Below are 57,671 nucleotides of genomic sequence, written 5' to 3' on the forward strand. Positions count from 1 at the left end.
CGGCCGGCGGTACACGGTATGTTCTGCTGAAACTGTTCGAGCAGTCACCCGGCGTATCGGCAGGATTATGCTTCGCTGGATGCGCGCACAACCTTAACGGTAACCTCGGTTACCAGCTGAAAGCCAACCTTGACCGTGACAGAGTTTTCGCCAAGAGTTTTGATCGGATCGGGAAGTACGATCTGTTTCTTGTCGATGACAACACCCATTTCTGCAAGTTTAGCGCAGATATCGGCATTGGTTACTGAACCGAAGAGACGCTCGTCTTCACCGGCAAGCTGCTCGATTACGATCTCGCGACCAGCAATCTTCTTGGCGAGAGCCTCTGCTACCTTACGCTCCTCAGCCAGACGTGCTGCTATTTCCGCCTTGTTCTGCTCGAGAACTTCGAGGTTCTCTTTGGTGGCGAGAACCGCTTTGCCCTGGGGCAGGAGGTAGTTGCGGCCGTAACCGGGCTTGACGGTAACGACATCACCCTCTTGACCAATCGAGCTGATGGTTTCCTTTAAGATGAGTTCCATTTTTAACTCCTTGTAGTGTGTATGTAAAATCAGTTCTGATTATGCTGTGAACAGATTTTATTCGTCTTGTGAATCCTCTTTGGACTCTGTATCAGGGACGTTCAGTTTACGGAGATTCAGCCAGGTATCGGCAACGCCAACCATGAGCAGCACTATCGTCCCAAGGGACTGTAATACTATCATCACGTAGATAAATGATCGTAACAGGATCGGTACATTCCACTTGTTCATGTAAAAAACACATACTGCAAAGCCTTGCATGCAGTACAGCACGCTGAGCAATATCAAGATATTGACAGCGACCCCTTTAATGATACCCAGGGGTAAGAACGCCATGAACGCGCTGAGTATACCGAGCCAGATCAATTTATCCGGCAATTGCCAAAATCTATAACGGGGCCAAACCTGCCGACCGGTATATTTATGTACCAGTCTGTTGCCGAGCACCATGGTAAACCAGGTGGAAAACATAGCAAAGCTGAGGAAGATAGCAGGTAAAATGATCGGTATGATCACCTTCATCTGCTCCAATGTCGCCTCAAGCATTATAGCTGTGTCTGCGCCAACTTGCTCGTTTTGGCTATATTCTTTTACAACGCTGTCTATCCCCGAACTCAGGGTAGTCTGAATTGCGATGTAAGGAGAATTGCCCGTTACCGCTCCTACCCCTGCGATTAAAAGTCCCCAGCATGCCCCTAGAGTAGCAGCGCACTTGAGACCTGACATCGCGGGAGAATCTCCTCGTAGCGCAGATTTCGCCAGAACATAGCCGGCAGGAATCAGCGCAAGAGAAAACAGCAGAACGTCAAAGGGTTGCGTAAACAGTCCTACCAGGACTCCAAGTCCCGCTCCTGCCAAGATATATCGACCACCAATGAAGGTGCCGTATTTGATCAGGAAAACGAAAACCAGAATCGGCAGGAAAAGTTGCACCCAACCAAACAGAGACCACTCTAGCCCGGGCAAGATAACAGCAACAAAAATAAGTGCTATGTTGCCGAAAATACGCTTAATATCCGGCTGATGGTTTGTCTGGTCCACCGTACTGAATCCCTTAATCTACTAATTACCCCTGAGAAGAACCAGAGTATGGCAGAAGTGCGATGTGACGTGCCTGCTTAATTGCTTCGCAGAGCTGACGCTGATGGGTCGCACAGGTACCGAGGATACGGCGAGGTATAATTTTACCACGCTCGGTCACAAAGCTCCGCAGAGTTTTAACGTCTTTATAGTTGATTTCCAACTCTTTGTCTGCGCAGAATCTGCAGACTTTTTTACGAGAGAAAAATTTCTTTTGTGGTCGTGCCATCGTAGAATCTCCTGTTTTGTAACGAATTTAGAGCGGCTGCTTATTCTTGGGCAGCTGGTTCTTCAGTCTCGGATGCTTCAGCTGTCTCAGCTTCAGTTCCAGCTTCAGCCTCTGCGGCTTCCTCAGCTTCTTTAGCAGCGGCGGCCTTACGAGCTTCAGTCTCGCCGATGGCGGCCTGGATCTCTTCGTCAGTCATGCTTTCTGCAGTTTTGATAGTAAGGTACTTGAGCACAGCATCGTCAATGCGGTACTTACGTTCGATCTCTGCTACAGCTGCAGGAGTTCCGGCGTACTCACAGAAGACATAATATCCCTGGAGCTCTTTCTTGATTGGATACGCCAGCTTTTTCATTCCCCATTTGTTGAGATCGATAATGGTACCGTTCTCGTCAGAAATGATTTTGGTGGTGTAGTCAATTACGGTTGTGATCTCAGCTTCACCCAGGCTAGGGCGAAGGATAAGGATCAGTTCATACCTTCGCATGTGTTCCTCCTCGTGGACTCATGGATTTGGGCATTATGCCCGGATTGCGGCCCTCGCCTACTGTACTTCAGTGCAGAGAGCGAAGAGGTGTATGGCCCTAAAAATATGTATAAGGTCATACGGTTTTCAGTATACAACAAATAGGCATGTTAAGTACATCTTGCCCGTCTGTCAAAACTGCCTATATTACTTTTATAGGCTAGAAGTGTCAAATTTATTTTTTAGACTTTTCTTCAGCCTTTATCTTGCGCCATTGTTCTTTTAATTCATCTTCATCCGTAATCTCCACCCCTGCAAAAACATGCGGATGACGGCGGACGAGTTTTTCCGTGATGCCATTTATCACTTGGTCGAGAGTGAATTTGCCACTCTCTGAATTGATCTCAGAAATCATGACAAGGATAAAGAGCAGGTCGCCGATTTCCTCGCAAATATTTTCGGTGTCCTTTTTGTCGATTGCCTCGACAAGTTCATCAAACTCACTGTGCAGGTATTTTACCATGGAGGAGGTTGTTTGACGTTTGTCCCATGGGCAGCCGTTTTCAGAGCGAAGTTCCCTTATTGTATCCACCAGTCGTAAAAAATTAGATTGATTGTCTGACATTGTAGTATATTGTTGAAGTTGCAATATTTGTCCGGGTTTGGCGAGAATATATCAAGAAACCCCTAAATAACATTGAAGTTTTATTAATAACACATTGTTAAAAAAAAGTTGACATTAAGTCCCTGACCAACTAAGTAGCTTTCCTTGAAAGGCGTTCGAGTTTACCGCAAGGTTTCAAGGCAGCCAGGTTGCGATCGAGGCAATAGCGTAACCGACACTGGGGTGGACTGTCATTACTTTTGCGGGGAGATCTCTTGAAGGTTTAATGAAGAAGAGGAATTAGATGGAAGAAGACAAAAAACAGAAGTTTCTATTGGAAAAGCATAAGGACATAGCACGCATTGATCAGGAGTCCAAGCGTACCCATGGCTGGTATGTAAGGGTTCGTTTTCTGGGGAAAACACATTCGAAATTCTTTTCTGATAAGAAATGTGGCGGTCGCTATTCAAGTTTGTTGTCTGCAATTTCATGGCGGGACAAAATTGAAAAAAAGTTGGGCAAGATTCGTACCAACAAACATATGGTTACTGTCTCAAATTCCAGTACGGGTGTGGTTGGTGTGCGTCTGAATGAAAAACTGAATAGATATGAGGTGAGCTGGGTTACCCATCAGGGTAAGCAGGGCAAGACTTCGGTTTCTATCAGAAAACATGGCAAGAAGGCCGCCTTTGCAAAGGCTTGTGCCATTCGCCAGGAAAAAGAACGAGCTCGGCTCGAATACACGATGTGACTCAAATCAGTCGTTGCAAACCTCCGGCCAGTTCATTCTCAATGAGGTGGCCGGAGCGACATTTGAAAAAAATGCCTGTCATGCTGTATCATCGTACTTATCATAATTGTGTTCCAGTTAGGCCAATAAAAGATATAATTGAAGTTGATACTATCCGATTTTTGCTCTAGCAGGCAAAAAGAGGTTGACAATTTATTGGAAAAATATTTTTATTTGTCGTTTTCGGATTTATACATTGCAGCGTTTGAGAATAGTGAGTCAACGAAGTTTCCATGTAAAGAGGTTTATATAATGTATGCAATAGTTCGCACCGGCGGTAAACAGTATCAGGTAGCTTGCGGCGATAACATTCGTGTTGAAAAACTCGAAGGCGCAATTGGTGATACCGTAGCCCTTGAAGACGTACTGATGGTTGTTGAAGGCGAGGAAGTCAAAATTGGCAAGCCTCAGCTCGACAACGCTCAGGTAGTTGCCAAGATCGCCGAGCAGGGTAAGGCTAAAAAAGTAATTGTTTTCAAGAAAAAGCGTCGTAAAGGCTATCGCCTCAAGAAAGGACACAGACAGTCCTACACTGCACTGCAGATTGAGGAAATCAAAGCCTGATTGTAATTTTCTAAGAACAGGCTGAACTGAATGAGATGAATATCCGGCGCGGTGAGATCTGAACAGCCGGAGGAAGGAGTAAGACGATGGCACATAAGAAAGCTGGTGGTAGTTCGAGAAACGGACGTGACAGTGCAGGTCAGAGACGTGGAGTAAAAAGATTCGGTGGTGAAGCAGTGAAGGCTGGTAGCATTATTGTTCGTCAGCTTGGCACCAAGATTCACCCGGGAACCAACGTAGGCTGTGGTCGTGACTACACTCTTTTTGCCAAGGTTGACGGTGTTGTAACATTTGAGGAATTCGGTAAAGATAAGAAGCGTGTAAGCGTTTATCCTGCCGTATAACGTCACCTGACAAGACAGTCGCGTAGCTGGCATCTCACTACGAGATGCGAGATACAGATTGAAAGACTCGACCTCCATTGATAGATGAAGGTCGAGTTTTTTTTTGCCTCCTGATGCATCGTTAAGTTGCGTATAGCGAATGCACAGAAAGATTATTCAAGTAAAGGTAGTGAGAACAAAAGATATGGCTTTTGTTGATGAAACGAAATTTTTCGTAAAAGCTGGTGATGGCGGCAATGGCTGTGTCAGCTTCAGGCGTGAGAAGTTTGTCCCCAAGGGGGGGCCTGATGGTGGTGATGGTGGTCGCGGCGGCAGTGTGATTATTCAGGCGACAAACACTCTCACTTCCCTTCTTGACTTTAGGTATAAGTCTCATTTTAAGGCAGAGCGTGGAACGCATGGCATGGGCAAGGACTGCTACGGTGCCAAGGGTAAAGACTGTATCATTAATGTCCCCGTGGGTTCTATTATCAAGGATGCCGAGACAGATGAGGTCATCATTGACCTTGCTGATGACGGAGATACATTTCTTGCAGCCAAGGGAGGCGATGGCGGTATGGGTAACAGCCACTTTGCAAGTGGCGCTAACCGTACTCCGCGTTATGCCACCAAGGGTATTCCCGGTGAAGAACGTTGGCTTAAAATCGAATTGAAACTGATAGCTGATGTTGGTCTTGTTGGATTGCCGAATGCAGGTAAATCCACCTTGCTCTCCAAGATATCCGCTGCTAATCCAAAGATCGCCGATTACCCGTTCACAACCCTGGAGCCGCAGCTCGGTGTTGTGTGTCATAGTTATTATGAGCCCTGTATCGTTGCAGATATTCCAGGTTTAATCGAAGGCGCGCATCAAGGTGTTGGTCTTGGTCATAAATTCCTGCGACACGTTGAGCGCACCAGCATATTACTGCACGTCATTGATTGTTCCGATGATGACTATCGTAAGAATTATCAAGTAATTGATGACGAGCTTCACTCATACAAGGAAGAATTGGCCGGAAGAACCAGATTTGTTGTTCTCAATAAAGTTGACCTTGTTGATGCAGATATGGCTGAAGAGATGCGCCAGGAGTTTCTCGAACTCGGTATGAAGGCCATTGTGATTTCAGCAGAAACTGGTCAGGGGCTGGATGATCTCAAAGAGTTGATTCTGGATACGCTTGAGCAGCAGAAGAGAACGGCGCAGGAGAACTCAGAGGAGTGATCTGATAGATTTTTTCTCAAGAGAGTTTTTTGTGGGCCAATGTTTATGTGTGGAGTGTGGGCAGTAATTACGAGCGACCAGGAGGGCTGCAGGGGTCATGACTATCCAGATGAGCCGCGAAGACGGGTTGTATTATCGTCAGACGCTGTTTGATAAAGCGCGCAGAGTTGTAATCAAGGTTGGAAGTGCCATTCTCACCAATGAGAATGGCATGAATTATGATGTGATAGATAATATAGCCAGGGAGATAGCTTTTCTGCGCAATAGCGGCAGAGAAGTGATCCTTGTTTCTTCTGGTGCTGTTGCAGCCGGAAGAAAAAAAATCTCGTTTGTTCCCGGTGGTGAACTTTCCATTCCCGAGAAGCAGGCTCTGGCCTCAATCGGACAATCTGTGCTGATGCACGTCTATGATGAAGCTTTTGCCAAGCATGGTCAGAAAATAGCTCAGCTCCTCCTCACCCACTCAGATCTTTCCCACAGAAACCGATATCTTAACGTTCGAAACACCCTGAAGACTCTCTTCAAGTTCGGCGTAATACCAATTATCAACGAAAACGATACGGTATCAGTCGAGGAGCTTCGTTTTGGTGATAATGATACCCTGGGCGCGTTGGTCTCGAATCTCATCGAGGCTGATATGTTTATCTGTCTCACCGATGTAGTCGGGCTCTATAATGGTAACCCCCATAATGACCCCAAAGCCAAACCTATCTATACGGTCGCTGAGGTGACCCCTGAAATCGAAGCGATGGCCGGCAACGTGAAGAGTGCTCTCGGAACAGGTGGAATGCAGAGTAAAATCAGGGCTGCAAAGATGGTATCCGCTGCAGGGGGAAGTTCGTTTATCGGCCCCGGCCGGGAACCGGATATACTCAAGCAACTTTTCTCCGGTGAGTTGATAGGCACCTTCTTTTTCCCAAGTGCATCGAAGTTGCCGAGTAGAAAACACTGGATTGCCTATGTTTTGAAACCGAAAGGAAAATTGATTCTCGACCAGGGTGCATGTTATGCATTGAGTAAAAATGGAAAGAGTTTGCTTCCTTCAGGAATAAATCAGGTTATCGGTGATTTCGGCGTTGGAGATTCTGTAGAATGTTGTGATCAAAATGGTGACGTTTTCGCGGTTGGCCTCATTAACTATTCATCTGCAGATATTGCCAAAATACAGGGTGTTCAAAGTCACATGATTGCAGAATTACTCGGCTTCAAAGACAGTGAAGAAGTGATGCATCGCGATAATCTTGTGCTGCTGTAGTGTGTTGGTTCATCAACTGAAAAAATTATCAGGTGGATTTAAAACGGGATGAAAGATATGACTGATACGAAGAGTCTGAATGAGACGATTATTACTATGGCCAAAGCTGCACAGCAGGCGTCCGTTGCTATGATGCCGGTCTCCAGCAAGCAAAAAGATGGCGCACTTCGTCGGGTTGCACAGTTACTTGATCAGAATCGACCGATTATCCAGTCTGAAAATGAAAAAGATCTGCTGGCCGGCAGAGAAAAGGGTCTCTCAAAAGCAATGCTGGATCGTCTCGCTTTGACCGATAAAGTGATTGACTCGATGATTCAGGGGCTGCAGGAGGTAATCGCTCTGCAGGACCCCGTCGGTAGTGTTGATTCTTTAAAGCTCCGGCCAAACGGTCTGCAGGTGGGCAGGATGCGCGTGCCCCTCGGCGTGATTGCGATGATTTACGAGTCGCGTCCAAATGTTACCATCGACGCTGCCGCGCTCTGTCTGAAGACAGGAAACGCTGTACTTCTTCGGGGCGGGTCTGAAGCTATTCACTCAAATTTGGTCCTGGCCGGTATATTGCAGCAGGCATTGCAGGAGACGGGTTTGCCGACGGATGCTGTACAGGTTATTCCTGTAACCGATAGGCAGGCTGTTAACTTTTTGTTGCAGCAGGAAGAAACCATAGATCTGGTTATTCCAAGGGGAGGAGAGGGGCTTATCCGATTTGTGAGTGAAACATCGAGGATTCCGGTGTTGAAACACTACAAAGGAGTCTGCCATATCTTCGTTGATGAGTATGCTGATCTTGATAAGGCCACACCTGTAATTGTTAATGGTAAGACGAGCCGTCCCGGCGTATGCAATGCCCTGGAAGGTGTGCTGATTCATGAGGCTGTAGCAGACAAATATGTACCTGAAATTGTTAAAACACTTACCGATAAGGGTGTTACAGTCAAGGGGTGCCAAAAGACAGTCGAGCTTTGCAACTTGGCCGAGCAGGCCTTAGAGACCGACTGGGGTACGGAATTCCTGGAACTCACCCTGGTTTGCCGCGTTGTCAAAGATATGGAGGAGGCGTGCCGTTATATCCATAAGCACGGTTCTAAACATACAGAGGTGATTCTGACCGAAAATTACAGTAACGCCAATGCCTTTATTTCTCATGTAGATGCTTCTGCAGTCATGGTTAATGCCTCAACCAGGTTCAATGATGGAGGCCAGCTTGGGCTGGGCGCAGAGATCGGTATCAGCACTACCAAGTTACATGCCTACGGGCCAATGGGTCTTGAGGAGCTTACTGCCAGGAAGTTTGTGGTTTATGGCAACGGTCAGGTACGGAACTGATGCAAAATGTCGGTTTGCTGGGTGGGACATTCGATCCCATCCACGATGGACATCTTCAGTTAGCCAATGCGGCGAGAACTGAATTGGGTCTTGATAAGGTATTACTGATACTTGCCGCAGGGCCACCCCACAAATGTCATAACAGTGTCACTGCATTTCACCATCGTAAAAAGATGTTGCTACTTGCTCTGCAAGATCGGGAATTCATTCAGCCCTGCTTTGTGGAGGGTGATCTTCCCGTGCCATCGTACACCATTGACACTGTCAGGTTTTTGAAAAAACGAGACGGCGATACTGTCAATTATTCCTTTATTATCGGAGTGGACGCATTTGCAGATCTTTTGAGCTGGAAAGAGTATAGGCAACTGCTGTCACTCGTTCACCTGATTGTTGCCAAACGCAAGGGGTTCAGTAGGCAGGGGGCACTTGACGCTATTGCGCTTCAACTCGGCTATCGCGTTGAAGCCTCAAACTCTAGATGGGTGGCAGAGGGTGAATTGAAAGACATTTATTTTCTTGATGCCCAGCCTGATGCCATCTCCTCTTCCACAATACGATCAGAATTGAGACGTGGAACAGTGAAGGTGGCAGGGGTACATCCGCAAGTGTTGGATTATATACGAAAAAACGACCTGTACCTTACGTAATCCTACCTCCAGTCATTATTTTCCACTCGGTTACCAGATTCATTGCATGCAGGGTATTCCCTTTATTGTGATGATTTCATTTGATTTTTCAGGAAAATATTTTAGAGTTCATGTCCATGTCAGGAACTCTGAATTGGAATATTATTTCTGCCAGGTAGACTGCTTATGTCTGACTCCAAACTTGGGAATACAGTGGAAACAAAAATTAAAATTCTCATTGTCGACGATTCCATAATTTTCCGGAAATTTCTTCAGGAAACTATGAAGGGGTTGGCTGGCATATCTATTTGCACTGTTGCCAAAAATGGCATAGAGGCACTGGATCTGGTGCTGAAAATTCAACCTGATGTCATTTTGATGGATCTGGAAATGCCGTTGATGGACGGTGTTACAACTCTGCAGCATCTGATGATACACAGACCCACGCCAACTATTATATTTTCAAGTAACGCGGATGAGGGCTCAAAAGAAGAGGTCGAGGTCCTGAAGAATGGTGCGGTAGGTTTTTTCAGCAAAGCAGATTTTTTTGTCAATGGCAGGCAAGATGCGTTTTCGGCCAGAATTCGCCTGGCAATAATAGCAGCGTCGAAAACTCATGTTGAGCATCAGCCATTAAGCAGCCAATCATCTGTGGGCAGCACAGTGAAGAAAGAGACTAGCATGAGGTTGGTTTTCTGTGAAGAGTGCGGTGCCAGAAACAGTGTTGAATTAGAGGCAGATTTAAACAGCGATACCGTCTCGTTATGCAAGGAATGTGGTGATCCGTTAATAATAATTGAAGACATGAAAGCAGGAGCAGCCTGATGGAAGGCTCTTTATATAGAAGTACTGTGTTGGAGGAATAGCTTACAATGTTATGGGAAGAAGAAGTCCCAATGCTTAACCGGGGAGTCCATAAAGAACTTGTTGCCAAAGCGTATGGCCCGGCTTCACTTGGGCAGAGAGTTTACCCACCCAAAGAATGTGTTTTTCAATCGATGCGAGTCACCACTCTCGACTCGGTCAAAGTTGTGGTAATCGGCCAGGATCCATACTTTAACGAGCATAATGGTGTCGGGCCTGAAGCGCATGGCTTATGTTTTTCTGTAAAAGATGGGGTACCAACGCCTCCGTCGCTGAGAAACATATTCCTGGAAATAAACAACACAGTTTATAAGGGAAAGGCGGGCAGGAGCAAAACAGACCTGACAGACTGGGCAGAGCAGGGGGTGTTGTTGCTCAACGCCAGCCTGACAGTAATAGCCAAGCAACCTAATTCACATGCAAAGCTTGGCTGGCATGAACTCACTGACGATATCATTCAGACAATCTCCCGGAAGAAAGAGAATGTAGTTTTTATGTTATGGGGAGCATTTGCTCAGAAAAAAGCAGCACTTATTGACAGCAGCAAACACCATATTCTTAAAACCAGTCATCCTTCACCACTTTCCGCTCATAGGGGATTTATCGGCTCTGGTGTTTTTGTGAATTGTAATAGATATTTGGAAAGCAACGGTATGGCTCCAATTATCTGGTAATAAAAAAATCCGATTAGCGCTCACCTTCAGCTTGAGAAGGTGAGAGGACAGAGGTGATGAGAGAGGTGTAACTGATTAGCAATTGCACAATCGCCTGAATCATTATGCAATCGGCTCGTAGAGAAGAGCTTTTTAGCTCTAAGCTGTTACTCCTATCAACTTTCCCCTCACGCCTTGAAGCCGAGCTTTAGTGGTAATTCAATAAAAAAGCGAGAATCCTACACGATCTTAAGAGATGATGGTTCTTATGATGTCTCTTTTACCGATTATGCCTGTCATTTTTCCGTCTTTGAGTACCGGCAGGGTGTGCAGTTTTTTCTCGGCCATGATGGTGGCAATCTCATCAAGCCCGGTCTCCTCTTCCACCGTGACAGGATCAGGCGTGTAGATTTCTGCAACCGTTGCACCTGCTATTTTCTTCATCTCCTGATCCATTTTGGCTGGTCTTTCCAGAAAGATAAAGGCATCGAGGATAGTGGCGACAGCCGGTATATGCACTTTTTTATTCTGATAGATCAGATCGCTTTGGGTAACAATGCCTATGAGTTGTTCATCCGCATCGACAACGGGTACACCGCTGATGTCTTTACTTGTAAACAAGAGTGCCAACTCTTTTACTGACACGTCTTTAGTGACAGTGATCAATTCTCTGGTCATGATGTCTGCAGCGATTTTCATAGTGATGACCTATTCTGTTTGTAATGCCTTCAAAGTTTCGGGAATCATGTGGGCAACTTCACTGGCGGTATAGCCCGGTCCAAACTCATCGTACAATCTGTCAGCTGCAGCACCGTGCAGGTAAACACCTGCTGCTGCTGCAGTTAGCGGGTCAAGCCCCTGACAGAGCATTGCACCGATTATGCCGCAAAGGACATCCCCCATGCCACCGGTCGCCATTCCAGGATTACCGGAAGTGTTGATGAGCGTGGTACGTCCTGGTGAGGCGATAATAGTACCCGCTCCCTTTAGGATAACTATATTCTGGCTGCTGTCATTATTGAAGGCGGCACACGCCGTGCGGGCGGCTTCGAGTCTGTTTTCCTGTATTTCGCTAATGGTCCAGCCTATCAATCTGCTTAATTCTCCGGGATGTGGAGTGAAAATTCTCAATCCACCAGCCTCACGGATATATTCCTTACTTTCAGCGAGAATGTTTAGAGCATCCGCATCTACAACTGTCGGGGCAGTTACCTGTTGATATAAAGAGAGTATCAGTCGGGCTGTGTTTGTTGAGGTGCCGATACCAGGGCCGATAACCAGTGCATCTTTGCCTTCAAGCTGAGAAAGGATGAGGTCAGTATCGTTGTAGGTTAAGGTATTGGTACCCGAAAGCGGAATGGTCATTGCCTCGAGCAGGTTCGTTTCGATGACCGGATTAAGATCACCGGGTACGGCGAGGCTAACCAGGCCACATCCCCCCCGCAATCCACCAAGTCCGCTTAATATGGCAGCGCCGGTTTTGCCCGCTGAACCGGCGAGTATCAGAAGATGGCCGTAATTGCCCTTGTGCGAAGAACGCTTCCTGGCGAGTTCCGGAGCGATTTTTTTAATGATATTTTCATCTAGCAGTTCGTTGGAAACTGGTACCTTTTCGAGAGCTTCCGGAGGAATGCCAATATCGATTACCTCCAGTTCACCTGTCAGTTCACGGCTGTCGTGAATAAAATGACCTGGCTTTGCAAAACCATAGGTCGCTGTGTAGTCTGCCTTAACACAGGTACCAAGCACTTTGCCGTTATCGGCATTCATGCCGGAGGGACAATCGACAGAGATGATGGGTTTCTGGTGGGCAAATCCATGACTATTGATCAACTCAATGGCGGAGGCATAATGTTCTGCCACATCACGGGTAAGGCCAGTACCGAAGATAGCGTCTATGATAGCGTAGCAGGGCATACCACGTGACTCTATCTGTTTGTAGAGAACTGAAATGGTCTGCACCCTTGATTCTGTATCAATGACATGAAAGGGCAGCCGAAGCTTTTTAATAATGGCAAGGTTGGTCGCGGCGTCGCCTTTGAGTTTGTCCGGGTTTATCAGAAAGAAAAATATAGGTTTGCAACCCAATTGGTGCAAATGGCGACCAATAACGAGACCATCACCGCCATTGTTGCCAGGGCCTATGAAAATAGAGGCAAAGGTATTTTTGCAGTCACCGAGATGTTTCTGCATCATACGCACTGTACCAAGGCCGGCATTTTCCATGAGGACGATTCCTGGAATTCCGAACTCTTCGATGGCGCATTTATCGAGGGCCTGCATTTCCTGGGCGGTGGGCAATTTCATACGGACTCCTTACGAACGGAACAGCTATCCCGGGCTGTGAATTTCTGGTCGTTATTTCTATCTTATACAGTCATTACCTCAGATACTATTGAACGGGCTGAAATATTCAAGTAAAAATATATAGATGTAATCAAAAAAAACTATTTGACACCCTTCGACCCTGAGGGCGGGGCGGCCGGGCTTATGTTCGTTTTGGGTGCACAAAGTTTACATGGCTTGAAACCGGCTTCCTCGGCCCAGGCGGCACTGAGAAATGTGGTTGAGCAACTGTCCTGGTTATACAAACGACATTGAGAGTAGTGGTAGATTTTTGCATGCTCATCCCCACGCAGCACCTTGAGTTCGTCATCGGCAATTTCTTCACCGGGCTTATCGCCGCTCGGGCTTTGCGAAACCTCGGTTCGGGACCCAAACAGCAGGTTGTAGATCTTTTTCCACAGATAAACAAAAGGCTTCAGTGCTATGGCATAGAGATTGTTCAGCATGAACTGCAGCCGTTCAGGTAAAATGGGTTTTTCGTGGGTGACCCTGTTAATCGCGTAAAAAGCTATGAGCAGGAATATAGCATTGGGTAGCCACATAATAAACGCCACAGGTGCCTTGCCATCATCAGCCAGAGTCCTCCCGAGAGTGAAGAGTACGTAATACAGAACGAATACTGCCAAGCCATATGGTATGCCGGTGGCCCGTTTACCGGGGCCTGACTGGAGTCCGAGGGGGAGCCCGAGAATAGTCAGGATAAGGCAACCGAACGGCAGCACAAGGCGTTTATGAAATTCGGTCAGCAGTTCACGCCCATCCTCTGTATTGAGTCCTTTCTCGTGTGCTCTTTCATAGAGTTGCATCATTCCCAGCGATTTTCTTTCGCTGGGTTTGGGCTGAGAACCAGGCTGTAATGGAATGTTGATTATATACCGCTCAAAATTGACGATTTGAGCATCCTTTTCATCCGGGCGATGGAGGCTACCGTTTTCAAGGAGAATAGTAATATTCATTTCGTCGAGATTACTGAACATTCTGCCCTTGGAAGCCATGGTGATGGAAGGGTTCTTTTGTCCGCGCATGTCTGAGACCCAGACGTTTGTCCACTGCCCTGTGTCATTGTCAATTTCGCCGACATGCACCACCAGATCTCCAAGTGCCTCGGTAAACTGATACTCCTTGATTCCCTTATCGATTTTTTCTTTCAACAGCTGATAGGTCAGCTGCTTCATGGAAATTTCACTTGCAGGGATGAGTTTGGTCGAAATGTACGTGGTAGCAAGTGTTATCGACAGGGCGACGATGAAAAGTGGTGGCAGAATTCTGTAGACGCTTATGCCGCTGGCTTTGAGTGCAAGTATTTCCATGTCACTTGAAAGCCTGGAAAATGCAATGATTACTCCCATCATTGCCGCCATGGGAAGGGTGTAGAGCAGCATGTTCGGCATCATATATGAGAACATCCTGACAAAATCGGTGAAGCTGATATCAAGATCCAGGGCAAAATTCAAAAAGGGGATCAGCTTCACAAGAAAAAACACACCGTTCATAATGAGAAAACTGGCAAAAAATGGTGCCAGCATCTCGGTGCTGAGATAGCTATAAAGAAGGAATGGATTCCGGGTAAGTGCTTTCATAACTTTGCAGGGAGCCAGGAGCAGGTAAGCAATCGTGTAAAAGTAATAATTTTAGCCAATTTGCGGAGAGATTACTTAAAAACCGATCTGAGAACAAGCTGAAATACTTGAAGATAGTACTCTCTGCCAGGTTCATCGAATATTCCGGCAGATAGTGAGACTGAATGTTTCACGAAAATTCAGAAAATTTCAGATTGTACAAAAAAATAACAGCTGATTCCGGCAAAAGGTGTCGCTCCTTAACGGGTGACAACCAGAATCACCAAACTGCATGGCTGATTTTCAGTCTCTGGAGTGTATGTATGATCCCATGTTCTTCGTACCAGGTGTTGCCAATAGTTTACTACGCTTTTGTACTTGATGCCTCGATTTCAGAATCGGCAACCCCATGAATGAGTCAGCTGAGTTTCAAAAAAAATCCCCGGTGCAGGTAATGCGCCGGGGATCTGTATTAGAACCTGGATTCAACAATCGGTTCATCGATCGTAATTTTAATCCAGTTTGGATCCCACCATTCAATCGGTGTGACAAAGACACCGTTAATCAGCATCGAAAAATGCAGATGGTCGCCGCCGGCCATTCCGGAGGTGCCACTGTTGCCAATGTTGTCACCTGTGGCGACCATGTCTCCGGCATTGACATTGAGCTGACTCAGATGTGAGTAAAGACTGAATACTCCCTGGCCATGGTCGATCAGCACCATTTTGCCGTAGATCCCCAAATAATCGGAAAAAACAACTTTGCCTGCATTGGCAGCTTTTATAACAACTCTGCGGGTTGAGGCGATGTCCATGCCGAGGTGAACCTGTTTGTCGATTGCTTTATCATTGTAATAATAGGTTCTATGGTCGGCAAAACCAGCACGCCCGGCACCGGCCATGCGGTGAAAACGTCCTTGCCACAAACGATCTTCAACGGGCTCACTGCAGAGTTCGGCAATTTGTTTATTGTTTTCCTGGCGTATATTACGGTTGATGTGCAGGTACTTTTCTACCATATCACCTGGTATGTCAGGGTAATACTGCTCGAACTCCGGAACTTTTGTATTCAGGAAACCGTCGCTGATGTTAATGCGATCATGCTTTTGTCTCGGATCCTTAAAAATAGGTGAAAACGGCAGTGCAGAAGTGTTTCCAGCTATATCTGTGGCTATAACCCGGGCTTCGGAAATCTCGGTGGCATCATATGGCAGGCCGAAATAGGCAATAAACGTATTTTCCCTTCCGTCACCGATTGGATAGCCTTTGTTAAAGGTACTATTAATCATGACACCGTGGTGTTCGGTGTCATCATCCGACATAGTATAAATTGCAATACCTGCACCACCAGGTGCGATATAGCGCTCGCTGTGGAGTATACCCAGGCGGGGCGGTTTGGTATCGAGTGTGAATGTTTTGCTGGCAGTCACGGTGTTGCCGGAAAGAAAGCCACGAAATGAGTAATCACTGGCGGTAACGCTGATAGTTATCTCACCATCCTCGAAACCGAGCTTCTTGGCGTCGAAAGGCAGCTCCTGCGTATCATTCATCGGGCCAATCGGGCCGGTATATCCGCTTCTTGGATAACTGTGAGAGTAAAGTTCCTTCGTTGTATTTTTTTGGCTCGCGGAAATGTTTACCTTGCGTAATCCGCTGCCTACGTCAGAAGTTGTTATATTCAGGGTACTTGCAGCACCCAGGTATTCGGGGATAGAATCAAGGTTAACGGTAGGGGCCTTGCCTTCAAAGAAGAGGAAATAGGAGGCACCACCACCCCCTAATACTACTATTAATAAGAAAATGAAGAAAAAACGGCCTGATTTTCTGGAGTTGGTCGGTTTGTTGAGTCCCATGAGTGCAGCTTGTAAAGGGTTAGGGTATGAATCATCTGATCACCACTATCTTTGCCAGATTATTTCATACTTTTCGATATGTAGATCCTTGGCAGGAGCTACTATTAAACGCTTTCCTGTATCGTGTTCAAGCTGAAGCCTGGTCAGCTCTTCTTCGTGGGAAAGCATGTCAGCGATGCGGGGATGTACCCTCACCGTGACGGTGCTACCACCTGCGAACCTTGCATTCCTGTTGATCTTACGGAATATATCGTAGCAGATGGTACGTCGAGATTTCAACATACCCTCACCGGTACAGTAATGGCAAGGCTCACACATCAATTGATAAAGGCTCTCGCTGTTTCTCTTCCTGGTCATTTGGACCAGGCCAAACTCTGAGAGTTTTAAGATATTAATACGGCTCTTATCTTTTTTGACAGCGTTTTTGAAGGTAGTAAAAAGTTCCTCCCGGTGAGCCTCATCCTCCATGTCGATAAAGTCAATAATTATAATGCCGCCAATATTTCGCAAGCGGAGCTGATAGGCAATCTCAACAGCCGCTTCCATATTGGTTTTGAAAATCGTTTCATTGAGATTGTTTTTGCCAACGAATCTTCCTGTATTTACATCTATTACAGAAAGGGCTTCCGTGCTTTCAATAATGATGTATCCACCTGAGCGAAGCCAGACCTTTTTTTCAATAGCCCTGTTGATCTCCGCCTCTATTCCGTGAGCCTCGAAAAGGGGTGTTTCTCCGGTGTATAGATTGAGCTTTGAATGCAGCTCAGGGGCGAAGGTGTTGACGAATTTTTCAATCTTTTTGAAAGCTTCTTCATCATCAATCGTCAGGCGATCAACGTCTATGGTAAAAAGGTCACGAACAGCCCTGAGTGTTATGTCAAGGTCTTCGTAAACGACAGCAGGTGCATAAGGTGACTTGGTACGATCCTGAATTTCCTCCCAGAGATGCAGAAGAAATTCCATATCCGCTTCAAGTTCCTCAAGCCGTGCGTTTTCCGCTACAGTACGAACTATAAAGCCAGCTCCCTTGGGGCGGATCTGTTCAATCTTTCCCTTAAGGCGGTTTCGTATCTCCTCTTCCTCGATTTTGCGGGAAACCCCGATATGATCGGTAAGAGGGATATACACGAGGTTTCTACAAGGAAGCGTGATATGGCAGGTAAGGCGCGCACCTTTGGTACCAATTGGATCTTTGCTCACTTGCACCAGGATTTGCTGGCCTTCGGTAAGCAGATTTTCAATCTGGTAATTTTCTGGACGCCTGGACATACGTTCATTGAGTTCCTTCTCGGCTTCACACGGGTGCACAGGAGGGGACTCTTCTGAACCGTCTACATCAGGAATTGATTCCTCAACATGGATATCGTCAACATACAGAAAACCTGTTCGTTCAAGACCTATGTCGACAAATGCAGCCTGCATACCAGGTAACACACGAACTACTTTACCCTTGTAAATGTTGCCCATCAGGCCTTTCTCGGTTGGTCTCTGAAGGTGATACTCACTGAGTACACCATCTTCGACCAGCGCAAGACGCACCTCATAGCTTCTGGAGTTGATAAGTATTTCCGTAGTCATGATCGATTTTCTAGCAAAGTATAAGACTTTCCGTGTATGGAAAGGAGATTATTGATGAAACGTGGAGTATACAGTACTTATAGAGCAAAAAGCCACACTTTATAACAATATGATTTAATATGTCCATCAAGTAAATATGCTTTCACATCCGGTTTCCGTAATTATTCCCACATATAATCGTAATGACTTCTTAAGAGAAGCATTAAATTCAGTTTTTCGGCAATCAGCCAGATGTGCTGAAATTATTGTTGTTGACGATGGTTCAACGGATGGAACTGAAGAGTTTATTTCCGGCTTAAAGGCAGAATCACCGACTCCCATTCATTATCTGAAACAAAAAAATAAAGGCCCGGCTGCTGCCAGAAATTTCGGAATTTCCCTTTCCTCTCAAGAGTATATCACCTTTCTCGATTCAGATGACCACTGGAGAAAAAGAAAAATCCAATATCAGCTAGGGGCTATGCAAAAGCAGCCTGATTATTTAATCAGCCATACCAGGGAAAAGTGGTACAGAAAGGGAGAGCATCTTAATCAGAAGAAAAAGCATATACCGCGTCATGGTGATATCTTTTCCCATTGCCTTGAGCTTTGTGCCGTTGGCATGTCTACAGTAATGGTGAGAAGAGACCTGTTTGATGAAATAGGTCTGTTTGATGAATCACTTCCTTGTTGCGAAGATTATGATTTCTGGCTCAGGGCCAGTTGTAGGTATCCCTTTCTCCTTGTTGATGAGCCTCTCACGATAAAAGAGGGAGGGAGAGATGACCAGGTGTCACATCAATATCGCGTAGGCATGGACAAATTGCGTATTGAATCCCTTGAGAAACTCCTGAAGGCAAATGTACTTACACCTGAGCAGGCGACAATGACCAGAAAAGAGCTGGTGAAAAAGGCCACAATATATGGTAACGGCTGCATGCGGCATGACAGAGTGCAGGAAGGCCAAGAGTATCTGGCTCTTGCCCGATCAATGGAACCAAATATCGAACAGCCTGAAACAAGGCCATAAAATGAAAAAACAGTCCTGGTGGGATCCGTCCCGATATATACAACATATCCATGTTGACGAAAGTTGCGTCGATGACCCGTATGCGAGAGAAATTCTGGAAAGGGCTCAGTTGCCGTGGGATGTTATTGCCAAAGGAGACGATCCCGCGTAGTTTGAGCGTGCCTACCCGGATAATATGTCTGAAGGCAAGAAACATCTGTACCTTACCAGGCATAAAGGACAATTTTTCAAACCTTGTCCCGCCACCCGTGAGTATCGCTGCTGTGATTATCATGTGCTCAACACAGGCATGAACTGCCCCATAGACTGTGTGTATTGCATTCTGCAGGCATATCTTAACAATCCGTGGTTGTCGTTCTATGTAAATGTAGACGGCCTTCTGGCAGAGATAGACACGGTACTGCAAGACAATCCTGAAAAGGTGTACCGAATAGGAACAGGCGAATTCACCGACTCTCTGGCCATAGACAGGCTAACGGTTCTCAGCAGGCGACTGGTAACCCATATCGCAACGTATGAAAATGCCATGCTCGAACTCAAGACCAAATCTGCGGTTATTGAGAACCTTAAGGATCTGGATCACCAGGGCAGAACCGTTATTGCCTGGTCACTCAATAGTCGACCGGTCCTGCAGAAAGAGGAAATTCGCGCGGCGACTCTCGAAGAGCGTTTAGAAGCTGCACGGCAATGTGCCGAGTGGGGATATAAGCTCGCGTTCCATTTCGACCCAATCATTGAGCATGAGGGGTGGGAAGAGGGCTACGAAGAGACTATCAGGAAATTGTATGACTCCGTTCCGGCCGACAAAATCGTCTGGATTTCCATGGGAGCCCTGCGATATCTCCCCAAATTAAAGGAGATAGGTGTTGGCAGGTTCCCGGGGCCGCGGATGTAATTCCAGGAATTTGTTGAAGGGCTTGACGGAAAAGTTCGATATTTCAGAGATAACAGAGTCCGTCTTTATAAATCCATTTATGGAATGCTCAAAAAACGTGCAGCAGAGCGTACCTGTATTTACTTTTGCATGGAGAGCGATGAGATCTGGCGGGAGGTAATGGGTTTTGCGCCTGAAGAACAAGGTGGCGTGCCAGCCATGCTCGACCGGGCATTTTTTGATTCGCCACGATAATATTTCTACAGGAAAGCAACCGGCTAGCACGGTGTTTGAGTAGTGCATGTGAATGTTTTCACATTATACTTGGCGTTTTGCATTTCTATCGTATACTTTACGCTTTGCTATTATCACGCGGTTTGATATATTCCAGCGTAATTAAAAGGAGATAAGAATAATGATTAATAAGGCAATACTTGTAGGTAACTTAGGGGCCGATCCTGAGATTAGATATACCCAGAGCGGCACTTCGGTTGCGACGTTCAACGTTGCGACTACCGAGCGCTGGAAAGGACAGGACGGTCAGATGCAGGAGAGTACAGAATGGCATCGCATCGTCGCTTGGGCCCGTTTGGCTGAAATTTGTGGTGAATATCTCCACAAAGGTTCAAGAGTCTATGTCGAAGGTAAGATCCAGACCCGCAAATGGCAGGATCAAAACGGCAACGACAGATACACAACCGAGATCGTGGCCAGAGAGATGAAAATGTTGTCTCCACGTGGCGGTGAAGGTGGCGGGAACATGGGAGGCGGCGGCGGTGGTGGTTTCAGTGAGCCGATGCCAGAGCCACCTAGCTGGGGTTCTGTAGGCGGCACCGGAGAGGATGTGCCGTTTTAGTATCGAGCTTCTGCTTTATAATTACCAAATAAGAAACCCCAAATCCCGCATAAGCAATGCGGGATTTGGGGTTTTTTATTTGGAGCAAACGGGGTCGTCAATCTTTCATCGGAAGTAAAAAATTCTTCAGGGGGCATAGCCCTATTTGAAAAGCTACTGTTGTGAGCATAATCTTAGGAGAGAGTTGAATATATTTAACACTCTAATCAAAAGTAGCCAAATAAGAAGAAAACCGATTGCTCGGCGTTGTGAAATCTTTCAACCAGTCATGTGGTGTATTTCTATCATGTGATACCACTGGTCACGTGGGGTCAGTTCAATATGCTTTTACGCTTCTCATGGTTTTGAGTGCCAAAATTGTAAAACCGCAACACTAGCGTTCAGTTCCACCTCAAATTTCTCTAATACAGCCGATCACCTGCCGAAGTCGTCAGCCTGCCACCAGGTTGACTGAAGGCTGTGCGCCTAAGTCGTAGCTTGGCGGCAGGTTGAATTCTCCTACGCTTTACTGGTTCAAACAACCCGATAGATGGATAAGATGGATTGTTTGAACAACCAAAGTATGCCGTTACCCTACCAATAACTCGAAGAACCGAATGTGATCTATAGGCTGGGCCCAAGGGTTGTTGTGGGCAATAGTCTGGTATTGTTCTGTGGGAAGAATATCAGGTTTGCGTATTATACCCATATGCACTGCTGTCTCACAAATAATAACGTGATTACGGATAAATAAAGGCTCGGAGAGCTTCTTGTGTTATAGTGAATTTGCGAAAAACAATATAATAACAAGGAGATCCGAGCCATGGGTCATTCTAGCACAATCCTAAATCAGATTGCTTCATTTTTCCCAAGACATGATTTTGAGAAACTGGCAAGAAAGCATCATCATGGACAAAAGTTTCGCTCCTTCAACAGATGGAGCCAGTTTCTCGCCATGACTATAGCCCAACTCACTTCCAGAAAGAGCCTTCGTGACTTAGTCAGCAACCTGGCCGTTCAAAAGTCTCGTTTGTATCATTTGGGTATGAGGCCAACTAGTCGGGCCACCTTGGCTCGTGTCAATGAGCAACAGCCTTATGAGACTTTCAAAGCCATGTTCTTTCAGCTTTTGCATAAGTGCCAGGCGAATGCTCCGAAGCATAGGTTCAAGTTCAAGGGTAAAATTTATTTACTCGATGCAACGATGGTCAATCTCTGTCTCTCAGTGTTTCCGTGGGCTAACTACCGCAAAACCAAGGGTGCCATGAAATTGCATTTTGGCCTTGATGCAAGTGGCTATCTTCCAGTCTTCATGGATATGACGGAGGGCAAAAAACATGAAATCGAATGGGCACGATCTCTTAACCTGCCTGCCGGTTCTTGTGTAGTTTTTGACCGAGGGTTCACCGATTACACTTGGTACGAGACCCTCGACAAACGCAAAATAACGTTCGTAACACGGCTTAAAAGTAATGCAAAAGTCTATCGCTACGGCAACCGACGTAAACCCGATTCTCCTGATGTTCTTGAAGACCAAAAGATAAAAATTCCAGGATATCAGTTCACTTTTCGACGGATTATCTATGTTGATCCAGAAACGGGCATTGAGTATCAGTTTGTGACAAATTCGAGGAAACTCAAAGCATCAGAGGTTGCTGCAATTTATAAAGAACGCTGGCAAATCGAACTGTTCTTTAAGTGGATCAAGCAACAACTAAAAGTGAAGACGTTTCTTGGAACATCTGAAAACGCAGTACTTACACAGCTATGGATTGCCCTCTGTGTCTATCTAATGCTGTCGTATTTTAAATTCATGGCCAAATTCAAAGGATCGCTCACGCAACTGCTCAGGCTATTGCAATTGAACATTTTTGAAAGAAGACCGTTGGCTGACTTGTTAAAGCCGCCTGACAAACCAGGAAAAACACAATTTTCGCCACAACTTGCATTGTGGAATTAACTATGAGACAGCAGTGACCCATATGGGTATATCACAGTTATTTGCGTATTTGGGGAGTTATAAGAACTTTCTTTTATATCTCTTGCATCTTGGACCTGTTTTGCCTAGTATTAGAGAAAATATAGCTATTTCAGATATATAAGTGTGTGAGTCATCACGCACCAAGTAGGGACTACCACAACGGGTAGCTACCCGTTGTGGTAGTCGTATTTATCGAAAATGGAGCAGAAATCCCCAAAAAGGGAGTACTCCTATATTACACGTTAACTTTAATTAATAACAAACCCTATAACTAAAATAAATAGAGTGTACTAATTATGGCAATTTTTAGATGCAATAAATGCGGTCATATTCGAGAAGTTGGATCTGATTATGTCGGAAAATCTGTAAAATGCCCAAAGTGTGCCCAGGCATCAACCATTCATGACACTGTTGCTTTTCTTAACGCGTTGATAAAAAAGCATATATCCCAAAATAAAGAATTGAATCTACTGCGTAAAGAATTGACTATTGAAAATTCGCTTCAACCTACCATTGAAAATATTTCTTTGGAAGACATTGATATTCATAATACCAATATCCTCACTCAAAAGCATAATCTTGCCCCTATAGAAGAATGGTTTGTAAAACGAAAGATTGAGGTGTCATTGGATCCAGATGCAGTTGATACTACAGGTTTTTTTGATGAGATAGCACTGCTATTAGGGAAGGAATTTGCCGTATTAAGTTATGTAAGTAACCAAATTAAATATATCCAAAACAAAGGATACACCAATGTTAAGCTTGAACTGTCCAATAAAAATCAAAAAGAAATACAGCAAATCACATCATTTTGCAAAACTCTATATGACTATTCGTTTGTAGCAAAATACCATTACCAGAAAAAAGAAGAAGTTATACGATTAACACTACAGACCGCTCCGAAAATACGTAATTTTTTCAATGGAATTTGGATGGAGTGGTTCGCACTAATGGAAGTATTAGAGTTTTTCAGCAATCAAAATTTAAATTTAGCTTGTTCAAGAAATTTAGATGTTTCATTCCCTGGCAATAGTTCATATGAGCTTGATTTGTTCTTGTTGACAGACAAGGGAACTCCAATCTGTGTCGAGTGTAAAACTGGCGAATTTCGTCATGATATTGACAAATATTTAACTCTAAGAAAGAAAATTAATATTGATAAAAGACTATTTATCATTTGTGTCTTCGGCCTTAGTCAAGAACAAGCACAAGGTATGAGCAGTATGTATGATTTGACATTTGTAAATGAAGATAATTTATTAAATCACATTCAGACTGTTATCTAAACCATGGCTCAAAGAAAATTATTAAAGAATGGTTAATCGGGTAGCCGGGGGTGTTTAGCCCCCAGCCCCCACACCACCTAGCATGCGGGTCCGCACTAGGCGGTTCCCAAAGAACACCGGACCGTAGTCGGATGAAGTATATCCGCAGCTCTTTGACAGCAAGAAGGCGACAACTGCTGATTACACTTGAGAGAGAGATGGTTCTTACATCGCGCCTACCAATGTGCTCACCCGGTCGGGTTCAAAGCATGGTAGAGCATATAAGATCTCTCTATCCTCTATGGGTTTAGCCCTTCAGCGGGGTGAACCATCCCGGCTTTTCTATTTACCGAGCTCGTATCCAGTTACCATTGTCCCTTAGTGGTAACGTCCTTCGCCTACTATGGCCTCTGCTGACTCCTGCCCAATCACCCTGCATGTTGCCATACAGGGCGCTGCCTAAACAGCGACCGCTCGTTGAACAGGCCTCCCCGGATAAGAACGTGATCCTTCCCTACACGACCGCAGCATTTACCGTATCTCCTGAATCCTGGGCTTTGCCATGTGGTGCTGACTTACCCGGAGACTCGGCCTTGTATGCTGTTTCTGTCCGTCGGCCCATAGTTATGCACTCCGGCTTCCTCCAGACCACCCCTCACGAGGTCGCCCTTGCCTTCGGCTAGTATTTATGTTTCTGTAATTAAACGGAAACAGGATTCCCATACAGGGGACTTGCACCCCATAAGATCACGCCCATGCCGGGCGTACACCAAACAATCCACCGGACTCGCTGAAGCTCGCCGGTGAATTTCACGCTAACTAGAATAACAATCAATAAAACAATTTAGTTAAATTAAAGGAGTAATAATGGGTATATTTTCTAGCCTTATAGGAAATGCAGGAGTTGTCGAACCAGATGATCTCACACATGAGTATGAAAAACTACTTGCAGAAGATGAATCAATAGAAGTTGGCTTTAAAGTTATTAGAGATACATTTATTTTTACAAATAGACGTCTAATTATTATAGACGTGCAAGGTATGACTGGAAAAAAGATTGAATACCTTTCTATTCCATACGGAAAAATAACTAAATTCAGTATCGAAACATCTGGACATTTTGACCTTGATGCAGAGCTAAAAATATGGGTAGGAAGTGCGCCTGATCCAATAGAAAAAACATTTAATAAAAAGGTAAATATATACGATCTACAAAAGGTCTTAGCTAAGCACATATCGTAATATAGGCGAAAAACAATATAAGCTAACCAGCTGTTCCACCGGACTCGCTGAATCTCGCCGGTCAAATCAACGTTCGATTCAGATACATGCAAAAAGTTAACTGGAAAGTTAGACTCATATATTTCCTAAGTTGTGTGGGAGTATATTTGGCTCTTACTTACTCTATTGGATTGATAAATGCACTATTGCCTCCAAGGATTTGGACTTACCTTTCCATTCTGCCAGCTATACCTTTTATTTCAGCATTTCACGTGTTTTTTGGTATATTCGCTTACATAGTGTTTGTCTGGATCATGGCCTTTAGTTTATGGATGGTTTTAGGCCGATCTAAGATAGGCGGGTTCATTATCGCAATAGTCGTAGGCATCCTGAATGGATATTTATCAAGTCTTCTATCGTGGCAGTTTGGCCCATGAAGTCACACGTCACCGTTTCGATGGAAAAAATTGGTGAGTGGACATTTCACAAATGTATCGGTCAATGACTCTGGTGTATTGGATCGAACAAGCCGCTGGAGGTGACGCGGCTCATACGTTATGCATGATGTATTGAAGACAATATGAAAAAAATTTTATTGGCAGGATCAACGGGTTACTTGGGAATCTATATTGCAAAGGAACTTCAACAACGATCCTGTTTTTTCAGGGCTATTGCTCGAAGCCCAGAAAAACTTGAGCAAAATGATATTAAAGCCAACGAACTGCTTAAAGCAGAACTGACTGACCCAGAGTCCATCAGAGAGTGCTGTAAAGGTATCGATATCGTTATATCAACTGTTGGTATCACAAAACAAAAAGATGGTCTTACATATATGGATGTAGATTATCAAGCCAATATGAATTTGCTGAAAGAAGCTAAAAAAAATGGAGTTACAAAATTTATTTATGTTTCAGTCCTAAATGGTGAAAAGCTAAGAAACCTAAAAATATGCGACGCAAAAGAGTTGTTTGTTGAGCAGTTGAAACAGTCAGGGATAGATTATTGTATTGTTCGCCCAAATGGATTTTTCTCAGATATGTCAGAATTTTTTAACATGGCAAAAATTGGGAGAATATATCTTTTTGGAAACGGAGAATTGAGAGCGAATCCAATCCATGGTGAAGATTTGGCAGTTGTTTGCGTAGACGCTATCGACAGGCCTGATAAAGAAGTTGAAATTGGAGGCCCCGAAACACTCACCCAAAATGAGATTGCATCGATAGCCTTTGATATTTTGGGTATTAAGCCGAAAATAACACATATCCCAGATTGGGTAAGGATTACAATTCTCAATTTGGTAAAATTACTTACCGGAAGTAAGTTTTATGGACCAGTTGAATTTTTCATGACAGTCATGGCAATTGATATGCTTGCCCCTGAATATGGCAAACGCACGTTAAAAGAATACTTCTTGGAATTGAATAATAAAAAGGTATAACGAATAAGGATAGATTGTGATCGCAAAGCGATCCACAATCTTATCCGTGGTTGAACAAGCCCGGCTTTTCTCCTAAGGAAATATCTTTTGAAAGTAATTACCCTGGAAGGGGGCCTTGAATTCTAGCTGTAATTATAGAGCATAGTTATCCCTTCACCTGACAAGGTGTGAAAGAAACAGATTGTTTTCATAGACTGCATTACCTCCTGCTGAATTTATGTGAGAGCAGCGTCCAGGCTAATCATTATCCTGATCTGCCGTAGTCGAATCGAAAGCGTATCACCAGCATAGCCGCCTTGCATTTTGGGCAGGAATACTTTGGCCTTTGCCGCTGTTTTGGCACTATTGGGGTAAAGACATGCAGTATAAGCTGAATGAGGGTTCTGATTTTTCTGGCATTGGCGTGCAGAAAACCGTAATCCCGCACGCGTCTGAAGCCTCTCGGCAGGACATGCTTGACCAGGATGTTCAGGAAATCCTCTGCTTTTACTGTGGAATATCTTAGCTCATCAGTCCTACTGTCACGGTACTTGAAAGTGACATTTCCGTTGTGACTTGCCACAATATTTTTCTCGCTGATGACGCCTCGATAGAGATATCTGGCCAGATATTTCAGGGCCGGGAAGCCATTGCCCACGCATTCACAATGGGCAACCCACTTTTCAGGCAGATTTTGAGGCAGGGACAGGCCTGTTGATTTCAGCATGTCGAGGAATTTGCCGCGGAAGGTTTTGGCCAGGGCAAATCCATTGAAGAGATAGTCATTTTTCACCTTTCTCCACTTGCCGAATCGTTTATCTATACCGCCGCCAGGGATGAGTACATGAATGTGGGGGTGAAACGAGAGGTCTCGCGCGTGGGTGTGCAGGATCATGGTCATGCCGATCTCCGCTCCAAGATGTTTTGGGTTCGCAGCAAAGGATCTAAGGACTTCAGCGACGCATTTGAACATCAGGGAATAGACAGTTTTCTGGTGCCCGTATGCCAGGTATCGCAGTTCATATGGTAAGGTAAAGGTGGCCAGGAAGTAGGGGACCGGCATGAGCTTCGCCTGCTGTTTATCAAGCCAGGAACTGGTCTGGTGATTGAGGCAGGTTGGGCAGTGGCGGTTGCCGCACGAGAGGGGGCGCCATTCTCCATGCTGGCAATCAGGGCATCGTGCATAGAGTTCGCCAGATTGAGGGGTTCGACACTGCTGTATGTCCCTCAAAGCCCTCAGTTGCTCTGGGATGGCATTGCCGCCATGACGAATCATGTACAGGTCGAAGTATTTGTTGATGAGTGATTTAATGTCCATGTTGCTTCCTCGTTGGGTTCAGCTCCATGGAATTGATCAGCTCGTTTATGGTGGCAATGCTATCCTTTTCCGCGGTGTAGGTGAGCTGGGCGTAACGGGCAGTGGTTGTGGGGCTTGAATGCCCGAGAAGTTCCTGGATGTGGCGAAGGCTTAAACCCGCTTCGAGGAGGTGGGTGGCAAAGCTGTGTCTGAGGGAGTGGATGGAGACTTTTTTTTAATGTTACAGGCTGCAACCACCGCTTTCATGGCCTGCTGGGTGGAACCGATGTTCATGTGAGAGGTTGCCCTGATGATGGTTTCAGCAGAGCCTCTATAGTTTGGGAAAAGCAGCTTGGGATGGCGATGATCCTGCCAGAGAATGCGTAATGCCTTCAGGGTTCGATCAGGCAGTGGAACCAGACGATCTTTATGTCCTTTGCCTCTGCGGATATGTACCCGTCTGCGATTGGCATCGATATCTCCGATCTGTAAAGAAAGTGCTTCCTGTAAACGCAACCCCATGGAGTAAGTAGTAAAGAGAAAGACCCGGTAACGGAGTTTGCGCGTGTTGTGAACAAGTAAGGCAACTTCTTCTCTAGTAAGGATATCCGGGATTGTTTTCACAGTTGGTGGCTTGACGATATTGAGCCATTGCCAGTCCTGCTCCAGGACGTGCTTCCAGAAGAACATCAGGCCGAGCCTGTCGAGCTTTACCGTACTCCAGGAATAGTTTTCTACCAGACGGGTAAAATAATCTTCGAGCTGCTCCACCGACAGTTGATCTGGGCAACAATCAAAATGTTCGGTAAGACGACGAACAGCCCGGGCATAGGCGCTGATAGTTGCCTGACTCTTGCCTTGAAGCGTAAGCTTTTTCAGGTGCCGATCGTAAAGGATTTCAAAACGTTTGGAATCTTTTGCCTTCATGGTATACTCCTTTTTCTGTAAGTGTCCGGAATTGGACTCTTTACTGAAGTATACTCAAGACCTCTGCCGCGTAGCGGCTTCGTTCAACAACAACTTACACACGGATCGCATAAAGCTGCGCTCGTTCCTCGCTCCGCATTTCGCGCCCAGTGAAGCGGGGCGTTATGCCCATCGAGAAGCTTTGATATTAAATGAAATTATTTCAATAAAGTTGCTTTTTCATAGTGTTGTATTTGCTATATTATTAATACGTTACCTACTCTTTGGCTCTTGCGCTTCTATATGGCTTGCAGTTGGATCTTATGATAGAGATGATGCTATTTTCAGTTTGTCTCCAGCTAATATGATTCATCCATTAAGTAGCGGTATAGCTATTAGTGCACTATGCCTAGTCATATTTTTGGTAAACTAATTTGTATGGCCCCGTAAATCCATTAGATTTATTTATGTCTTAGCTTTTAGCTTGGTGACAATTATGTGCATTGGGCAGATTGTCTGGTGGTCAGCAACAGCAAGTGTTTAAAATAGTTATAACAAACGAATTGGGCTGACACGGAAGGGCCCCCGATTTAGTAGATACCAGTAATTAACTCCACTTAACGGTGTCCGATGGCGAAAAACATAAATCCTAAAAAGATCTGGAAGTGCCCTGAGAAGTTCAAACTCAAAGCAGTTAAGTTCAGCCTCCAGAAAGGAACCATGGTCAAGGATGTAGCAGCAAATCTGCGCCGAGTTTGTGGCGTTAACTTCCAAAAAACTACATAACAAAATATGTCGGATATTAAGCCTGGTATTTACAAACATTATAAAAACAAGAAATACAAAGTTATTTGTCAAGCGACACACTCAGAAACAGGAGAAGAGGTTGTTGTGTACCAATGTTTATATGGTGATCACAGCATGTGGGTACGACCAAAACAAATGTTCACTGAGTTGATTGAAGTCGATGGGAGAAAGGTTCCTAGATTTGAATTTATGTCTGAAATTTAACATCGTTCTAATTATAGTAGCATAAGTCAAGGTATGGTTCATGTCGTGTGGATAATTGCCAATAATGATTACAGTGCCGGGGGCAATCTTATCGCCCTTACCTAACATTACACATATAAAATGGAATTAGCGATATTCATAGGACTAATAATTTTAATTCAAAAATGCCTGGAGAAATTCAATATTAAGATCAGGCATAAGAAAATCATCTTAGGCCTTCTTTGTATTCTGATTGTTATTTCTGCAATGTTAGGTCTTGCTTTGTTTTCACTGCGTAGTGGTAAGTACAGCAGTGGACTTAACATGTTCTTTGTCCCAATTGCAATCTCTATGCTATCGGTTATTGGTTTCATTAAAGCCTTGGGATCAAATGTGAAAATTTCAAACGAAAATAAAGCATTCCAAGCATCGAAAAAAAACATCATAGCCATGAGCGTTCCACTTGTCATAATTGTGTTCACTGCTGTCTCATAAATAACATCGCAATCTCAGATAAATAAAGGCTCGGAGAGCTACTTGTGTTAAAGTGAAATCGCCAAAAGTCATTTAAATACAAGGAGATCCGAGCCATGGCGCATTGTAACACAATTATCAATCAGATTGCTTCATTTCTTCCGAGACATGATTTTGAAAAATTGGCCAGAATGTACCATGGTGGCCAAAAGTTTCGCTCCTTCAACCGCTGGACCCAATTTATGTCGATGACTATTGCCCAGATAACCGGAAGGAAAAGCCTTCGTGATTTGATTAGCAATCTTGCCGTAAAGGGTAAACGCATCTATCACCTGGGCATGAGACCAACCAGCCGAGCGACTCTTTCGCGAGTCAACGAGCAGCAGCCTAACGATTTATACAGAGAACTCTTTTTCAAACTGCTCAAGCGGTGCGAGGAAAAGGCTCCACAACACCGCTTTAAATTTAAGGGAAAAATTTACCTCCTTGATGCTACAACCATCAAACTTTGTCTTTCTGTTTTTCCTTGGGCGACCTACCGCAAAACCAAAGGTGCGATCAAACCCCACTTCGGGCTTGATGCCGATGGCTATCTGCCAGTTTTTATGGACATGACAGATGGTAAAACACATGATCTTGAATGGGCAAGACCGCTTGACATCCCGCCAGGTTCGTGTGTCGTATTTGACCGTGGCTACACTGATTACAAATGGTATGGCGAACTCGACAAGCGGAAGATAACGTTCGTTACTCGACTCAAAAGCAACTCGGGAGCCTATCAATTCGGCAATCGACGAAAGCCAGATGCAGAAGATGTTTTGTCGGATTACAAAGTAAAGCTTCCAGGCCATCAATTTACTTTTCGCCTAATCAAGTATCGTGATTCTGAAACCGGAAAAGTGTACCAGTTTCTTACTAACTCTAAGAAGATCAAGGCTTCAGAGGTTGCCGGGATATACAAGGAGCGATGGCAAATTGAACTGTTTTTCAAGTGGATCAAGCAGAACCTGAAGGTCAAAACTTTTTTGGGAACCTCGGAAAATGCTGTACTGACCCAACTCTGGATCGCACTTTGCGTTTACCTCCTGCTCAGCTTTTTCAAGTTCATGGCAAAGTTTCGAGGTTCGATTTCTGAACTCCTAAGGTTATTGCAATTGAATCTTTTTGAAAAACGACCGTTGTCAGACCTACTGAAGCCGCCTGACAGAATTCGTAGGCCCCCTACTTCTCCACAACTTTACTTGTGGAATCAACTATGAGACAGCAGTGAATTGTGTTTGCAGATTATTCCTTCAAGTTACCAATATACAAACCGAATATTTTTAAACTTAGTGAACCTTCACCAGGCATGGCAGTCACTGCCTATGTCATATTTGCAATTATCTTGGCAATTTCAATGTATTAAGTTTTTAGAGTCAACAAAGAGTCTTTGTGTAAAACTATCGCCTTGGCACTAACCGGCTATTTTGTTTTTCAAACAACAATTTATAGCTTGGCTCTTATTTATGGCCTTATAAAAAGATATGAAGTTAGTTATACATGTTGGGGTGGTCTTCTATCACTATCATTTATTCCTGTGATTGGGTTCCTGGTAAGTATTTTACAGGAAAAAGACCATAATATTAAAGTGTAACAAAAACATCAGCATGGCCTCGCTAAAGCTCGATCGGTTGTGTCCACTTTATGCCAGGGAGAATAGAATATCGCTTAAATAGGGAGGTGAACTATCGTGAAAAATATCATTTTATGTCTCCTCAGAAGTATTCCTCTTTCCGCCTTAATTATTGGCTTTGGCTACCTTTACGTTTTTTTAATTATTCAAAATCCAGAAAAACTAGACTTTACTTTATTTGTATTAGGTTCAATCCCCATAGTAATATTTCTGCCAAGTGTTTTTAGCCAATCTAAAAGTGGGTGCTTGCACACACCAAAGGTTATCTTCCGAAAGGTTGATACGCTTGAGAAAAGAGGAGAGGGAAGAACGGAAAGCCTTTTCCCTGCACTAAGTTATGTTCTTGCAGGAATTATAACCTGGTTATTTAGTTCACTAATTTATTAAAAATAAAGCATAGCACAATGTGTAAGGAACGCGGAAGTTCTCCCTCCATCCGATTTAGTAGACACCAAAAATTAACTCGAATTTGATGGTGTTCGATGGCAGGAGACAACAGCCCAGGAATGATCTGGAATTATTGTGAATATTTAAAACTTGCGGCAATGAAATTTAGTCCATAGAGAGGAGTGAAGGTAAGAGAGAAAGTAACCAGAACATCTCCTTTTATTTGCTGTGTTTTTCGCTCATAATACTCCCCGGTAGCGGTATTGAGGTGAGTATCAAAAGGCTTCCATTCTCTTTACTGTATTGTCCCAGTATGCACCATTTTCCTGAACATTTTCTGGAATCATAGGCTTACTTTCCCGCAACATATTCAGTGCTATTCCGTTAGAGCCTGAATTTCCATTGATTTTCTCCAATAGCGTTGACGTCAGCCAATGCCGCCGCCTGGAATTAACCTCCTGATGGAACGGCGAAAATTAAAGATTCTGTTCTTGGTGTGAAGCACCGTGGTTATTTCTCTTTCAGCTCCGAGGTGGTTTGGGTCTAGCCGAACTCCTTCAATGTGCTGGCAACGTACCTGGTTATTCAAGTATAGGCTATTTTCTGGTAACGGCAGGTTGAAGATCTAATCCCCGAAAAGCTATATTGCTACTTTGCTACATCTGGATTCCATCCCCCAGAGAGAGTTGCACTATTACTCCGATTCAACCTGTAGCCATCTTGATCGAGTGAGAAAAAAATTTACAAAGAGAAGCATGTTTGTTAGTGTTTCCAGCTCGTATATACACTGTAAATGGTTCCTGATAACAAACGGTTGGGTTCGCTTTAGCGTTGTTCTTATAACGATAAGCAACACTTAACCATCTGATGATAAACAGCACTTTCACTCAATTATAATTGGGTTGCCTTATGGAATTGAACAGGCAGCCTTTTTTTGTGTCTCAGCCATTTGTTTTGACAAAGAAAAATCACCTTGACTGAGAGATGGGGCATCCATATTGTGATGGTAGTGGAATGAGGCAGGTTTGGAACCGTCAATGAGACGAATTCAAATGGTGTAAAGCATAAATGGGATATTACGAAAAGTTAGGTGTTGCCAAGAGCGCAACTACCAGTGAAATCAAGAAAGCTTACAGAAAACTTGCGCTGAAATATCACCCTGATAAAACCAAGGGCGACAAGGCATCTGAAGAAAAGTTCAAGGAAATCAGTGAAGCATATGCCGTCCTTTCTGATGCTGAGAAAAAAAGGCAGTATGATACGTATGGTTCTGCAGGTTTTCACCAGCGGTATTCACAGGAAGACATCTTCAGAAATTTTGATTTGAACGACATTTTGCGCCAATTTGGTTTTGGCGGTGGAATGGGTGGGCAGCATCAATCCGGTTTTAGCAACGGCATGGGAGGAGGAAACTATAATTTCTTCAACCAGGGCAACATGCACGGAGGAGGCTGTGGTGGCGGTTGTCACCAACCTGAAAAAGGCCAGGATATGACCTATCAGATCACCGTGACACTGGAGGAAATATTGAGTGGCGCGGAACGATCCATCTCCCTCAGAAAGAATGGTCAACCTGAGCAGGTAAGCGTAAAAATCCCTAAGGGTATCGAGGCAGGAAAGCGATTGCGCCTGCGCGGAAAAGGTGGCCCTTCGAGAAATGGTGGTCCATCTGGAGACCTTTACCTCAAAGTTGATGTTGCAGATCATGCAGTCTTCTCCCGTGACGGTGAAGATCTTATCGTAACCCAGCATCTCAATTTCAGTGATATCTGCATGGGAGGAAAGGTTGAAGTTCAAACTCTTGAGGGTAAGAAATTCAATGTGAGTGTGCCTAAGGGAACCATTGATGGTGCCAAGCTGAGAATTCGAGGCTATGGGTTACCGAGTGGGCCTTTGGGTGAACGGGGCAACCTCTACGTGAAGTTGGCAGTCAGGGTGCCTGAAGAGCTGAGCGAAGACCAGCTTAAGATTGTTGAACAGCTCAAGGAAGTAGGGCTTTAGACGTATACCTGCTATTCTGGCAGCTGCCATATAAAAAAAGGGGCTTGTGATTTCGATCACAAGCCCCTTTTTTATTTATAAATCTACAAACTAGAACTTCTGGTCTGCATATGCGAGCCAGCCACCAGCGCTGACAAGATCTTTATCGAACGAATTCATATCGAATGAGCATACCACAGGTTCTCCGCCTTTGGTGGAGGTTGCTGTCATTTCGCATTTGCTCATGTCTACATCAATGGCAACATCACCCTCTATGGCGAAGAGTTTGTTGATATCTTCCTTGGGGAGTTGGATTGCCAGAATGCCGCAGTTGAACATGTTCTGACGGAAAATGCGCGCAAAGCTCTCGGCGATGATAACGTTAATATCGTTGACTTCAAAAGCCCACACTGCATGCTCACGGGAAGAACCACAGCCGAAGTTCTCTCTGGCAACAACGACATTGGCGTTCTGCAGTGCCGGGGCAGTGGGATCGAAAGCCTTGCCGTCAAGAAGAAGATCTTCGAGGAGATGTGGTTTTAGTGCTGTCTTGGTGATCTCGGTCAGATATTTTGCCGGGATGATTTCGTCAGTATTAATGTCGTTTCTGTCAAAAAATATAGCAGGACCGCCAAACTTTTTCATGTGTATGCCTCGTATTAGTTAAGATATTCGCGGGGATCGACAATGGTGCCGGCAACAGCGGCGGCAGCTGCACTGTATGGGCTCATGAGATGAACCATACCGCCTTTACCCATTCGTCCGTTGAAGTTTCTGTTGGTGGTAGAAGCGCACACTTCGCCTTCAGCCAGAACACCGGAACTCATTCCAAGACAGGCGCCGCAGGTCGGGTTCAGAACGCAGAAGCCTGCATCCATGAAGATACGGATGATACCTTCTTCGAGAGCCTGGCTGTAAACAGCCGGGGTTGCAGGGGTAACGATTCCGCGCACGCCATCGGCAAGTTTCTTCCCTTTAAGGACCTGGGCGGCATCACGAAGGTCTTCAATTCTGCCGTTGGTACATGAACCGATATAAATCTGATCGACAGGGGAGCCGGCCAGTTCCTGAATGTCTTTGACCTGATCAGGTTTGAAGCCGTGAGTAACCTGTGGCGAGAGTTCAGTCACATCGATGGTCAACACCTGTTCATAGTCAGCGTCTGGATCTGAGTGCCATTTCTGGTAATCTGCAACGGCGTCATCAATTGTGGTGTACTCATCTTTGATAAACGGCCAGAGGTACTCAGCGGTAACCTTGTCCGGCATGCAGATGCCACAGGTGCCGCCAGCCTCGATTGCCATATTGCAAAGGGTCATACGAGCAGCCATTGACATGTTGTCTACAACCGGTCCGACAAATTCAATAATCCTGTCAGTTGCCCCGTTTACTGTGATTTTCTTAATGATTGCCAGAATGACGTCTTTGGCGGTTACACCGCGGCTCAATTCGCCCTCTAGGACCACTTTCATGGTTTTAGGGGTTCTAAAAGAGCAGACACCCTTGTAAATGCCAACTTCGAGGTCAGTGGTGCCGACACCTGCTGCAAAAGCACCGAAAGCGCCATGGGTGCAGGTATGAGAGTCTCCCATAATAATAGTGTAGCCTGGGCGGACGAAGCCTTTCTCCGGGAAGAGAGCGTGGCATACACCGTTTTGGCCTACGTCAAAAAAGTCCTTGATCTGGTGACGCTTGGCCCAGTCGCGCATGATTTTGCCCTGGGTTGCAGTCTTGGAATCTTTGGCAGGGGTTACATGATCGATAACTGCCTTGATTTTGGTGTTGTCAAAAACCTTGTCCATACCTTTTTCGACCAGATCCATAATGGCGATAGGAGTGGTGATTTCATGGCACATGACGACATCTAGATCGAGAACCATATTTTCCGGGGTCGGTTGGTCTCGCAAGTGAGCTTCAAATATTTTCTCAGCTATGGTTTTTCCCATGAGTAAGCTCCAGAAGTGTTGGGGTGTTGAATGTTGCAGTACTGTAAACATGCAGGATGCACTGTAGCTGCGTAATGACGAAATGCACCTAAGACAGCGCACGAAAGATAAGTAGGTTCGACATAGTACCCCAAAAATGCTATTCTTTCCAGAGTATAATTCTCTTAGTATTTCTGAATCGTTACATTTTTCTTCAAGGTTAAAAAAGCGAATGCGCCATTTTCTTTCTGTAATTCTGTTGTTTATTCTTACTCTCGCAAATGGGAGCACAGGTTATGGTGCTCATGGTATCACCCTGAACGGTGAACTGCGCTATCCCGCTGATTTCGAACAGTTCGAATATACTTCATCCGATGCTGCGGTCAAAGGCGGTGAGCTGGTGCTCCATGGCACAGGAGGGTTCGACAAAATGAATCCTTTTACCCTGAAGGGCACGGCTCCCGACCTTATTGAGATGCTCCTTTTTGATAGCCTTGGAGTCGCAAGCCTTGATGAGACTTCTGCAGAATATGGTCTTATAGCTCAGGATATTGAAGTTGCTGAAGACGGTCTCTCCATGGTGTATACCATTAACCCGAAAGCACGGTTCAGCGATGGAAGCCCGGTAACTGCTGAAGATGTAAAATTTTCCTTCGACACCTTGAAAGGCCCTGAAGTACATCCTTTTTATCCATATTACTATCGTGATATTAAAGAAATACTGGTTTTAGACGAGATGAGGGTACAGTTGTCGTTCAGCCAGCCGAACAGGGAATTGCCAATGATCGCGACCCAGGTCCCGGTAATGTCTCGGGCGGGCTATGAGGATGGCGAGAGTAGGGACGGATTTCCCAAAGCGCCCATTGGCTCCGGACCGTATGTGGTGGGAAAGGTGAAACCGAACAAATCTATTACCTATACACGAAATCCTGATTATTGGGCCAAAGATCATCCGACCCGGAAAGGGATGTTCAATTTCGATAAAATTACCATCGAATATTACAAAGACTCGGTGGTAGCTGTTGAGGCCTTTAAAGCCGGCGAGTTTGATATCCTTTCCGTTTATATTGCCAAACAGTGGGCCAGGGATATGGATGGCCCTGCATTTTCTTCAGGTCGGTTGAAGAAGGACTTGTTCCCGCATGGGAATAACGCCGGTATGCAGGGTTTTTTGATGAATAGCCGCAGGGAGCTTTTCAGTGATCGCAAGGTTCGTCGGGCAATAGGGTTGGCCTTTGATTTTGAATGGACCAACGAAGCACTCTTTTATGGTCAATACACCAGGGCCGATTCTTTTTTCAGCAATTCCTATCTGGCAGCTAGACAACTGCCGGAGGGACTGGAGCTCGAGTACTTAAACGAATATCGGGATACTCTGCCTGCAGAGGTCTTTAGCACTCCGCCGGCGCCACCAGCGGCCAGAGACTGGCGGGAACTGCGGGATAATCTACAGCAAGCCCAGGAGTTGCTCAAGGAAGCGGGATATGTGGTGAAAGACCAGAAACTGGTTGATAGCCAGGGGAAGCAATTTGAGTTTGAAATTCTTCTGGTTCAACCAACCTTTCAGCGGGTGATGGCCCCTTTCGTACGTAATCTTGAGAAGCTTGGCATGAAGGTGCAGTACAGAGCAATTGATATGACTCTTTACAGCTCGAGATTGAAAAAATTTGATTTTGATATGATCGTTATGAGCTATGGTCAATCTATGTCACCGGGCAATGAGCAGAGGAATTTCTGGCACTCGGAGGCAGCTGACAAAGAAGGGTCCAGAAATTATGCGGGAATACGTTCTCCGGCAATTGATGGTCTGGTAGATAAGGTTATTTATGCGCGTAATCAGGAACAATTAACAGCGGCTTGCAAAGCCCTGGATCGGGCACTCTGGTACGGCTATTATCTGGTGCCCAACTGGTATATGAGCGGTTACAGGATTGCCTATCGCGATAAATTTTTTATGCCTGAAGTGTTGCCAAAGTATTATTCTCCCAGCGCTTTATTTATGACCTGGTGGAGCCGTGAAAAGGCTGAATAGTTGAAAAATACAATTGTCTAAGCGTTTGAACACTATCTGGCCTCTGTCTCCCACTTTCGCTAAGCCTTCAAAATAGTGTGCTAAATGTTCGTTGCACCCTTGACTCCCTAACCTATTATTTGATATGAAGGAAAGTGTCCCCTAACGTGTTATGGGGCACGGTAAATCGGGCGCGGCCCGTTCTTTTCCGGCGCGACGGAGGACTTCCGTCGTATTAATAATGGGAGGATTTTCGGATGTCAGATCGTGTGAAAGGCAAGGTCAAATGGTTTAATGCAAGTAAAGGGTACGGTTTTCTGGAAAGGCCAGACGGGCAGGGTGATGTTTTCGTGCACTACAGCGCCATTAAGGGAGACGGTTTTCGCAGTCTCGAAGAAGGGGAACCGGTAGAATTTTCAGTGGCTAAAACTGAAAAAGGTCTACAGGCTGAAGATGTCTCAAAAGTGGATTGAGCGTTTTCAGTACAATGATTGCATGCCCTGACAATCGTAATGCACCATTGTCAGGGCATTTATTTATCTGATTCCCTATGAAGCCTCCAGAAATTGCGCTGGAGTCAGGCGCAAGGCGGCAGGGCATATGGGATACACTTCGAGGTTAAATGTTGAGTAAATTAAATAGAATATCTTACAACCTTGAACAACCGTTTAATAGCGAACCGGTATGATGAAATGTTGCTCCTGAACTCTTTCTCCAAACCCATCACAACTCTTAATTGAGGCCTGGCGCTAAACATACATGTTTTATATGTCATTCAATTTAGGTATGTGTTCCTTTTAAACAGCCTCAGCTTTCTGCTCCTCTGGTGGTTCCCAAGAGATCCCTGATTTGTCCGAAAGAATATTTTCATCGCGATAATGATACATATCTTGTATGTTCACAGGCCGAAATTACGTGCTAAATGGATCGAATTTCCGCATATGTAAATATACCCGCCCATAGAAAAAACTGTTATGCAATCAATACGTTTCTCATTAACTAGCCGTGAGGAGACCGAGAAATTCGGTTTCTCCCTTGGGGCGTCTGCAAAGCCTGGTGATGTCATTTGCCTCGATGGTGATCTCGGTGCAGGTAAGACCACACTTTCCCAGAGTATAGCCAGAGGTGTAGAGGTACCTGGAGACTGTTATGTCACCAGTCCATCATTTACTATCTTTCATGAGTATCCTGGCAGAATTCCGATGTACCACATGGATTTTTATCGCCTGGGAGACGCTGCGGAGGTGGAGGATCTCGGCTTTGATGAGTATTTTTATTTATCGGGTCTCACCGTCATTGAGTGGGCTATTCGGGCTGAAGAAATACTGCCTGAAGAACGCCTGCACATCATGATTGAAGTATCCGGAGACGAGTCGCGCGCAGTACAGTGCCTGTTTGCCGATAAGAGATGGCGTGAGCTTATCGAGAAAGCGTTGGATGATGCAGGTGTTTCGCAATAATCTGCGGGGTTGTTGTACTTTCAATTATATGAATGAAAATGAAAGGCTAGGAGAAAAGATCAATTGCAGGCATGTTTTCCTGGTACTGATAGGCACATTTTTGTACATGAAAATGCATGAAAGAAATGAAAAAAAGACCACACTGTGGTACTTTGTGAGCGTTTGTTTATAGCTGGTTATAATAACAGGAACAATTCAAAACTCGAAAAAGGTTTTAATACATAATGAAAAAGAAGACCCTGCAGTTTAATGACTGTCTCAAAACATTCACCAGGGATCAGGATAAGGCGATCAGCCCGGAAGATACCCTGAAGAGATTTTACCAACAGGTTGAAAAGCTTGACGTTAATATCATGAACGAGATTAACAGGATCGACAACGGAAGGCTCGATATCCCTGTTTACTTCAGTGTTTGTGGTGAAGATGCAAGTAAATTGACTGGTACCAAGAAGCAGATGGGTAAAGGTGCTTCTCCGGTTCAGGCAGAGGCGTCCGCCTGTATGGAGCTTGCCGAGCGCTTTTCCTTCTTTTCATTCAAAAACGATGCAGGCAACTTTATCACCGGTGATTATCCGCAAATGATAAAAGCGGGTTACCCGGTTATGTCCATGGAGTTGCTGCTTGAGTCGGTTCATGATACGACCACACCGGTTGCAACTCTTGAGAAGTTACTTGAAGGCATTCCAATGCAGTGGACCTGGTCCACCAATATCACCACTGGAGAGAATGTCCTGGTGCCTTTCTCCTGGTTTTTTGCAATCAATGAGTTTAACGGCCCATCCTCCGGTAATACCTATGAAGAGGCTGCCTTGCAGGGGCTCTGTGAGATCATTGAGCGTCATGTCTGCTCCCTGATTGATCATCAGGAAATAGAGACACCGCTCATAGACCCCGCTTCCGTAAAAGATCCGGTTGCCAAAGAGTTGCTTGAGAAATTTGAGAAGAACGGCATTGAGATGTATCTCAACGACTTCACACTCGATACCGGCATATGTACCGTAGGTGCCCTGGCTATCGATCGCTCCACTTTTCCTGGGTTGAGTGAGATAGTCTACACTGCCGGAACTTCTACCTGCCCTGAAAAAGCAGTAATCAGGGCAGTGACTGAGGTTGCCCAGCTTGCTGGTGACTTCAACAGTGGTGCAAACTATGTTGCCTCCGGTCTGCGTAAGCCGCTTTCCATGGATGAGGTAAAATATCTTACCGAGTCTTCAAAGTGTACGACCATTTCGAAGATGGCAAATCTCACCGATAACAACATGAGAGTTGAGCTTGAGAAAAGCATCAATGCGCTCAAAGAGCGGGGAATGCAGATTTTCATGATGGATGTAACCCATGAAAAACTGGATATCCCGGCATTGTACACCATTATTCCCGGCGCGCATTTCCGTGAGAGATCAATGGTTCAGGATGTTGGTCTTTTTGCAGCCAAGTTGCTGTTTGACCTGGTAGATGACCCGGAACTGCTTGAGAACAAGATGCAGCAGATGGAAGGCCTCATGCCGGAAGCGTACTTCCTGGAGTTTTATCGTGGTAAGAACTTCGTGACCATGGGCTTCCCTGAATCTGCCATTGCTCATTTCGACAAGGCACTGACCTTGAACCCCGAGCAGGAAGATCTGCCATACATATACTCCTATAAGGGCCACTGCCTGAAAGAGATGGAGAAATACGACGAGGCGATCAAGGTGCTGAAGCAGGGCACTGATGAAGATGATGAGCGTCCTGATCTACACAATATGCTTGGCGTATGCTTTTTTAAGAGAGAAGAGCATGAGACCGCAATCTATCATTTCAAGCGGGCTGTTGAGCTGAACCCGGCTTCTGGTATCGACTACGCAAACCTGGGCGTGAACTACAGCAGATTGGGAAAAAGGGATGAGGCTATCGAATATTTCACCGTCGCCCTGACCATAGACCCGTCGCTTGACTTTGCCAAGCAGGAGCTCTCCGGCCTGATGAAGGCAGAGTAGGGAGAACAGCGTCTCTCACCTTTATGAAACATAAAAAATCCGGGTCGCGACACATCGCAACCCGGATTTTTTTTGGTTCGAAAAAGAAAAAAGCTATTTTGGTATCAGGCTGGAGAGGCCTTCTTCGACCGACTGAAACGTTACAATTCTTCCCAGATCATCTCGAAACCGGGTGCCTGTGCTGGTGTCTGTGATGGGTTCACCAGAAAAATTCGAAGTAATAATCCCATAACGCCTTAAAACATCCTTCACTGTCGGCTGCAAGCCGCATAATGCGAGGACAGAAATCTTCTTATCGACAATCAGCGAGCAGAACAATCCGATAAGTTTAGAACCTATGATATTGAATCCAGAGAGGTCAAGAAAAAGAAATCTATCAATTTCCAGCAGGGGCTGACTCTCGTTGGCCGAGAGGAACTGTAATGCATTTTCCATATCTTCCAGGCCGTCTTTTATCGATTCGAACTCTGAAGCGCGAATAATTGTGACTCGACTGTCACTCATGGTGATATCAGTCATTAAAACCTCTTTGCACGAAACATAAATGTTATGGCGTTCCCTTTATCATTGAAATGTAAAGAGTCTGCGTAGCATTTCATGCCATATAGCCCACGCCCCTGTTTTTGGGATAATGGTGGTGGTTCTTCCGGTATGTCGGGTCTGAATCCTTCCCCCTCATCTGTTACACTGTATGTGTATGTATCTTTATCATGCCAGCACCGGATGGTTATTATCTTATGTTCCTGTTGTTTGTTGCCGTGTTCATAGGCATTTTCTATTGCCTCCATCAGGCAAAATTCTATTCGGTCTTTGATCTTCTGGTCCAGTTTTTGCCATTTGAGGTAACCGATCCGGAACTCATGCAAAAAGGAGGAGATGGCGTGGCGTTCGGTACGGATAGATTTTGTGAATACAATCATTTCTCTATTTTCTCTCAAGTACCAGCAAAGTCAGATCGTCACTGGCGGTGGCCCCGGCCAGGAAACTGTTTAGCTCCTTTGCCAAGTTAGTCAATACCTCCTGACAATCTATGAATCTGTTAGCAGACGTCAAGGACGAGATAAGCCGATCACGACCGAAAATCTCACCATCACTTCGAGATGACTCAACAATACCATCAGTATAAAGAATGAGTCTGTCGCCCTGTTGGAAGGTAAACGAAATCTCCTTGTATGGTGATGAACTCACCATGGCAAGTGGCAGACCGTTGAGTACCAATTCATGTATTCCTGAATTGTTGACCAGGAGCGGGTAGGGTTGTGCCGCATTACTCATGGTGCAGATGTCAGAAGTAAAGGCAAATGCTGAGGCTGCAATGAATTTTTCCGTGGTTAACAGACCGCAAAGGTCAGTATTCATGGTATCAAGGATTGCAGCAGGGGAATTACCATTATTTTTAATCTGATGCAGAAGGCCGATAATTCGCATGGAGATAAGGGCAGCAGATAGACCGTGACCACAGCTGTCGCCCAAAAATAACGAAACGGTACTATCGCTTTTACGAGTCAGAAAAAAATCACCTGATACAGGGCCATGGGCCTTATTGTAGACGCACGCCTCGATACCGATTTCATTGAACAGTGAAATTGTAGAGTGTGCATCCGTCAGGAATCTGGCCTGAATACGTGCCCCATCAGAGATATCTTCCTTAACCCTGCGTTCAAGGTATCTGTTACGAAGCAGGGTCTTAACCCGGGCAACTAGTTCTTCTTCGGCGAAAGGTTTTTGGAGGTAGTCGTTGGCACCTGCATCCAGGGCTTTGACGATGTTTTTAGTTTCAGTCCTGGCGGTCAGCATCAGGACAGGTATGTCCTTCAGGTTGGCATCCGCTTTCAGGCAGGCCAGCATCTCAAATCCATCTATAATCGGCATCATGATGTCGAGCAAAATGATGTCGGGGATGATGTCTTTGGCGATAGTGAGTCCCATCTCGCCATTTTCGGCATTGTAGATAGGGAGATTCAGGTGTTCGAGACTGATGGCACAGATATCACGGTTTATTTCATTGTCATCGACAACGAGAATACCGCCGTTTTGCCTTGAGGGAATGGTTTTGAATACCGCCATATCAATAACAGCCTGTTCCGGTTATTTCTTTTTTTTCTGCAGCCACAGGGCTTTAGTGAGGTTTTCCTCTGAAACCAATCCTTCTTTTAAAAGGATCTGGCCAATTTTTTCAGGTTGTTCAGATGTAGGAAGCGTAAAGTGAAATGAGGTAAGGCCGTTCTCGCTCTCTGCCCAGATGATTCCGTGCATATCGTTGAGAATCCGCCTGCAGATGGAGAGACCGAGGCCTGTTCCACCTGCCCCCGTTCTGGTGATGCTGCTCTGATAAAATTTATCGAAAATCGCTTCCGATTCATTCTTTGGAATGCCTATTCCTGTGTTGATTATAGTCGTGCGCAGGCAGTCTGAGTTGTTTAAAGACTTGTCTTTATGGAAGAATATTTCAACAGTACTGCCAGGTGTACTGAACTTGAGAGCATTGGAGAGAATGTTTCTGATTACCTGACCAAGGCGCTGCCTGTCAAAGCTGGCAACAGGTTTAAAGGGTGGATCATTAAGTTTAAAGTTGATCTTCCTTTCTTCAGCAAGGGGTGTGAATTCTGCCAGCGCCTGAGAAAACTCTTCACGTATATCATCAAAGCAAAAGGTGTACTCCATTTTGCCCGCCTCAAGCTTGGAGAGATCAAGCAGACCGTCTATGAATGGAAACAGTCGATGGGCAGATTTACTTATCTGGTTGAAGTAATGGCCGAGGTCGCTTCTGGGTGAATCCTGGTACTTTTTCTCGCCATATCTTGAGTAGCTCAGTATGGCGTGTAAAGGAGTACGCAATTCATGGGACATGTTGGCGAGGAAATCACTTTTGGCATCGTTGGCTCTTTCCGCTGCCTCTTTGGCCAGTCGAAGGCGTTTTTCATAGATCGCACCTTGGGTGATATCGCGATCTATCCCTCTAAAACCTGCAAACAAGGTCCGGTTTCTCAGGGTCTTGAAGACCGGTTCCCCGCTGGACTGCATGGTGATTTCCTGACCATCTTTGTGTTTGAAAGTGTAATTCCAGTCTTTAAATTTTTTTATCTGTAAATCTCTGGTTTGTATTTCAGAGAAAAATTTATCGGCGGTAGCCGGATTGCGTAATAAAAGGTATTGGTGGCCCAGTAATTCTTCAGGACTGTAACCAAGGATTTCATAGCATTTGGGGCTGGCATAAGTGTACAGTCCATTGGCGTCTATTTCCCAGATAAAATCACTCGTGGTTTCAGTGAGATTGCGAAACCGCAGTTCGCTTTCCTGCAAAGCCTTGAGGGCCGATTGGTGTCTTCGAATTTCTCTTCTCAATCTTTCATTGGTTTCTATCAGATAACTACTGTTTGCTTCAGTGCGACTTGACGAAGTTGAGAGTTGATTTTGGTCAGCAGGAGTGCTGTCTTTTTCTGATCTTTCAACAACTGCTATCGGCTTGGTAATTGTGAAGGTAAATATTCTCTTGGTGACAGTGCTGTCATCCGTAAAAGAAGCGTGAGAAATGATAGTCTTGGGAAAATTCCTTTGAATTTCAAAACTCCAGAGAGGCCAACCAATTTTGAGAGTGGTAAACGAATTTGTATGGGCCAGTATATCTTTGCGGAAGGAGTCATCTTTGAAAACATCAGAGAAATCAGACAGAAGATCGAAAATATTTCTCTCAACAATTTCAATTTGTTCTTTGCCGCAGAGTTTACTGAATAAAGGGGTGCAGTAATGAATAGACAAGGATTGATTTGTTATCACAACTGCTGTCTGCTCGGGTAAATATGCCTCCAATTTTCCAGATAGATTGCTGAATGAGAAGGTTATAGGATGAACACGCAATGTGACCATGGAATACTGTGGAATATGTCTGCTCATGGTACGTATGTGGCCAAAGACTGGTACTATTTTCGTTGCTAAATCAAAGAAAAGTCAAGGAGAAAAACATTTATCAAGATGTGGAGCAAGCAGGGCAAAGTTGATGCCAGATACACAGGCTATATCTGATAGGTAATTGATGAAATAATAATTTTTTCATCAAGAACATGATCAGGCTATTGCAGGCTCATTTCACTTGCACCAGACGGGATGTATGCTATCTATTCATTCATAAAAGCTTAATTGAAAGCACTGAACAGGAGCAGGTGTAACAATCTATGCTCCTTGGGGCAGGCCAAACTATTTGTAAAAAAAATGTCGAAATTATCGAGAGATCAGATTTTGAAAACATGCATTATTTATAAAACCGAAGGCGGCAGGGCAATTGCGGAAAGGATTGCTGCTTCGCTTGAGGGTACCACTATTCTGCCCCTTGAAGAAAAAGTCGCTCTTCAATTATCCCACGCCTGGCATGAATTTGACGGCATTATTTGTGTAATGGCTGCGGGTATCGTTGTTCGTTCAATTGCTCAACTTATAAAAGACAAACTGACCGATCCCTGCCTGATAGTACTCGATCAGGAAGGCAGGCATGTGATCAGTTTACTTTCGGGTCATCTCGGTGGGGGAAATGCACTTGCTTTAAAAGTAGCAGAGATCACAGGAGGGACTGCTGTGATTACTACAGCAAGTGATGTGCTGGGTAAAACCGCGCTGGATCTGTGGGCAAAGAGAAACTCTCTGTCGGTGGACAGCAAGGATAAATTGACCAGGGCATCTGCCAAGATGGTAAATGAAGGCTCCGTAACAATTTTCAGCACCCTGGCACTTGATTTCTTGCCCGCAGATATAGTGAGATACGATGAAAGGGATACGGCTGATATTGTCGTAACCATTAATAAATACATGACATCAAATGCGCTCTGTTGTATACCAAGAATCCTCTACATCGGCGTCGGCTGTAACCGTGGAACCGGGGTAAATGATATTGCAGAGTCGTTTGGCGAATTGTGCGATGCACATGATATCAACCCGAACGCTGTCGCCGGATTGGCAAGTGTCGATGTGAAGCATGATGAGGAAGGAATTTTGGCTTTTGCCGAATCGATAGGTTTGAAGCCGGACTTTTTTTCCCGAGATCAGTTGAATGGTGTTAAAGACGTTTCTTTTTCAGCGGCGGCAATGAAAGCAGTTGGTGTTCAGGGTGTTGCTGAGCCGGCAGCTCTTCTTGCTGCACAGGCTGATGGTTCTGAGGCAGAACTTATTGTACGGAAGATGAAGTGGAAAGACGTAACCCTTGCAGTAGCGGAAAGGAAAAAGAATAGATGGGAATGATACACGTAGTTGGTACGGGTCCCGGGGCAGTAGCAAGCATTACTCCGGAGGCAGTCGGATGCATTCAGGATTCAGATATTGTTATTGGCTATTCCACCTATCTGGATCTCATCGAGCCATATCTTGATGGCAAGAAAGTTATTTCTTCCAAAATGATGCAGGAGGTGCAGCGTTGCAACACAGCATTCGATGAAGCTGAGAAGGGCGCAGTCGTCACCATGATCTCAGGAGGCGATCCGGGCATTTATGCCATGGCGGGACTGATCTACGAGATAGCCGCCGAGCGGGACACCGATGTGTCCATCAACGTGGTTCCAGGGCTTGCGGCGCTTAATAGCTGCGCAGCCCGGCTTGGTGCACCGTTGATGCATGATTTTGTAGCGATAAGCCTCTCTGATCTGCTGACGCCAATGGAGCTTATCGAAAAAAGAATTGAGGCTGCGGCTTCTGCTGACTTTGTGATCGTTCTCTATAACCCGAAGTCAAAGCGCCGTACCGCCCACATTGAAAAAGCTCAGGAAATTATCAGCAAGTATCGTGATTCTGATACTCCTGTAGGTATCGTCACAGCGGCCACCAGGGAACATGAGACTGTTGTGGTAACAACCTTGAAGGATATGCTTGCTGAAGAAATTAACATGCAGTCCTGCGTGCTCATCGGTAATAGCTCCACTTTCACCTGGCGCGACAAAATGGTGACACCCAGAGGGTACAAAGACAAATACTCACTCTGATACGGAGTCGATATGCCGAAGACGCTATACCTGATGCGTCATGGAGATACTGGGGCAGGGGGTAGATTTATAGGCAGTACAGACCTGCCGGTGAGCCAAAGCGGATTTGCCAGGATCGACACCACTGCCGAGATGCTGCGGGAGACCGGCATCTCAAAGGTTCTCTGTAGCCCAATGCTTCGATGTCGCCAGACTTTCGAGAGAATTGGGCTCGCTTGTGCTGTTGATTTTCAGGAAAACCTGCGTGAAGTTCATTTCGGACTCTGGGAAAACAAAACGTTTTCCGAAATAAACAAGGAGTGGCCGTCTGAGGTGGACTCGTGGGCTTCCTGGTCAGAAGAGTTCCGTTTTCCAGGGGGAGAGAAGACAGCCGATTTCCTCAGTCGTATTCAATCCATCAAAAGATATATAGACGACCTTGATCAGGAAAAAGTCCTGATTGTCAGTCATGGTGGTGTTATCAGGCAGTTGATTTGTCTCTATCTCGGTCTTTCTCCGGTCAATTATCTCTTATTCGATATAAAAGCGGGCTGCTATTCAACCCTCACACTTTTTAGTGAGGGCGGGATACTCACTACGCTTAATTCAGGGTATTCAGCATGAGCACATTTACACTGGTTACGGGTGGAGCGCGTTCAGGAAAAAGCTCCTACGCTCTGGAACAATGTGAAGAGCAGGGCGGGAATCGTTGCTTCATTGCCACCTGCCCCGTGATTGATCCGGAAATGGATGATCGCATCAGGGCTCATAAGCTTGAGCGCCAGGGCAGAAACTGGCATTCCATTGAAGAAGAGGTCAATCTGGCCGCAAAACTGGACGAACTTCACCAATCGCAAGTTGTACTTATTGATTGCCTTACGCTATGGGTGAACAACCTGATGTACCGCTCTTCACAAGTTCAAAAGACTTTTGGCGAGCAGGAAATAAAAGCTGAGGCAGAAAAGCTGCTGGAGGCCATAGAAAGATTTCCCGGCCATGTTTGCTGTGTAACCAACGAGGTTGGATTGGGCATAGTGCCTGACAATGCTCTTGCACGTAAATACAGGGATCTGGTCGGCAGTTGCAACCGCTATCTTGCTAAAAATGCAGACGAAGTTATACTTGTTTCCTGCGGGATACCATTGGCTTTGAAATCCCGCAGTAACTGATTTAAACCGAGAATCACCAACAACGGATATTAGGTATGGGTTTACTGGAAACAACCAAACAAGCAATTTTCCCACAAGATTCAGAAGCGCGCGACTTGGCAAAGGCGCGGCTCGATAACCTGGCTCTTCCCCATTGGGCACTTGGAGATATAATGGATCTCGGTCTTGATTTGGCTGGGATTACTAAGACAATCACGCCCGAGATTAAAAAGAAGGCTATTGTCACCATGGCTGGTGATCATGGCGTGGTGGCGGAAGGGGTCAGCAAGTTTCCAAGCGAAGTAACTCCCCAGATGGTTTACAACTTCGTACGTGGCGGTGCCGGTATCAATGCCCTGGCACGACAGGCGGGTGCGGATGTATTCGTGGCCGATATGGGCGTTGCCGCCGATCTCAGTGAGCTTGCCAGGGATGGCAAAATATTCGATAAAAAAGTTGGCTTTGGCACCAATAATATTGCTGCAGGTCCGGCGATGAGTGACGCCATGGCGCGCAAGGCTTTAGAAGCCGGTATCGAGATCGCCAATGAGCTTTCGAAGGAGTACGACATATTCGGGACCGGCGATATGGGGATCGGCAATACCACACCATCAACCGCAATCGCCGCAGTATGTACCGGAAAAGATGTTGCTGAGCTGACTGGCAGAGGTACCGGGCTTGATGACGATCAGCTCCTGCACAAGATCGAGGTGGTGAAAAAGGCCATCGAGATCAATAAGCCGGATCCCAAAAACGGAATTGATATCCTTGCCAAAGTAGGTGGTTTTGAAATTGGCGGAATAGCAGGTCTGATTCTGGGCGCAGCGGCACACAGAAAACCAGTGGTTATCGATGGTTTTATTTCTACCGCAGGTGCTCTTATTGCCTATAAAATTGAACCGTTTGTACGGGACTACCTCATCTTTGCCCATCGTTCTGTGGAGCCGGGGCACAAGCACATGCAGGAAGCGCTGGGCTGCACCAGACCGCTGCTCGATTTGAACTTTCGCCTCGGGGAGGGAACTGGAGCAGCCCTTGCCATGAATGTGGTTGAAGCGGCTGTCGCTGTCATGACAGAGGTGTTGACCTTTGAAGAAGCTGCAGTTGCCGGCGCAGACAAGTAGGCTGCGCTGAACTCATTTCATTTCTAGCAATGTAAAAAATGTTCTTCCCTGTCTGTCCTTATAAAAAGAGGATGTTTCTGGAGGCAGGGAAGCGTTGCTTCATATAACAGCCCCAATGCAGGCTTTAAGGGGCGTAAAAGGAAAGGGCCATTATGATTCCGTTCTTTACTGCCTTACGATTTCTTACAGTGATTCCAATATCGTGGCGTGCTGAGCGTGATGGCGAACTTTTCAAGCAGAGCATTTACTATTTTTCCCTTATTGGTTTATTGATAGGCAGTTGTGGCTGGTTAATGGTATCAGCGCTCGGCTTTATTCTACCCAACTCCTGTGTTGCCTTTTTTGCTTTATTCTATCTATCTGCAATATCCGGTTTTTTGCATCTGGACGGGCTTGCCGACAGCGGTGATGGGCTTCTCAGCTATCGACCAAAAGATGCTTCGCTGAACATTATGAAAGATAGCAGAACCGGTGCCATGGGGGTCGTGGTATTGATGATGGTGCTGCTGGGCAAATACTCTTCACTTTCAAGCCTTCCTGTTTCAACTATTGCTCTAGCCGTATTCTTTATGCCCCTCGCTGGTCGTACTGCAATTCTGGTAACCATGGCGGCGAACAATTATGCCCGACCTGAGGGAGGACTTGGTGGACTGTTCTATTCCTCACGTTCGTTAAAGGCAGCTCTTGCCGGATGTTTGCTGTTATTTGTTGTCGCAACTTTCGTCGCTGGCCTGAAATATGCCGCAGTTGTGGTTTGTTGCATGTTGTTCACCGTGTTGATTTTTTCCCTGTTCTGCAGAAAGCGGATAGGAGGAGTAACGGGTGACACCCTTGGGGCGATGTGTGAGCTGACAGAATTGGCCATTGCTCTTGCAGTAGTTGTGATGTTTACCATCAATGGCTGAAAGAAAATTGCATACGTGGTGGCAGAAGCAGAATTGCTGAGCAAATAGTTAACAGAACTTACTAGGAATTATTTGATGACAGAAATACCTGGCAGGAATCGAACTGGACATGGCGGAAATATTCACGCAGTTCTTCAACAGGCTGGATGTGAATATGGTGAAATTTTAGATTTCAGCGCCAACATAAACCCGCTTGGACCACCTGAGTGGTTGCGCTCCATGGTTTCCCGGGAGTTGGACAAAGTCCTGCACTACCCGGACCCGGATTATAGTGATCTGGTCGAAGAGATTGCCAGGTTCTACAAGGTTGATTCGGATCAGGTTATTCCGGCAAACGGATCGACAGAACTGTTATACATCCTGCCACGGCTGCTTGGCTGTAAACGCGCTGTTATTCCGGTACCTTCATATATCGATTATGTTCGTGCTGTTGAATTGGCCGGGCTTGAAGTATTGCCGTTGGTATTGAAGGAAGATGATGATTTTCAGCTGGATCTAAAAGAGTTGAGCAGGGTCATTGGAGATGATGATCTGGTGATTTTCGCTTCTCCGAACAACCCTACAGGCAGCATGGTGGAGGCTGATGCAGTCCTGGCTCTGGCGACTGATTTTCCCGGGACGAAATTCATTATAGATGAAGCATTCCTCGATTTTGTCGAAGGTGGAGTGAGTGTTGGCGGCAAATTGCCAAACCTCATAACACTGAACTCCATGACCAAATTTTTCGGTGTCCCCGGGTTGCGACTCGGGTTTGGACTGATGCCTGCGGATATTGCCGCCGCAGTAAAGCAGGTTATGCCCCCCTGGACCTTGAACAGCCTTGCCCAGTCCTTTGGTGTCGAGTGCCTGCGCGATGAAGAGTACCATACTGAAAGTAGAAAATATGTGGTGGCCCTCAAAGATACGTTGTCGAACGATCTGGCAGCATTAGAACCGTTGACGGTATATCCGTCCCATGCGAATTATCTGCTGCTCCGTTTAAATAATGGGGTGACTGCCCCCGAGCTTGCACAAAGAGTGCTGAAAAGTGGAATCCTGATTCGGTGCTGCGACAATTACAACGGCCTTGATGAACGGTTTTTCAGGGTTGCGGTACGTACCGAGCAGGAAAATGAACGTCTGGTATCGGCGCTGAAATCCGGGCTTATGATCGAAAGAGAAGCGAAGATCACAAGCAGGAAGCGTACCCCGGCAATCATGTTTCAGGGTACTTCCTCTAATGCCGGTAAATCTGTTTTGACCGCTGCTCTCTGTCGCATTCTGCTGCAGGATGGCGTGCGGGTTGCTCCTTTTAAGGCCCAGAACATGTCCCTTAACTCCTTTGTTACCAGAAATGGTGAAGAGATGGGAAGGGCACAGGTCGTTCAGGCGCAGGCAGCAAAGTTAGATCCCGATGTGCGGATGAACCCCATCCTGCTGAAACCAAACTCCGATACGGGGAGCCAGATCATTGTTTGCGGCAAACCTGTCGGCAACATGTCCGTTCTTGATTATGGCAGGTATAAACCTGAGGCTTGGCAGGCAGTGCGCCAGTGCTACGATAGTCTGGCAGACGAGTATGAAGCGATTGTGCTTGAAGGCGCAGGTTCACCCGGTGAAGTAAACCTGAAGGCCGAAGATATCGTAAACATGCGTATGGCCCGTTACGCTGATTCCCCGGTTCTGCTCGTCGGAGATATCGACAGGGGAGGGGTCTACGCCTCTTTTGTGGGTACCATGGAGGTGCTTGCCCAGTGGGAGCGCGACCTCATAGGCGGTTTTGTGGTTAACCGGTTCAGGGGGGATGCATCACTTCTTACCAGCGCGCATGATTATTTGCTGCAACATACCGGTAAAAGCTCCCTGGGGGTCGTGCCGTACCTGATGGATCTGGGGTTGCCGGAAGAGGATTCAGTTTCCTTTAAAGAAGGAATTTTTCACAGGGAATCCAAGGAGAATGAAGCGGTCGATATTGTATTGATTAACTTCCCGCATATCTCCAATTTTACAGATGTGGAACCCTTTCTCGATGAGCCGGATGTGAGCCTGCGGGTCGTCGACACGGTATCGGAACTTGGCAACCCTGATGCTATTCTTCTGCCTGGCTCAAAAAACGTTATAGGCGACCTGAGCTTCCTCCTTGATCGTGGTTTTGGCGATGTCCTCAGGCAGAAAGCGGAGACAGGTTGCGAGATAGTCGGGATCTGCGGAGGGTATCAGATTCTCGGCAGGGAAATTGATGATCCGATTGGTCTGGAATCAAACCTGAAAAGTCTCGCAGCGCTTGGGCTCATGGATATGACCACCGAACTCAAGCCGGAAAAGCAGCTGACGCGCCAGAAAGGGGTGCATTTACCTTCGGGCCTCGAAATTTTCGGTTATGAGATCCATCATGGTGTTTCAAACTCAGCCTTAAAGCCTGTGGTGGAATTTGATTCAGGTGGCTATTGCGGTTCGTTGTCCACTGCCGCTAATGTCTGGGGATCATATTTGCACGGAATCTTTGACAGTGACAACTTTCGTCGCTGGTTTATTGATAACCTGCGCGAGAGAAAAGGGTATAGGCGACTTGAAGAGGTCCAGGCTCCTTATGATCTCGAGAGTGCTTTTGATCGCCTGGCAGATACGGTTCGTAACAATATCGATATGGATCAGGTGTATAAACTACTCAAAATTTGATTACGGGTTCTTCGGGATCTTCTGGACCGTTTCTATATGCTTTTTTCTTTGCAATTCATGGGCAGTATGCTGCTCGACTTTATTTTTGGTGACCCAAGGTCAATCCCGCACCCGGTACGCGGGATTGGCTGGTTGTGCACCAGTTATGAGACTGTCACCAGGGCGATATTTGGCAATGCCCGTTCTGCGGGAACTGTAGCATTTCTGCTCGTGCTGTTAAGCACCGTAGCGATTGTTACAGCCTTGCTGATGTTTATCCATTCATTCTCCATCTGGGCAGAGGCCGTCGCTTCGGTATTGGTATTGTACAGCAGTGTTGCCTGTCGGGACCTGCAAAGACACAGCATGGAAGTCTATAATGCTCTGACTGGAGGTGCATCAATTGAAATTTCCAGGCAGAAAGTAGCCTGTATAGTCGGCAGGGATACCGCATCACTCGATGAAGCCGGAGTCAGCCGGGCCACAGTCGAGACTGTGGCGGAGAATCTGGTGGATGGCGTGACGGCACCGGTATTTTTCGCAATACTGTTCAGCGCGTTGCCCCTGGACGGGATACTCTCTCCAATCGCACTTGCCGCCATAGGGGCCTATTTTTATAAGGCAATCAATACTATGGACTCCATGTATGGCTATAAAAATGAGCGGTATATCAAGTTTGGCACGGTGGCTGCCAGAGTCGATGATTGCGTAAATTTTATACCAGCCAGAATTACCGGTGTAATTCTGGTCGTTACCGCCTGGTTGCTGAGGCTCGATGCAAAAGCGAGCTGGCGGGTGTTGTTGCGGGACAGACTCCAGCATTCAAGCCCGAATGCCGGCCATCCTGAAGCCGCCGTGGCAGGTGCCCTGGGGATTCAGCTTGGCGGCACCTCCGACTATTTCGGTAAGGCGGTGCACAAGCCGACTATCGGCGATGCAGTACGAGCTGTCTCGCCACGGGATATACAATTGACAAACAGGATTATGTTCGTGTCATCATTTCTGTTTGTCGTACTCTTTTTAGCTCTTCGATATTGGATTGTACAATGGTGAATTCCGGCAGATCCGAATTTCTGATAGGTGCGACCAAAAGTGGATCAGGCAAGACCTTAATAACCCTGGGCATATTGGCAGCACTGGCAAAGCGGGGGATAGATGTACAGCCGTTCAAGTGCGGGCCGGACTTTATCGATCCGACTCTGCATCAACTCGTTGTGCCGAGGCCATCAATCAATCTCGATTTGCAGATGATGGGGGAGGAGGGGTGTCGTAACTCCCACCACTTTTATGCTGCTGATGCCGAGGCCGTGGTTGTTGAAGGGGTAATGGGGTTATTCGATGGGGGACTGGCCAGCTCTGCGGCTTTGGCAAAATCACTGGATATCCAGGTGTTGCTAATCGTCGATGTGCGCTCAGCAGCCGAGAGTGTGGCCGCTGTGGTTAAAGGTTTCGAAACGTATAGTCCTGACACCAGGTTACTCGGGGTGATATGCAACAGGGTTGGGTCGAGCAGGCATCGTCAGTTAATAGAAGACGCGATTTCGGCCTCGTGCCAGACTCCGATTCTTGGTTTTTTCCCAAGAGATGTCGATTTTGAAATGCCATCACGGCATCTTGGTCTGCATATGGGGCATGAAATAGACCAGGATCAGCGACGAATGGAAAAGTTGATCCAGACAGTAGAGGATTCAATTGATTTAGACAAATTACTTGAACTTTCTCTGAAAAAAAATCCTATCACCCCTGATCTTCGCGCGGATGATTCGCAGGTTCAACAAAATACCAAACCTCGCCTCGCTGTAGCCAGGGACGAGGCGTTTTGTTTCTACTACCCTGAGAATATAAGAATATTTGAAGAGTGCGGCTTCGAGATAGTAAATTTCAGTCCGTTACATGATAACGCACTGCCTGATGATATTGCGGGTATCTATCTTGGCGGCGGATATCCCGAGCTGTACGCCCAGCAGTTGTCTGCAAATATTTCTATGAGAAATATTATCAGAAACTGGGCAGATGATGGTAAGTTCATATACGGTGAATGTGGTGGATTTATGTATATGACCGATGATATTGTCGATCACGATGGCCGGTTACATGAAATGGCTGGGATTTTCCCAGTATCAGTCGTGATGAAGAAGCGTCTGTCCAGACTTGGCTATCGTAGCCCGGAGCTGGTAACAGATTGTTTGCTTGGCGATGGTGGCGAGCAATTTTTCGGTCATGAATTTCACTACTCAGACATTGTCGATCGGGCAGATGAACTCGAGTTTTTGTACACATTAGCTGATGGCAGGAAAGAAGGGTGCAAGAGGGCTCAAGCCTATGGCAGTTATATTCACCTCCATTTTGCCCGTAATGTTAAGAGTATAAAAAAACTTCTGGAAGAGCTGGAAGTTAATCGAGCAAAGCGTGGATAACGTATTAAGAGGATATATATGGTACGCCTTCAGAATGTATTGCCGTCAGAGATAGAAGCTGAAAGCTTCAGGATAATCGAATCTGAATTTTTTGAGCAGACAGGAAAAAAAATAACTGATTATTCAGAACCAGAATTCAGGGTGTTACAGAGGGTCATCCATGCAACCGGTGATTTCGCTCTGGTAGATACGATAGTCTTTCAGCATGATCCGATTACTGCCGCGATTTCCGCCATTCGATCTGGTGGTAACGTTCTCACTGATGTAAACATGGTTTCCAGCGGTGTGAGCAAGGTGAACCTGGATAGGTTTGGTGGCAAGGTGTATTGCGGGGTAAGTGACCCTGAGGTCGCTGTATATGCGAAAGATAAAGGGATAACCAGATCGGATGCGGCGATGCAGCTCTATCACGACAGAAACATAGCCGTGTTGGCTATCGGCAATGCCCCGACTGCGCTCGTCTCAGCCCTCAAGCTTATTGATGAAGGACATTTCAAACCTGGCGTTATTGTTGGGGTTCCTGTGGGTTTTGTTAATGCTGCGGAGTCTAAGGAGATGCTGAAAGAGAGAGCAGTTCCTGCTATTACCGTGTCCGGTAGAAGAGGGGGAAGCCCCATAGCTGCGGCTATCACCAACGCTTTATTGAAACTCGCTCTCCTGGATTAAAACGTTGTAGAGCGTAATAAGGCTTGGTAGTTCCGACTGAAATAGGAAGGTTGGCCAGACACTGCACAAATATTAAGAAACTGAATTTCTAATACGAACCATGAAGCTTGACTTTTGTATTGAGTGATGCTAACTCTCTGTATCTCGTTAACATTATTCAAGAGGGATTTTCATGGAACGAACATTTGCAATCATTAAGCCCGATGCATTCAAGGCGGGTAATGCAGGAAAGATTCTGGCCAGAATTTACGCAGAGGATTTCAAAGTTGTTGGACTGAAAAAGTTGTTTTTGAGTAAAAAGGAAGCGGAAGGCTTTTATGATGTTCACCGGGGCAAACCGTTTTTCGATGAGCTTACAGATTTTATGAGCAGTGGACCGTGTGTCGTGATGGTACTGGAAGCTGATGGAGCTATCAAAAAGTGGCGTGATCTGATGGGTGCTACCAACCCGACAGAGGCTGCTGACGGTACACTTCGTAAGGAGTTTGGAACCTTCGTTGGTGAGAACGCCACCCATGGCTCAGACGCTCCCGAGACCGCGGCCTTTGAAATCGGATATTTCTTTTCAGGCCTCGAGCTTCTGTAAAAACGTTTTAGCTGTACGCTCCGCAGCGGCACTCTGTGTTGCTGCGGGCAAGTATTAGAACTTTTAAACTCCCCGCCCAACGCTTTTGACCAGAGAAGTAATTATCCCGCAGACCTTGTCAAAGCTCAACTTTCCGTCTTCGCCAAAACCTCGCAGAGAAGTTCTCCCTCATGGAGCAGTACGTTGACGTTTTCTCCAATGGTTACTTGTTTTGCCGAATTGATGGTGGTTGATTCCCCTGTTCTTTCATCCTTTTTTTGAACGATACTGTATCCTCTGGCCAGGGTAGACAGTGGACTAACGCCTTGCAAAAGGGCAGCGGATTTAGCCAGAGAGTTCCGGTTTTTCTGAAGAATTCTTTGTATGTGCTGGGTGAGATTGTTATGTAAATGCCCGAGTCTCTGCTGTTGCAGAGCAATCTGGTTTAATGGAGCCTGGTGATTCAGCCTTTGGTTGAGATCCTTCAGGTGCCGCTCTCTCTCATTAAAAAATCGATATCCAGCTCTCTGGAATTTCTCTGTCGACAGGTCGACCCTGAGCGAGAGTGTTTCAAGTCTGTTGTGGAAGTTGGCCAATACCCGTGACTGGTGTTGTACCTGTCCGGCAAGTTGTGAAATAGAGTTGCTGATAGTTCTGCGAAGCCTGTTTCGCGCCGCCAGTAATTGAAGGCCTAGTTGTTCACTGTCGGAGATGATCATTTCAGCCGCACCG

At 45.8% G+C, this 57,671-nt stretch carries 56 protein-coding genes and 1 pseudogene (1 of these 57 only partly in view); 38 read left to right on the forward strand and 19 right to left on the reverse strand.

The genetic code is table 11. The features are described 5' to 3' along the window. Positions 1–65 precede the first annotated feature (65 nt). From rplI to FCL45_RS14340, 5 genes are all read right to left on the reverse strand, one after another. Positions 66–521 (reverse strand): 50S ribosomal protein L9, encoded by a 456-nt coding sequence (gene rplI, locus FCL45_RS14320; RefSeq protein ID WP_136795805.1) that lies wholly within the window; start codon positions 519–521, stop codon positions 66–68. Positions 522–578: 57 nt separating this feature from the next. Then, positions 579–1,562 carry a DUF2232 domain-containing protein gene (locus tag FCL45_RS14325; RefSeq protein WP_167495652.1) on the reverse strand — a complete coding sequence of 328 codons (984 nt, stop codon included), beginning with the start codon at positions 1,560–1,562 and terminating at the stop codon, positions 579–581. 25 nt (positions 1,563–1,587) lie between these two features. Next, positions 1,588–1,830, reverse strand: a complete 243-nt coding sequence (gene rpsR, locus FCL45_RS14330) for a 30S ribosomal protein S18 (protein ID WP_136795803.1) — start codon at positions 1,828–1,830, stop codon at positions 1,588–1,590. 40 nt (positions 1,831–1,870) lie between these two features. Continuing rightward, positions 1,871–2,314 (reverse strand): 30S ribosomal protein S6, encoded by a 444-nt coding sequence (gene rpsF, locus FCL45_RS14335; RefSeq protein ID WP_136795802.1) that lies wholly within the window; start codon positions 2,312–2,314, stop codon positions 1,871–1,873. 214 nt (positions 2,315–2,528) lie between these two features. Next, complete coding sequence (locus FCL45_RS14340; protein WP_136795801.1) at positions 2,529–2,918, reverse strand: MazG nucleotide pyrophosphohydrolase domain-containing protein; 390 nt, start codon at positions 2,916–2,918, stop codon at positions 2,529–2,531. A gap of 283 nt (positions 2,919–3,201) precedes the next feature. On the opposite strand from FCL45_RS14340, the gene FCL45_RS14345 reads away from it, so the two are divergent. The 9 genes from FCL45_RS14345 (at position 3,202) to ung (ending at position 10,544) form a co-directional block, all read left to right on the forward strand. Continuing rightward, complete coding sequence (locus tag FCL45_RS14345) at positions 3,202–3,648, forward strand: AP2 domain-containing protein (RefSeq protein ID WP_136795800.1); 447 nt, start codon at positions 3,202–3,204, stop codon at positions 3,646–3,648. Between the two features lie 291 nt (positions 3,649–3,939). Continuing rightward, entirely contained in the window at positions 3,940–4,251 is a 312-nt protein-coding gene (gene rplU, locus FCL45_RS14350; RefSeq protein ID WP_136795799.1) for a 50S ribosomal protein L21, read from the forward strand. Positions 4,252–4,337: 86 nt separating this feature from the next. Next, positions 4,338–4,595: a 50S ribosomal protein L27 gene (gene rpmA, locus FCL45_RS14355; RefSeq protein WP_136795798.1), complete on the forward strand. Its 258-nt coding sequence runs from the start codon at positions 4,338–4,340 to the stop codon at positions 4,593–4,595. Positions 4,596–4,779: 184 nt separating this feature from the next. Then, a complete protein-coding gene (gene obgE, locus FCL45_RS14360; protein ID WP_136796008.1) occupies positions 4,780–5,799 on the forward strand; it encodes a GTPase ObgE in 1,020 nt (339 codons plus the stop codon). A 97-nt stretch (positions 5,800–5,896) separates the two neighbouring features. After that, positions 5,897–7,054 (forward strand): glutamate 5-kinase, encoded by a 1,158-nt coding sequence (gene proB, locus FCL45_RS14365; RefSeq protein WP_136795797.1) that lies wholly within the window; start codon positions 5,897–5,899, stop codon positions 7,052–7,054. Positions 7,055–7,111: 57 nt separating this feature from the next. Then, positions 7,112–8,380 (forward strand): glutamate-5-semialdehyde dehydrogenase, encoded by a 1,269-nt coding sequence (locus tag FCL45_RS14370; RefSeq protein WP_136795796.1) that lies wholly within the window; start codon positions 7,112–7,114, stop codon positions 8,378–8,380. Next, positions 8,380–9,027, forward strand: coding sequence for a nicotinate (nicotinamide) nucleotide adenylyltransferase (nadD, locus tag FCL45_RS14375; protein WP_136795795.1), 648 nt, complete (start codon positions 8,380–8,382; stop codon positions 9,025–9,027). The genes FCL45_RS14370 and nadD overlap by 1 nt, the downstream gene beginning before the upstream one ends. Before the next feature lie 165 nt (positions 9,028–9,192). Then, positions 9,193–9,831 carry a response regulator gene (locus FCL45_RS14380; protein ID WP_136795794.1) on the forward strand — a complete coding sequence of 213 codons (639 nt, stop codon included), beginning with the start codon at positions 9,193–9,195 and terminating at the stop codon, positions 9,829–9,831. Positions 9,832–9,878: 47 nt separating this feature from the next. Then, complete coding sequence (ung, locus tag FCL45_RS14385; RefSeq protein WP_136795793.1) at positions 9,879–10,544, forward strand: uracil-DNA glycosylase; 666 nt, start codon at positions 9,879–9,881, stop codon at positions 10,542–10,544. A 228-nt stretch (positions 10,545–10,772) separates the two neighbouring features. Here the strand turns inward: ung and FCL45_RS14390 are convergent, their stop codons facing one another. From FCL45_RS14390 to FCL45_RS14410, 5 genes are all read right to left on the reverse strand, one after another. Beyond that, positions 10,773–11,222: a CBS domain-containing protein gene (locus FCL45_RS14390; protein WP_136795792.1), complete on the reverse strand. Its 450-nt coding sequence runs from the start codon at positions 11,220–11,222 to the stop codon at positions 10,773–10,775. Positions 11,223–11,231: 9 nt separating this feature from the next. Then, a complete protein-coding gene (locus FCL45_RS14395) occupies positions 11,232–12,830 on the reverse strand; it encodes an NAD(P)H-hydrate dehydratase (protein ID WP_136795791.1) in 1,599 nt (532 codons plus the stop codon). A gap of 140 nt (positions 12,831–12,970) precedes the next feature. Further along, positions 12,971–14,449: an LPS export ABC transporter permease LptF gene (gene lptF / locus FCL45_RS14400; protein WP_136795790.1), complete on the reverse strand. Its 1,479-nt coding sequence runs from the start codon at positions 14,447–14,449 to the stop codon at positions 12,971–12,973. 451 nt (positions 14,450–14,900) lie between these two features. Next, positions 14,901–16,280 carry a M23 family metallopeptidase gene (locus tag FCL45_RS14405; RefSeq protein WP_136795789.1) on the reverse strand — a complete coding sequence of 460 codons (1,380 nt, stop codon included), beginning with the start codon at positions 16,278–16,280 and terminating at the stop codon, positions 14,901–14,903. Positions 16,281–16,325: 45 nt separating this feature from the next. Beyond that, entirely contained in the window at positions 16,326–17,858 is a 1,533-nt protein-coding gene (locus FCL45_RS14410; RefSeq protein ID WP_136795788.1) for an Rne/Rng family ribonuclease, read from the reverse strand. Between the two features lie 136 nt (positions 17,859–17,994). Here FCL45_RS14410 and FCL45_RS14415 point away from each other — a divergent pair, with 136 nt between their 5' ends. The 9 genes from FCL45_RS14415 (at position 17,995) to FCL45_RS14445 (ending at position 26,481) form a co-directional block, all read left to right on the forward strand. Further along, the gene (locus tag FCL45_RS14415) at positions 17,995–18,867 is read left to right on the forward strand and encodes a glycosyltransferase family 2 protein (protein ID WP_136795787.1); all 873 of its coding nucleotides are present in this window, start codon (positions 17,995–17,997) and stop codon (positions 18,865–18,867) included. 1 nt (position 18,868) lies between these two features. After that, a complete protein-coding gene (locus FCL45_RS24625; RefSeq protein ID WP_228721340.1) occupies positions 18,869–19,018 on the forward strand; it encodes a hypothetical protein in 150 nt (49 codons plus the stop codon). Between the two features lie 24 nt (positions 19,019–19,042). Next, positions 19,043–19,762: an SPL family radical SAM protein gene (locus FCL45_RS24630; RefSeq protein WP_228721341.1), complete on the forward strand. Its 720-nt coding sequence runs from the start codon at positions 19,043–19,045 to the stop codon at positions 19,760–19,762. Positions 19,763–19,846: 84 nt separating this feature from the next. Beyond that, entirely contained in the window at positions 19,847–19,996 is a 150-nt protein-coding gene (locus FCL45_RS24635; RefSeq protein WP_228721342.1) for a hypothetical protein, read from the forward strand. 160 nt (positions 19,997–20,156) lie between these two features. Continuing rightward, positions 20,157–20,597: a single-stranded DNA-binding protein gene (locus FCL45_RS14425; RefSeq protein ID WP_136795786.1), complete on the forward strand. Its 441-nt coding sequence runs from the start codon at positions 20,157–20,159 to the stop codon at positions 20,595–20,597. Between the two features lie 802 nt (positions 20,598–21,399). Next, positions 21,400–22,536: an IS4 family transposase gene (locus FCL45_RS14430; RefSeq protein ID WP_176360051.1), complete on the forward strand. Its 1,137-nt coding sequence runs from the start codon at positions 21,400–21,402 to the stop codon at positions 22,534–22,536. A gap of 317 nt (positions 22,537–22,853) precedes the next feature. Further along, on the forward strand, positions 22,854–23,843 hold the full coding sequence (locus FCL45_RS14435) for a TFIIB-type zinc ribbon-containing protein (protein WP_136800014.1): 990 nt from the start codon (positions 22,854–22,856) through the stop codon (positions 23,841–23,843). Positions 23,844–24,689: 846 nt separating this feature from the next. Then, positions 24,690–25,064, forward strand: coding sequence for a PH domain-containing protein (locus tag FCL45_RS14440; protein ID WP_136800013.1), 375 nt, complete (start codon positions 24,690–24,692; stop codon positions 25,062–25,064). 559 nt (positions 25,065–25,623) lie between these two features. After that, entirely contained in the window at positions 25,624–26,481 is an 858-nt protein-coding gene (locus tag FCL45_RS14445) for an SDR family oxidoreductase (RefSeq protein WP_136800012.1), read from the forward strand. A 244-nt stretch (positions 26,482–26,725) separates the two neighbouring features. Here FCL45_RS14445 and FCL45_RS14450 read toward each other — a convergent pair whose 3' ends face one another. Together FCL45_RS14450 and FCL45_RS25100 are read right to left on the reverse strand one after the other, a co-directional pair. Next, a complete protein-coding gene (locus FCL45_RS14450; RefSeq protein WP_176360015.1) occupies positions 26,726–27,778 on the reverse strand; it encodes an IS91 family transposase in 1,053 nt (350 codons plus the stop codon). Then, positions 27,768–28,684: pseudogene (locus FCL45_RS25100) on the reverse strand (tyrosine-type recombinase/integrase). Before FCL45_RS25100 ends, FCL45_RS14450 begins: the two are co-directional and overlap by 11 nt. Positions 28,685–29,455: 771 nt before the next feature. Here FCL45_RS25100 and FCL45_RS14465 point away from each other — a divergent pair. The 5 genes from FCL45_RS14465 to FCL45_RS14485 all read left to right on the forward strand — a co-directional run bounded on the left by FCL45_RS14465 (position 29,456) and on the right by FCL45_RS14485 (position 34,187). After that, a complete protein-coding gene (locus FCL45_RS14465) occupies positions 29,456–29,674 on the forward strand; it encodes a DUF1653 domain-containing protein (RefSeq protein WP_136799299.1) in 219 nt (72 codons plus the stop codon). A gap of 120 nt (positions 29,675–29,794) precedes the next feature. Further along, the gene (locus FCL45_RS14470) at positions 29,795–30,148 is read left to right on the forward strand and encodes a hypothetical protein (protein ID WP_136799298.1); all 354 of its coding nucleotides are present in this window, start codon (positions 29,795–29,797) and stop codon (positions 30,146–30,148) included. Positions 30,149–30,243: 95 nt separating this feature from the next. Continuing rightward, positions 30,244–31,386 carry an IS4 family transposase gene (locus FCL45_RS14475; protein ID WP_136799297.1) on the forward strand — a complete coding sequence of 381 codons (1,143 nt, stop codon included), beginning with the start codon at positions 30,244–30,246 and terminating at the stop codon, positions 31,384–31,386. Positions 31,387–31,856: 470 nt separating this feature from the next. After that, positions 31,857–32,186, forward strand: a complete 330-nt coding sequence (locus tag FCL45_RS14480) for a hypothetical protein (protein ID WP_136799296.1) — start codon at positions 31,857–31,859, stop codon at positions 32,184–32,186. A gap of 1,068 nt (positions 32,187–33,254) precedes the next feature. Continuing rightward, positions 33,255–34,187 (forward strand): DnaJ C-terminal domain-containing protein, encoded by a 933-nt coding sequence (locus tag FCL45_RS14485; RefSeq protein WP_136799295.1) that lies wholly within the window; start codon positions 33,255–33,257, stop codon positions 34,185–34,187. Between the two features lie 90 nt (positions 34,188–34,277). Here FCL45_RS14485 and FCL45_RS14490 read toward each other — a convergent pair whose 3' ends face one another. Further along, a complete protein-coding gene (locus tag FCL45_RS14490; RefSeq protein ID WP_136799294.1) occupies positions 34,278–34,811 on the reverse strand; it encodes a 3-isopropylmalate dehydratase small subunit in 534 nt (177 codons plus the stop codon). A gap of 14 nt (positions 34,812–34,825) precedes the next feature. Next, positions 34,826–36,112 carry a 3-isopropylmalate dehydratase large subunit gene (locus FCL45_RS14495; RefSeq protein WP_136799293.1) on the reverse strand — a complete coding sequence of 429 codons (1,287 nt, stop codon included), beginning with the start codon at positions 36,110–36,112 and terminating at the stop codon, positions 34,826–34,828. Between the two features lie 211 nt (positions 36,113–36,323). On the opposite strand from FCL45_RS14495, the gene FCL45_RS14500 reads away from it, so the two are divergent. From FCL45_RS14500 to FCL45_RS14515, 4 genes are all read left to right on the forward strand, one after another. Beyond that, positions 36,324–38,123, forward strand: a complete 1,800-nt coding sequence (locus tag FCL45_RS14500; RefSeq protein WP_136799292.1) for an extracellular solute-binding protein — start codon at positions 36,324–36,326, stop codon at positions 38,121–38,123. A gap of 236 nt (positions 38,124–38,359) precedes the next feature. Further along, complete coding sequence (locus FCL45_RS14505) at positions 38,360–38,575, forward strand: cold-shock protein (RefSeq protein WP_136799291.1); 216 nt, start codon at positions 38,360–38,362, stop codon at positions 38,573–38,575. Between the two features lie 501 nt (positions 38,576–39,076). Further along, positions 39,077–39,562 carry a tRNA (adenosine(37)-N6)-threonylcarbamoyltransferase complex ATPase subunit type 1 TsaE gene (gene tsaE, locus FCL45_RS14510; protein ID WP_136799290.1) on the forward strand — a complete coding sequence of 162 codons (486 nt, stop codon included), beginning with the start codon at positions 39,077–39,079 and terminating at the stop codon, positions 39,560–39,562. 224 nt (positions 39,563–39,786) lie between these two features. Beyond that, positions 39,787–41,535, forward strand: a complete 1,749-nt coding sequence (locus FCL45_RS14515; protein WP_136799289.1) for a YcaO-like family protein — start codon at positions 39,787–39,789, stop codon at positions 41,533–41,535. Between the two features lie 93 nt (positions 41,536–41,628). Here FCL45_RS14515 and FCL45_RS14520 read toward each other — a convergent pair whose 3' ends face one another. From FCL45_RS14520 to FCL45_RS14535, 4 genes are read right to left on the reverse strand one after another with little or no spacing between them, the layout of a single operon-like run. Continuing rightward, the gene (locus tag FCL45_RS14520) at positions 41,629–42,054 is read right to left on the reverse strand and encodes an STAS domain-containing protein (RefSeq protein ID WP_136799288.1); all 426 of its coding nucleotides are present in this window, start codon (positions 42,052–42,054) and stop codon (positions 41,629–41,631) included. Next, positions 42,054–42,455 (reverse strand): ATP-binding protein, encoded by a 402-nt coding sequence (locus FCL45_RS14525; RefSeq protein WP_136799287.1) that lies wholly within the window; start codon positions 42,453–42,455, stop codon positions 42,054–42,056. Before FCL45_RS14525 ends, FCL45_RS14520 begins: the two co-directional genes overlap by 1 nt. Before the next feature lie 4 nt (positions 42,456–42,459). Then, on the reverse strand, positions 42,460–43,602 hold the full coding sequence (locus FCL45_RS14530) for a fused response regulator/phosphatase (protein ID WP_136799286.1): 1,143 nt from the start codon (positions 43,600–43,602) through the stop codon (positions 42,460–42,462). Positions 43,603–43,623: 21 nt separating this feature from the next. Continuing rightward, complete coding sequence (locus tag FCL45_RS14535; protein WP_167495878.1) at positions 43,624–45,312, reverse strand: sensor histidine kinase; 1,689 nt, start codon at positions 45,310–45,312, stop codon at positions 43,624–43,626. Between the two features lie 459 nt (positions 45,313–45,771). On the opposite strand from FCL45_RS14535, the gene FCL45_RS14540 reads away from it, so the two are divergent. The 11 genes from FCL45_RS14540 to ndk all read left to right on the forward strand — a co-directional run bounded on the left by FCL45_RS14540 (position 45,772) and on the right by ndk (position 56,960). After that, entirely contained in the window at positions 45,772–46,764 is a 993-nt protein-coding gene (locus tag FCL45_RS14540) for a cobalt-precorrin 5A hydrolase (protein ID WP_167495877.1), read from the forward strand. Further along, on the forward strand, positions 46,755–47,498 hold the full coding sequence (gene cobJ, locus FCL45_RS14545) for a precorrin-3B C(17)-methyltransferase (protein ID WP_136799283.1): 744 nt from the start codon (positions 46,755–46,757) through the stop codon (positions 47,496–47,498). The genes FCL45_RS14540 and cobJ overlap by 10 nt, the downstream gene beginning before the upstream one ends. A gap of 12 nt (positions 47,499–47,510) precedes the next feature. After that, on the forward strand, positions 47,511–48,101 hold the full coding sequence (locus FCL45_RS14550; protein ID WP_136799282.1) for a histidine phosphatase family protein: 591 nt from the start codon (positions 47,511–47,513) through the stop codon (positions 48,099–48,101). Further along, on the forward strand, positions 48,098–48,646 hold the full coding sequence (gene cobU, locus FCL45_RS14555) for a bifunctional adenosylcobinamide kinase/adenosylcobinamide-phosphate guanylyltransferase (protein WP_136799281.1): 549 nt from the start codon (positions 48,098–48,100) through the stop codon (positions 48,644–48,646). Before FCL45_RS14550 ends, cobU begins: the two co-directional genes overlap by 4 nt. 35 nt (positions 48,647–48,681) lie before the next feature. After that, complete coding sequence (gene cobT, locus FCL45_RS14560; protein ID WP_136799280.1) at positions 48,682–49,749, forward strand: nicotinate-nucleotide--dimethylbenzimidazole phosphoribosyltransferase; 1,068 nt, start codon at positions 48,682–48,684, stop codon at positions 49,747–49,749. Positions 49,750–49,901: 152 nt separating this feature from the next. Continuing rightward, a complete protein-coding gene (gene cobS / locus FCL45_RS14565; protein ID WP_136799279.1) occupies positions 49,902–50,654 on the forward strand; it encodes an adenosylcobinamide-GDP ribazoletransferase in 753 nt (250 codons plus the stop codon). A gap of 75 nt (positions 50,655–50,729) precedes the next feature. Further along, entirely contained in the window at positions 50,730–53,312 is a 2,583-nt protein-coding gene (locus FCL45_RS14570; RefSeq protein WP_136799278.1) for a cobyric acid synthase, read from the forward strand. A 36-nt stretch (positions 53,313–53,348) separates the two neighbouring features. Continuing rightward, positions 53,349–54,344: an adenosylcobinamide-phosphate synthase CbiB gene (gene cbiB, locus FCL45_RS14575; protein ID WP_136799277.1), complete on the forward strand. Its 996-nt coding sequence runs from the start codon at positions 53,349–53,351 to the stop codon at positions 54,342–54,344. Further along, a complete protein-coding gene (locus FCL45_RS14580) occupies positions 54,338–55,708 on the forward strand; it encodes a cobyrinic acid a,c-diamide synthase CobB (RefSeq protein WP_136799276.1) in 1,371 nt (456 codons plus the stop codon). Before cbiB ends, FCL45_RS14580 begins: the two co-directional genes overlap by 7 nt. An 18-nt stretch (positions 55,709–55,726) precedes the next feature. Beyond that, positions 55,727–56,374, forward strand: coding sequence for a precorrin-8X methylmutase (locus FCL45_RS14585; RefSeq protein WP_136799275.1), 648 nt, complete (start codon positions 55,727–55,729; stop codon positions 56,372–56,374). A gap of 172 nt (positions 56,375–56,546) precedes the next feature. Then, the gene (gene ndk, locus FCL45_RS14590) at positions 56,547–56,960 is read left to right on the forward strand and encodes a nucleoside-diphosphate kinase (protein ID WP_136799274.1); all 414 of its coding nucleotides are present in this window, start codon (positions 56,547–56,549) and stop codon (positions 56,958–56,960) included. Positions 56,961–57,085: 125 nt separating this feature from the next. Here the strand turns inward: ndk and xseA are convergent, their stop codons facing one another. Beyond that, positions 57,086–57,671 carry the final stretch of an exodeoxyribonuclease VII large subunit gene (xseA, locus tag FCL45_RS14595; RefSeq protein ID WP_167495876.1) on the reverse strand. 770 nt of this gene lie beyond the right edge of the window, so 586 of the gene's 1,356 nt are visible here — the last part of the coding sequence; the start codon falls outside the window, past its right edge; the stop codon is at positions 57,086–57,088.

Origin of the sequence: Desulfosediminicola ganghwensis (genome assembly GCF_005116675.2) — a bacterium.
GTDB lineage: Bacteria > Desulfobacterota > Desulfobulbia > Desulfobulbales > Desulfocapsaceae > Desulfopila > Desulfopila ganghwensis.

Coding starts and splice junctions, on each gene's coding strand:
- rplI (WP_136795805.1), bottom strand. CDS start 521: ATGGAACTCATCTTAAAGGAAACCATCAGCTCGATTGGTCAAGAGGGT.
- rpsR (WP_136795803.1), bottom strand. CDS start 1,830: ATGGCACGACCACAAAAGAAATTTTTCTCTCGTAAAAAAGTCTGCAGA.
- rpsF (WP_136795802.1), bottom strand. CDS start 2,314: ATGCGAAGGTATGAACTGATCCTTATCCTTCGCCCTAGCCTGGGTGAA.
- FCL45_RS14340 (WP_136795801.1), bottom strand. CDS start 2,918: ATGTCAGACAATCAATCTAATTTTTTACGACTGGTGGATACAATAAGG.
- FCL45_RS14345 (WP_136795800.1), top strand. CDS start 3,202: ATGGAAGAAGACAAAAAACAGAAGTTTCTATTGGAAAAGCATAAGGAC.
- rplU (WP_136795799.1), top strand. CDS start 3,940: ATGTATGCAATAGTTCGCACCGGCGGTAAACAGTATCAGGTAGCTTGC.
- rpmA (WP_136795798.1), top strand. CDS start 4,338: ATGGCACATAAGAAAGCTGGTGGTAGTTCGAGAAACGGACGTGACAGT.
- obgE (WP_136796008.1), top strand. CDS start 4,780: ATGGCTTTTGTTGATGAAACGAAATTTTTCGTAAAAGCTGGTGATGGC.
- proB (WP_136795797.1), top strand. CDS start 5,897: ATGACTATCCAGATGAGCCGCGAAGACGGGTTGTATTATCGTCAGACG.
- FCL45_RS14370 (WP_136795796.1), top strand. CDS start 7,112: ATGACTGATACGAAGAGTCTGAATGAGACGATTATTACTATGGCCAAA.
- nadD (WP_136795795.1), top strand. CDS start 8,380: ATGCAAAATGTCGGTTTGCTGGGTGGGACATTCGATCCCATCCACGAT.
- FCL45_RS14380 (WP_136795794.1), top strand. CDS start 9,193: ATGTCTGACTCCAAACTTGGGAATACAGTGGAAACAAAAATTAAAATT.
- ung (WP_136795793.1), top strand. CDS start 9,879: ATGTTATGGGAAGAAGAAGTCCCAATGCTTAACCGGGGAGTCCATAAA.
- FCL45_RS14390 (WP_136795792.1), bottom strand. CDS start 11,222: ATGAAAATCGCTGCAGACATCATGACCAGAGAATTGATCACTGTCACT.
- FCL45_RS14395 (WP_136795791.1), bottom strand. CDS start 12,830: ATGAAATTGCCCACCGCCCAGGAAATGCAGGCCCTCGATAAATGCGCC.
- lptF (WP_136795790.1), bottom strand. CDS start 14,449: ATGAAAGCACTTACCCGGAATCCATTCCTTCTTTATAGCTATCTCAGC.
- FCL45_RS14405 (WP_136795789.1), bottom strand. CDS start 16,280: ATGGGACTCAACAAACCGACCAACTCCAGAAAATCAGGCCGTTTTTTC.
- FCL45_RS14410 (WP_136795788.1), bottom strand. CDS start 17,858: ATGACTACGGAAATACTTATCAACTCCAGAAGCTATGAGGTGCGTCTT.
- FCL45_RS14415 (WP_136795787.1), top strand. CDS start 17,995: ATGCTTTCACATCCGGTTTCCGTAATTATTCCCACATATAATCGTAAT.
- FCL45_RS24625 (WP_228721340.1), top strand. CDS start 18,869: ATGAAAAAACAGTCCTGGTGGGATCCGTCCCGATATATACAACATATC.
- FCL45_RS24630 (WP_228721341.1), top strand. CDS start 19,043: ATGTCTGAAGGCAAGAAACATCTGTACCTTACCAGGCATAAAGGACAA.
- FCL45_RS24635 (WP_228721342.1), top strand. CDS start 19,847: ATGCTCAAAAAACGTGCAGCAGAGCGTACCTGTATTTACTTTTGCATG.
- FCL45_RS14425 (WP_136795786.1), top strand. CDS start 20,157: ATGATTAATAAGGCAATACTTGTAGGTAACTTAGGGGCCGATCCTGAG.
- FCL45_RS14430 (WP_176360051.1), top strand. CDS start 21,400: ATGGGTCATTCTAGCACAATCCTAAATCAGATTGCTTCATTTTTCCCA.
- FCL45_RS14435 (WP_136800014.1), top strand. CDS start 22,854: ATGGCAATTTTTAGATGCAATAAATGCGGTCATATTCGAGAAGTTGGA.
- FCL45_RS14440 (WP_136800013.1), top strand. CDS start 24,690: ATGGGTATATTTTCTAGCCTTATAGGAAATGCAGGAGTTGTCGAACCA.
- FCL45_RS14445 (WP_136800012.1), top strand. CDS start 25,624: ATGAAAAAAATTTTATTGGCAGGATCAACGGGTTACTTGGGAATCTAT.
- FCL45_RS14450 (WP_176360015.1), bottom strand. CDS start 27,778: ATGGACATTAAATCACTCATCAACAAATACTTCGACCTGTACATGATT.
- FCL45_RS14465 (WP_136799299.1), top strand. CDS start 29,456: ATGTCGGATATTAAGCCTGGTATTTACAAACATTATAAAAACAAGAAA.
- FCL45_RS14470 (WP_136799298.1), top strand. CDS start 29,795: ATGGAATTAGCGATATTCATAGGACTAATAATTTTAATTCAAAAATGC.
- FCL45_RS14475 (WP_136799297.1), top strand. CDS start 30,244: ATGGCGCATTGTAACACAATTATCAATCAGATTGCTTCATTTCTTCCG.
- FCL45_RS14485 (WP_136799295.1), top strand. CDS start 33,255: ATGGGATATTACGAAAAGTTAGGTGTTGCCAAGAGCGCAACTACCAGT.
- FCL45_RS14490 (WP_136799294.1), bottom strand. CDS start 34,811: ATGAAAAAGTTTGGCGGTCCTGCTATATTTTTTGACAGAAACGACATT.
- FCL45_RS14495 (WP_136799293.1), bottom strand. CDS start 36,112: ATGGGAAAAACCATAGCTGAGAAAATATTTGAAGCTCACTTGCGAGAC.
- FCL45_RS14500 (WP_136799292.1), top strand. CDS start 36,324: ATGCGCCATTTTCTTTCTGTAATTCTGTTGTTTATTCTTACTCTCGCA.
- FCL45_RS14505 (WP_136799291.1), top strand. CDS start 38,360: ATGTCAGATCGTGTGAAAGGCAAGGTCAAATGGTTTAATGCAAGTAAA.
- tsaE (WP_136799290.1), top strand. CDS start 39,077: ATGCAATCAATACGTTTCTCATTAACTAGCCGTGAGGAGACCGAGAAA.
- FCL45_RS14515 (WP_136799289.1), top strand. CDS start 39,787: ATGAAAAAGAAGACCCTGCAGTTTAATGACTGTCTCAAAACATTCACC.
- FCL45_RS14520 (WP_136799288.1), bottom strand. CDS start 42,054: ATGACTGATATCACCATGAGTGACAGTCGAGTCACAATTATTCGCGCT.
- FCL45_RS14525 (WP_136799287.1), bottom strand. CDS start 42,455: ATGATTGTATTCACAAAATCTATCCGTACCGAACGCCACGCCATCTCC.
- FCL45_RS14530 (WP_136799286.1), bottom strand. CDS start 43,602: ATGGCGGTATTCAAAACCATTCCCTCAAGGCAAAACGGCGGTATTCTC.
- cobJ (WP_136799283.1), top strand. CDS start 46,755: ATGGGAATGATACACGTAGTTGGTACGGGTCCCGGGGCAGTAGCAAGC.
- FCL45_RS14550 (WP_136799282.1), top strand. CDS start 47,511: ATGCCGAAGACGCTATACCTGATGCGTCATGGAGATACTGGGGCAGGG.
- cobU (WP_136799281.1), top strand. CDS start 48,098: ATGAGCACATTTACACTGGTTACGGGTGGAGCGCGTTCAGGAAAAAGC.
- cobT (WP_136799280.1), top strand. CDS start 48,682: ATGGGTTTACTGGAAACAACCAAACAAGCAATTTTCCCACAAGATTCA.
- cobS (WP_136799279.1), top strand. CDS start 49,902: ATGATTCCGTTCTTTACTGCCTTACGATTTCTTACAGTGATTCCAATA.
- FCL45_RS14570 (WP_136799278.1), top strand. CDS start 50,730: ATGACAGAAATACCTGGCAGGAATCGAACTGGACATGGCGGAAATATT.
- cbiB (WP_136799277.1), top strand. CDS start 53,349: ATGCTTTTTTCTTTGCAATTCATGGGCAGTATGCTGCTCGACTTTATT.
- FCL45_RS14580 (WP_136799276.1), top strand. CDS start 54,338: ATGGTGAATTCCGGCAGATCCGAATTTCTGATAGGTGCGACCAAAAGT.
- FCL45_RS14585 (WP_136799275.1), top strand. CDS start 55,727: ATGGTACGCCTTCAGAATGTATTGCCGTCAGAGATAGAAGCTGAAAGC.
- ndk (WP_136799274.1), top strand. CDS start 56,547: ATGGAACGAACATTTGCAATCATTAAGCCCGATGCATTCAAGGCGGGT.